This window comes from Dactylosporangium sp. CS-047395, assembly GCF_050942185.1.
Lineage (GTDB): Bacteria > Actinomycetota > Actinomycetes > Mycobacteriales > Micromonosporaceae > Dactylosporangium.
This window is the reverse complement of sequence record NZ_CP192015.1, coordinates 6,610,375-6,665,653: the sequence shown is the minus strand read 5'-3', so window position 1 is coordinate 6,665,653 and position 55,279 is coordinate 6,610,375. Positions and strand designations below refer to the sequence as shown.

57 protein-coding genes and 2 pseudogenes (2 of these 59 running past the window's edge) are annotated in these 55,279 nt (G+C 73.0%); 20 read left to right on the top strand and 39 right to left on the bottom strand.

Features of this window, described 5'->3' with window-relative positions:
- The 4 genes in view from ACQP00_RS31430 to ACQP00_RS31415 are tightly spaced (at most 57 nt apart) and all read left to right on the top strand, a layout consistent with a single transcriptional unit that may run on beyond the window.
- A protein-coding gene (locus ACQP00_RS31430; protein ID WP_433201933.1) for a (2,3-dihydroxybenzoyl)adenylate synthase crosses the window boundary here: on the top strand, positions 1-1,021 show its 3' portion. Its footprint begins 620 nt before the window's first position; 1,021 of the gene's 1,641 nt are visible here — the last part of the coding sequence; the start codon falls outside the window, past its left edge; the stop codon is at positions 1,019-1,021.
- 57 nt (positions 1,022-1,078) lie between these two features.
- Positions 1,079-2,017 carry an NAD-dependent epimerase/dehydratase family protein gene (locus ACQP00_RS31425; protein ID WP_433201930.1) on the top strand — a complete coding sequence of 313 codons (939 nt, stop codon included), beginning with the start codon at positions 1,079-1,081 and terminating at the stop codon, positions 2,015-2,017.
- Entirely contained in the window at positions 2,014-2,949 is a 936-nt protein-coding gene (locus tag ACQP00_RS31420; RefSeq protein WP_433201927.1) for a glycosyltransferase family 2 protein, read from the top strand. Before ACQP00_RS31425 ends, ACQP00_RS31420 begins: the two co-directional genes overlap by 4 nt.
- Positions 2,946-4,304: an FAD-dependent oxidoreductase gene (locus ACQP00_RS31415; protein ID WP_433201924.1), complete on the top strand. Its 1,359-nt coding sequence runs from the start codon at positions 2,946-2,948 to the stop codon at positions 4,302-4,304. The genes ACQP00_RS31420 and ACQP00_RS31415 overlap by 4 nt, the downstream gene beginning before the upstream one ends.
- Here ACQP00_RS31415 and ACQP00_RS31410 read toward each other — a convergent pair.
- The 9 genes from ACQP00_RS31410 to ACQP00_RS31370 are packed head-to-tail and all read right to left on the bottom strand — an operon-like array spanning position 4,243 to position 12,230.
- Entirely contained in the window at positions 4,243-5,202 is a 960-nt protein-coding gene (locus tag ACQP00_RS31410) for an acyltransferase domain-containing protein (protein WP_433201921.1), read from the bottom strand. The genes ACQP00_RS31415 and ACQP00_RS31410 overlap by 62 nt on opposite strands.
- Positions 5,203-5,227: 25 nt before the next feature.
- Positions 5,228-6,145 (bottom strand): type II secretion system F family protein, encoded by a 918-nt coding sequence (locus tag ACQP00_RS31405; RefSeq protein ID WP_433201918.1) that lies wholly within the window; start codon positions 6,143-6,145, stop codon positions 5,228-5,230.
- A gap of 1 nt (position 6,146) precedes the next feature.
- A complete protein-coding gene (locus tag ACQP00_RS31400) occupies positions 6,147-7,094 on the bottom strand; it encodes a type II secretion system F family protein (protein WP_433201915.1) in 948 nt (315 codons plus the stop codon).
- On the bottom strand, positions 7,091-8,509 hold the full coding sequence (locus tag ACQP00_RS31395; protein ID WP_433201912.1) for a CpaF family protein: 1,419 nt from the start codon (positions 8,507-8,509) through the stop codon (positions 7,091-7,093). The genes ACQP00_RS31400 and ACQP00_RS31395 overlap by 4 nt, the downstream gene beginning before the upstream one ends.
- A complete protein-coding gene (locus tag ACQP00_RS31390) occupies positions 8,506-9,681 on the bottom strand; it encodes an AAA family ATPase (protein WP_433201909.1) in 1,176 nt (391 codons plus the stop codon). The genes ACQP00_RS31395 and ACQP00_RS31390 overlap by 4 nt, the downstream gene beginning before the upstream one ends.
- A gap of 5 nt (positions 9,682-9,686) precedes the next feature.
- Positions 9,687-10,445 (bottom strand): Flp pilus assembly protein CpaB, encoded by a 759-nt coding sequence (gene cpaB / locus ACQP00_RS31385; RefSeq protein ID WP_433201906.1) that lies wholly within the window; start codon positions 10,443-10,445, stop codon positions 9,687-9,689.
- 19 nt (positions 10,446-10,464) lie between these two features.
- A complete protein-coding gene (locus ACQP00_RS31380; protein ID WP_433201903.1) occupies positions 10,465-11,589 on the bottom strand; it encodes a pilus assembly protein TadG-related protein in 1,125 nt (374 codons plus the stop codon).
- Entirely contained in the window at positions 11,577-12,017 is a 441-nt protein-coding gene (locus ACQP00_RS31375; protein ID WP_433201900.1) for a TadE family protein, read from the bottom strand. Before ACQP00_RS31375 ends, ACQP00_RS31380 begins: the two co-directional genes overlap by 13 nt.
- A gap of 18 nt (positions 12,018-12,035) precedes the next feature.
- A complete protein-coding gene (locus ACQP00_RS31370) occupies positions 12,036-12,230 on the bottom strand; it encodes a Flp family type IVb pilin (RefSeq protein WP_433201897.1) in 195 nt (64 codons plus the stop codon).
- An 80-nt stretch (positions 12,231-12,310) separates the two neighbouring features.
- Here ACQP00_RS31370 and ACQP00_RS31365 point away from each other — a divergent pair, with 80 nt between their 5' ends.
- Positions 12,311-13,426 carry a GAF domain-containing protein gene (locus ACQP00_RS31365; protein ID WP_433201895.1) on the top strand — a complete coding sequence of 372 codons (1,116 nt, stop codon included), beginning with the start codon at positions 12,311-12,313 and terminating at the stop codon, positions 13,424-13,426.
- Between the two features lie 17 nt (positions 13,427-13,443).
- On the opposite strand, the gene ACQP00_RS31360 is transcribed toward ACQP00_RS31365, so the two are convergent.
- A complete protein-coding gene (locus tag ACQP00_RS31360) occupies positions 13,444-14,190 on the bottom strand; it encodes a class I SAM-dependent methyltransferase (protein WP_433201892.1) in 747 nt (248 codons plus the stop codon).
- Between the two features lie 29 nt (positions 14,191-14,219).
- On the opposite strand from ACQP00_RS31360, the gene ACQP00_RS31355 reads away from it, so the two are divergent.
- The 10 genes from ACQP00_RS31355 (at position 14,220) to ACQP00_RS31310 (ending at position 25,926) form a co-directional block, all read left to right on the top strand.
- Positions 14,220-15,224 (top strand): dipeptidase, encoded by a 1,005-nt coding sequence (locus ACQP00_RS31355; RefSeq protein WP_433201889.1) that lies wholly within the window; start codon positions 14,220-14,222, stop codon positions 15,222-15,224.
- 103 nt (positions 15,225-15,327) lie between these two features.
- Positions 15,328-17,517: a hypothetical protein gene (locus ACQP00_RS31350; protein ID WP_433201886.1), complete on the top strand. Its 2,190-nt coding sequence runs from the start codon at positions 15,328-15,330 to the stop codon at positions 17,515-17,517.
- 11 nt (positions 17,518-17,528) lie between these two features.
- Positions 17,529-19,004, top strand: coding sequence for a GT4 family glycosyltransferase PelF (gene pelF, locus ACQP00_RS31345; protein WP_433201883.1), 1,476 nt, complete (start codon positions 17,529-17,531; stop codon positions 19,002-19,004).
- Positions 19,001-20,401, top strand: a complete 1,401-nt coding sequence (locus tag ACQP00_RS31340) for a hypothetical protein (RefSeq protein WP_433201880.1) — start codon at positions 19,001-19,003, stop codon at positions 20,399-20,401. Before pelF ends, ACQP00_RS31340 begins: the two co-directional genes overlap by 4 nt.
- 28 nt (positions 20,402-20,429) lie before the next feature.
- Positions 20,430-21,164 carry a sugar phosphate nucleotidyltransferase gene (locus tag ACQP00_RS31335; RefSeq protein ID WP_433201877.1) on the top strand — a complete coding sequence of 245 codons (735 nt, stop codon included), beginning with the start codon at positions 20,430-20,432 and terminating at the stop codon, positions 21,162-21,164.
- Entirely contained in the window at positions 21,161-22,069 is a 909-nt protein-coding gene (locus tag ACQP00_RS31330; RefSeq protein ID WP_433201874.1) for an NAD-dependent epimerase/dehydratase family protein, read from the top strand. Before ACQP00_RS31335 ends, ACQP00_RS31330 begins: the two co-directional genes overlap by 4 nt.
- Entirely contained in the window at positions 22,066-22,962 is an 897-nt protein-coding gene (locus ACQP00_RS31325) for an endo alpha-1,4 polygalactosaminidase (RefSeq protein WP_433201871.1), read from the top strand. The genes ACQP00_RS31330 and ACQP00_RS31325 overlap by 4 nt, the downstream gene beginning before the upstream one ends.
- 26 nt (positions 22,963-22,988) lie before the next feature.
- Positions 22,989-24,293, top strand: a complete 1,305-nt coding sequence (locus tag ACQP00_RS31320) for a nucleotide sugar dehydrogenase (RefSeq protein ID WP_433201869.1) — start codon at positions 22,989-22,991, stop codon at positions 24,291-24,293.
- Entirely contained in the window at positions 24,290-25,243 is a 954-nt protein-coding gene (locus ACQP00_RS31315) for an NAD-dependent epimerase/dehydratase family protein (RefSeq protein ID WP_433201866.1), read from the top strand. Before ACQP00_RS31320 ends, ACQP00_RS31315 begins: the two co-directional genes overlap by 4 nt.
- Positions 25,240-25,926: a hypothetical protein gene (locus ACQP00_RS31310; protein WP_433201864.1), complete on the top strand. Its 687-nt coding sequence runs from the start codon at positions 25,240-25,242 to the stop codon at positions 25,924-25,926. Before ACQP00_RS31315 ends, ACQP00_RS31310 begins: the two co-directional genes overlap by 4 nt.
- Before the next feature lie 4 nt (positions 25,927-25,930).
- Here ACQP00_RS31310 and ACQP00_RS31305 read toward each other — a convergent pair whose 3' ends face one another.
- The 6 genes from ACQP00_RS31305 to ACQP00_RS31280 are packed head-to-tail and all read right to left on the bottom strand — an operon-like array spanning position 25,931 to position 31,744.
- Positions 25,931-26,788: a phosphogluconate dehydrogenase C-terminal domain-containing protein gene (locus tag ACQP00_RS31305; RefSeq protein WP_433201861.1), complete on the bottom strand. Its 858-nt coding sequence runs from the start codon at positions 26,786-26,788 to the stop codon at positions 25,931-25,933.
- The gene (locus ACQP00_RS31300) at positions 26,785-27,564 is read right to left on the bottom strand and encodes a sugar phosphate isomerase/epimerase family protein (RefSeq protein ID WP_433201858.1); all 780 of its coding nucleotides are present in this window, start codon (positions 27,562-27,564) and stop codon (positions 26,785-26,787) included. Before ACQP00_RS31300 ends, ACQP00_RS31305 begins: the two co-directional genes overlap by 4 nt.
- On the bottom strand, positions 27,561-28,220 hold the full coding sequence (locus ACQP00_RS31295) for a triose-phosphate isomerase family protein (RefSeq protein ID WP_433201855.1): 660 nt from the start codon (positions 28,218-28,220) through the stop codon (positions 27,561-27,563). The genes ACQP00_RS31300 and ACQP00_RS31295 overlap by 4 nt, the downstream gene beginning before the upstream one ends.
- Complete coding sequence (locus ACQP00_RS31290) at positions 28,217-28,678, bottom strand: ribose-5-phosphate isomerase (protein ID WP_433201852.1); 462 nt, start codon at positions 28,676-28,678, stop codon at positions 28,217-28,219. The genes ACQP00_RS31295 and ACQP00_RS31290 overlap by 4 nt, the downstream gene beginning before the upstream one ends.
- The gene (locus ACQP00_RS31285; protein ID WP_433201849.1) at positions 28,675-30,402 is read right to left on the bottom strand and encodes a dihydroxyacetone kinase family protein; all 1,728 of its coding nucleotides are present in this window, start codon (positions 30,400-30,402) and stop codon (positions 28,675-28,677) included. Before ACQP00_RS31285 ends, ACQP00_RS31290 begins: the two co-directional genes overlap by 4 nt.
- A 13-nt stretch (positions 30,403-30,415) precedes the next feature.
- Complete coding sequence (locus ACQP00_RS31280; protein ID WP_433201846.1) at positions 30,416-31,744, bottom strand: MFS transporter; 1,329 nt, start codon at positions 31,742-31,744, stop codon at positions 30,416-30,418.
- A 115-nt stretch (positions 31,745-31,859) separates the two neighbouring features.
- Here ACQP00_RS31280 and ACQP00_RS31275 point away from each other — a divergent pair, with 115 nt between their 5' ends.
- Positions 31,860-32,594, top strand: coding sequence for a FadR/GntR family transcriptional regulator (locus tag ACQP00_RS31275; RefSeq protein WP_433201843.1), 735 nt, complete (start codon positions 31,860-31,862; stop codon positions 32,592-32,594).
- A gap of 43 nt (positions 32,595-32,637) precedes the next feature.
- On the opposite strand, the gene ACQP00_RS31270 is transcribed toward ACQP00_RS31275, so the two are convergent.
- From ACQP00_RS31270 to ACQP00_RS31255, 4 genes and pseudogenes are all read right to left on the bottom strand, one after another.
- Positions 32,638-32,799: a hypothetical protein gene (locus tag ACQP00_RS31270; RefSeq protein ID WP_433201840.1), complete on the bottom strand. Its 162-nt coding sequence runs from the start codon at positions 32,797-32,799 to the stop codon at positions 32,638-32,640.
- A gap of 301 nt (positions 32,800-33,100) precedes the next feature.
- A pseudogene (locus ACQP00_RS31265) lies at positions 33,101-33,718 on the bottom strand (Hsp70 family protein); the annotation flags it as partial.
- Positions 33,719-34,038: 320 nt separating this feature from the next.
- A complete protein-coding gene (locus tag ACQP00_RS31260) occupies positions 34,039-34,596 on the bottom strand; it encodes a carboxymuconolactone decarboxylase family protein (protein WP_433201837.1) in 558 nt (185 codons plus the stop codon).
- A gap of 78 nt (positions 34,597-34,674) precedes the next feature.
- Positions 34,675-35,019, bottom strand: coding sequence for a winged helix-turn-helix transcriptional regulator (locus ACQP00_RS31255; RefSeq protein ID WP_433201834.1), 345 nt, complete (start codon positions 35,017-35,019; stop codon positions 34,675-34,677).
- Positions 35,020-35,110: 91 nt separating this feature from the next.
- On the opposite strand from ACQP00_RS31255, the gene ACQP00_RS31250 reads away from it, so the two are divergent.
- On the top strand, positions 35,111-35,425 hold the full coding sequence (locus ACQP00_RS31250; protein WP_433201832.1) for an EthD family reductase: 315 nt from the start codon (positions 35,111-35,113) through the stop codon (positions 35,423-35,425).
- Positions 35,426-35,431: 6 nt separating this feature from the next.
- On the opposite strand, the gene ACQP00_RS31245 is transcribed toward ACQP00_RS31250, so the two are convergent.
- From ACQP00_RS31245 to ACQP00_RS31225, 5 genes are all read right to left on the bottom strand, one after another.
- On the bottom strand, positions 35,432-36,448 hold the full coding sequence (locus tag ACQP00_RS31245; RefSeq protein ID WP_433201829.1) for an endonuclease/exonuclease/phosphatase family protein: 1,017 nt from the start codon (positions 36,446-36,448) through the stop codon (positions 35,432-35,434).
- Positions 36,449-36,734: 286 nt separating this feature from the next.
- Entirely contained in the window at positions 36,735-37,319 is a 585-nt protein-coding gene (locus ACQP00_RS31240) for a DUF1989 domain-containing protein (RefSeq protein WP_433201826.1), read from the bottom strand.
- A gap of 10 nt (positions 37,320-37,329) precedes the next feature.
- Positions 37,330-37,698 (bottom strand): hypothetical protein, encoded by a 369-nt coding sequence (locus tag ACQP00_RS31235; protein WP_433201823.1) that lies wholly within the window; start codon positions 37,696-37,698, stop codon positions 37,330-37,332.
- A 54-nt stretch (positions 37,699-37,752) separates the two neighbouring features.
- Positions 37,753-38,496 carry a hypothetical protein gene (locus tag ACQP00_RS31230; protein ID WP_433201820.1) on the bottom strand — a complete coding sequence of 248 codons (744 nt, stop codon included), beginning with the start codon at positions 38,494-38,496 and terminating at the stop codon, positions 37,753-37,755.
- Between the two features lie 22 nt (positions 38,497-38,518).
- Positions 38,519-39,502 (bottom strand): LacI family DNA-binding transcriptional regulator, encoded by a 984-nt coding sequence (locus ACQP00_RS31225; protein WP_433201817.1) that lies wholly within the window; start codon positions 39,500-39,502, stop codon positions 38,519-38,521.
- A 143-nt stretch (positions 39,503-39,645) separates the two neighbouring features.
- Here ACQP00_RS31225 and ACQP00_RS31220 point away from each other — a divergent pair, with 143 nt between their 5' ends.
- The gene (locus tag ACQP00_RS31220; RefSeq protein WP_433201814.1) at positions 39,646-42,630 is read left to right on the top strand and encodes a TIM-barrel domain-containing protein; all 2,985 of its coding nucleotides are present in this window, start codon (positions 39,646-39,648) and stop codon (positions 42,628-42,630) included.
- 63 nt (positions 42,631-42,693) lie between these two features.
- On the opposite strand, the gene ACQP00_RS31215 is transcribed toward ACQP00_RS31220, so the two are convergent.
- The 8 genes from ACQP00_RS31215 to ACQP00_RS31180 all read right to left on the bottom strand — a co-directional run bounded on the left by ACQP00_RS31215 (position 42,694) and on the right by ACQP00_RS31180 (position 49,033).
- Entirely contained in the window at positions 42,694-43,023 is a 330-nt protein-coding gene (locus ACQP00_RS31215) for a hypothetical protein (protein WP_433224060.1), read from the bottom strand.
- A 74-nt stretch (positions 43,024-43,097) separates the two neighbouring features.
- A complete protein-coding gene (locus ACQP00_RS31210) occupies positions 43,098-43,943 on the bottom strand; it encodes an FAD-dependent oxidoreductase (RefSeq protein ID WP_433201811.1) in 846 nt (281 codons plus the stop codon).
- A gap of 306 nt (positions 43,944-44,249) precedes the next feature.
- Positions 44,250-44,915, bottom strand: a complete 666-nt coding sequence (locus ACQP00_RS31205; RefSeq protein WP_433201808.1) for a response regulator — start codon at positions 44,913-44,915, stop codon at positions 44,250-44,252.
- A complete protein-coding gene (locus ACQP00_RS31200; RefSeq protein ID WP_433201805.1) occupies positions 44,912-46,165 on the bottom strand; it encodes a sensor histidine kinase in 1,254 nt (417 codons plus the stop codon). Before ACQP00_RS31200 ends, ACQP00_RS31205 begins: the two co-directional genes overlap by 4 nt.
- A gap of 72 nt (positions 46,166-46,237) precedes the next feature.
- On the bottom strand, positions 46,238-47,182 hold the full coding sequence (locus ACQP00_RS31195) for a D-alanine--D-alanine ligase family protein (RefSeq protein WP_433201802.1): 945 nt from the start codon (positions 47,180-47,182) through the stop codon (positions 46,238-46,240).
- Positions 47,179-48,288 carry an alanine racemase gene (gene alr, locus ACQP00_RS31190; RefSeq protein WP_433201799.1) on the bottom strand — a complete coding sequence of 370 codons (1,110 nt, stop codon included), beginning with the start codon at positions 48,286-48,288 and terminating at the stop codon, positions 47,179-47,181. The genes ACQP00_RS31195 and alr overlap by 4 nt, the downstream gene beginning before the upstream one ends.
- Entirely contained in the window at positions 48,285-48,425 is a 141-nt protein-coding gene (locus ACQP00_RS31185; protein WP_433201796.1) for a hypothetical protein, read from the bottom strand. The genes alr and ACQP00_RS31185 overlap by 4 nt, the downstream gene beginning before the upstream one ends.
- The gene (locus ACQP00_RS31180) at positions 48,422-49,033 is read right to left on the bottom strand and encodes a M15 family metallopeptidase (RefSeq protein WP_433201794.1); all 612 of its coding nucleotides are present in this window, start codon (positions 49,031-49,033) and stop codon (positions 48,422-48,424) included. Before ACQP00_RS31180 ends, ACQP00_RS31185 begins: the two co-directional genes overlap by 4 nt.
- A gap of 85 nt (positions 49,034-49,118) precedes the next feature.
- On the opposite strand from ACQP00_RS31180, the gene ACQP00_RS31175 reads away from it, so the two are divergent.
- On the top strand, positions 49,119-49,502 hold the full coding sequence (locus ACQP00_RS31175) for a hypothetical protein (protein WP_433201791.1): 384 nt from the start codon (positions 49,119-49,121) through the stop codon (positions 49,500-49,502).
- 303 nt (positions 49,503-49,805) lie between these two features.
- Here ACQP00_RS31175 and ACQP00_RS31170 read toward each other — a convergent pair whose 3' ends face one another.
- Positions 49,806-50,678: a helix-turn-helix transcriptional regulator gene (locus tag ACQP00_RS31170; protein WP_433201788.1), complete on the bottom strand. Its 873-nt coding sequence runs from the start codon at positions 50,676-50,678 to the stop codon at positions 49,806-49,808.
- Positions 50,679-50,779: 101 nt separating this feature from the next.
- On the opposite strand from ACQP00_RS31170, the gene ACQP00_RS31165 reads away from it, so the two are divergent.
- On the top strand, positions 50,780-51,826 hold the full coding sequence (locus ACQP00_RS31165; RefSeq protein WP_433201785.1) for an NAD(P)-dependent alcohol dehydrogenase: 1,047 nt from the start codon (positions 50,780-50,782) through the stop codon (positions 51,824-51,826).
- 69 nt (positions 51,827-51,895) lie between these two features.
- On the opposite strand, the pseudogene ACQP00_RS31160 reads toward ACQP00_RS31165, so the two are convergent.
- The 5 genes and pseudogenes from ACQP00_RS31160 to ACQP00_RS31140 form a co-directional block, all read right to left on the bottom strand.
- Positions 51,896-52,114 (bottom strand): annotated as a pseudogene (locus ACQP00_RS31160) (UPF0104 family protein); the annotation flags it as partial.
- 166 nt (positions 52,115-52,280) lie between these two features.
- A complete protein-coding gene (locus ACQP00_RS31155; RefSeq protein ID WP_433201782.1) occupies positions 52,281-53,762 on the bottom strand; it encodes an ABC transporter permease in 1,482 nt (493 codons plus the stop codon).
- Positions 53,763-53,855: 93 nt separating this feature from the next.
- Complete coding sequence (locus tag ACQP00_RS31150) at positions 53,856-54,734, bottom strand: ABC transporter ATP-binding protein (RefSeq protein ID WP_433201779.1); 879 nt, start codon at positions 54,732-54,734, stop codon at positions 53,856-53,858.
- A 96-nt stretch (positions 54,735-54,830) separates the two neighbouring features.
- On the bottom strand, positions 54,831-55,145 hold the full coding sequence (locus ACQP00_RS31145) for an AzlD domain-containing protein (protein WP_433201776.1): 315 nt from the start codon (positions 55,143-55,145) through the stop codon (positions 54,831-54,833).
- 91 nt (positions 55,146-55,236) lie between these two features.
- A protein-coding gene (locus tag ACQP00_RS31140) for an AzlC family ABC transporter permease (protein WP_433201773.1) crosses the window boundary here: on the bottom strand, positions 55,237-55,279 show its final stretch. Its footprint extends 602 nt past the window's final position; the window shows 43 of its 645 coding nt (coding positions 603-645); the start codon falls outside the window, past its right edge; it ends in the stop codon at positions 55,237-55,239.

Here is a 55,279-nt window from a genome sequence, read left to right as displayed (position 1 = left end):
GCACGACGACTACGGCTGCTATGTGCGCCGCTTCGGCGAGGTGAACCGGCTCGACGCGAGCTCGGCGTTCCTGGCCGTGCTGCCGATGGGGCACAGCCTGCCGTTCGGGCTGACCCTGGCCACGCTGCAGCACGGCGGGACGGTCGTGATCGGGTCGTCGCCGGCGCCGGCCAAGGCGTTCGCGCTGATCGAGGCCGAGCGGGTGACGCACACCGCGCTCGTCCCGGCGATCGCGCAGAGCTGGCTTTCGTACCGTACAACCGAAGCGGGACACGACCTGAGCTCCATGCGGCTGCTGCTGGTCGGCGGGGCCCGGCTGCCCGACGAGATCGCCGACCGGTTCGTGCCGGCCCTGACCGCCGCGCTGCAGCAGGGCTACGGCATGGCCGAGGGACTGGTCTGCCTCACCGACCCGGACGACCCGGCCGAGGTCGTCGAGCACACCCAGGGCCGGCCGATCACCACCGCCGACGAGCTGCGGCTGGTCGACGAGGACGGCCGGGCGCTGACCGACGGCACGCCGGGGGAGCTGCTCACCCGCGGGCCCTGCACGCCGCGCGGCTACTACCGCGCGGACGAGCACAACGCGCGCGCGTTCGTCGACGGATGGCTGCGCACCGGCGACATCGTGCGCATCCGGCCGGACGGCAACATCGTCGTCGAGGGCCGGCAGAAGGACATGATCAACCGGGGTGGCGAGAAGGTGTCGGCCGAGGAGGTCGAGAACTTCGCCTACCAGCTGCCCGGTGTGCGGCTCGCCGCGGCCGTGGCGATGCCCGATCCCGAGCTCGGCGAGCGGGTCTGCCTCTACGTCACCGCCGCCGCCCCGGTGGCCCTCGAGGACGTCGTGGCCGTCATGCACCGCGCGGGCGCGGCCCGCTACAAGCTCCCCGAGCGGCTCGTCGTGCTCGACACCCTGCCGGTCACCAACGTCGGCAAGATCGACAAGAAGGCGCTCCGGGCCGACATCGCCGCCCGGCTGGAGCTGGAACTGGACGCGAGCGCCACGCTCGCCCGGTGACGCGCGCCGCGGCGCTCACCCGCGGACCCTGCACCCTCCTGCCTCGGGGGTTCCACCATGCGTGAAGAAGTGTGCCTGGTTCTGGGTGGCAACGGTTTCATCGGCAGCCACGTCGTGGACAAGCTCGCCGCCACCGGGCAGGTCCGGGTGCGGGTGCTCGACCTGTTCGCGCGGCCCGCGCAGTTCGCCGCCTCGCCGATGGTCGAGGAGGTCCAGGGCGACGCGTTCGACCCGGGCGACCTGACCAAGGCACTGTCCGGTGTGGACTGGGTCGTCGTCACGCTGCCGGCGGCCGGGCCGTTCGCGGCCGACGCGGACCCGTACGCCGACATCGACAACCTGCGCCGCACGATCGAGGTGCTCGAGTGCTGCGCGGTCGCCGGTGCGCGCAAGCTCGCGTTCATCTCCTCCAGCGGCGCGGTGTACGGCCTGCTCGCCGAGCACCGCGCGATGTCCGAGGCCGACGCGCCGCAGCCGCTGTCGCCGTACGGCATCTGCAAGCTCGCCACCGAGCACTATCTGGAGTTCTTCCGGCGCAAATACGGACAGTCCTATGTGGTGTACCGGCTGTCCAACCCGTACGGCCCGCGCCAGCCGGTCCGGCGCGGGCAGGGCGTCGTCGCCGCCTTCGTGCGCAGCTACCTCAACGACGAGGGGATCGCCATCCAGGGCGACGGCACCGCGTCCCGCGACTACATCTACGTGGAGGACGCGGCCGCGATGATCGCGATGACGCTGCGGCGGGAGCATCGGCACGCGGTGTACAACATCGGCAGCGGCGAGCAGACCAGCCTCAACGACATCGTCGCGCTGCTCGAACGGCTGCTGGACCGCAAGGTCCGGGCCACCTACTCCGACGCGCCGCGCAGCGTCCTGCAGCGCACGTCCATCACCGTGCAGCGCTTTCACGACGAGTTCGGGGAGCCGGCCATCACCGGGTTCGCCGAGGGGCTGCGCAAGACCATCGAGAGCTTCGTCCATTGGGGTCACCGGTGAAGACCATCACCTACATCTTTCCCGTCTACAACAACGCCCCGAGCCTGCGCCCGCTGTACGACGAGATGTGCGCGATGACCGCGCAGGTCGCCGGCCGGTACGGGCACCGGTTCCTGTTCGTGAACGACGGCAGCCGCGACGATTCCGGCGCGGTGCTGGCCAAGCTCGCCGCCGACGACCCGGAACACGTGCGCGTGCTGTCCCTCTCGCGCAACTTCGGCCACCAGGCGGCGGTGAGCGCGGGCATGGCCCGGGCCGAGGGCGACGCCGTCGTCATCATGGACGCCGACCTGCAGGACCCGCCGGACGTCTGCCTGGAGCTGATCGCCCGCTGGGAGGAGGGCTTCCAGGTGGTGTACGCCCAGCGCCGCTCCCGCCGCGACAGCCTGTTCAAGCGGGTGACGGCGGTGGCGTTCTACCGCCTGCTGGGCCGGATGTCCACGGTGGACATTCCCCGCGACACGGGCGACTTCCGGCTCGTCGACCGGGTGGTGCTGGACGTGGTCAACGGGATGCGGGAGCACCACCGGTTCCTGCGCGGCATGTACGGCTACGCGGGCTTCCGGCACGCGCCGGTGGCGTTCGACCGGCGGGCGCGGGTGCACGGGCATTCGGAGTACACGCTGCGGCGGTTGTTCGGGTTGGCCCGGGACGGCATCTTCGGGTTCTCGGACCTGCCGCTCAAGGTGGCCACCCCGCTGGGACTCGTCGCGACCTCGCTCGCGCTGCTGTTCGGGTTCGCGGCGGTGGTGCTGGCGGTGCTGCCCTCGACGTCGGCGCCGGCCTGGCTGGGCATCATGACGGGGGTGTTGCTGGTGGGCGGCGTGCAACTGCTCATCCTGGGCATCATCGGGGAGTACCTCGCGCGCATCCACGACGAGGTGCGCGGCCGGCCGGCGTACATCGTCGCCGCGGACAGTGAGCGCGCATGAGCACCGCGGTCGTGATCGGGGCGAGCATGGGTGGGCTGCTCGCCGCGCGGGCGTTGCACGAGCACTTCGAGCGGGTGGTCATCGTCGAACGGGACCGGCTGCCCGATTCGCCGTCGAGCCGCCGGTGCGTGCCGCAGGGACGGCAGCTGCACGTGCTGCTCGCGCGGGGGCGGGAGATCCTCGAGGAGCTGTTCCCGGGGCTGACCGCCGAGCTGGCGGGGGAGGGCGCGCCGATCGTCGACCTGCACGGCGAGGTGCACTGGTACAACGACGGTTTCCTGATGCGGCGCGCTCCCTCGGACCTGCTCGCGGTGGGGGTGAGCCGGCCGCTGCTCGAACACACCGTGCGCGGGCGGGTCGCGGCCCTGCCCGGGGTCTCGCTGGTGGCCGAGAGCGATGTGACCGCGCTGGTCACCGACGCGGCGCGGACCACGGTGACCGGGGTGGTGGTGACGCCGCTGGACGGGGCCGGGCCGGCGTACCGGATCGCGGCCGGCCTGGTCGTCGACGCCGGCGGGCGGGCCTCGCGCAGTCCGCACTGGCTGCGCGAGCTCGGCTATGCGGCGGCGCCGGAGGACGTCGTGCGGGTCGACCTCACCTATGTGACGCGCCTGTACGAGCACGTGCCCGAGCACCTCGACGGCATGTCGGGCGTGCTGGCCAACGCGGTGCCGGGCAACCCGCGGGCGGCGATCGCGGCGGCGGTGGAGGGCGGCCGGGTGGCGGTGGCGCTCAACGGGATGCTCGGGCTGCAGCCGCCGACCGACGACGCGGGCATGGCCGAGTTCGCGGACGCGCTTCCGGCGCCGCACTTCGCCCGCATCATCCGCTCGGCGCGGCCGGTCGGGCCGCCGTTCCTGATGCGCTATCCGGGCAGTGTCCGCCGCCGGTACGAGCGGCTGCGCCGGTTCCCGGCCGGCTTCCTGGTCTTCGGGGACGCGCTGTGCAGCTTCAACCCCATCTACGGGCAGGGCATGACGGTCGCCGCGCTGGAGGCCCGGCTGCTCGCGTCGAATCCCCGGATGCCGGCGCGGCGCTTCTTCCGCGCGGCCGCGCGGATCGTCGACGGCCCGTGGTCGATCGCGGTCGGCACCGACCTGCGCTTTGCGGAGGTGAGCGGTCCGCGCAGTGCGCGGGTGCGGTTCGTGAACTGGTTCGTGCACCGGCTGCACGCGGCGGCCACGCGCGACGAGACGCTGGGCGCGGCGTTCATCCGCGTGCTCAACCTCGTCCGCCCGCCCACCTCACTGCTCGCCCCGACCATCGTGCGCCGCGTGCTCGGGGCGCGGCCGCTCAGAACGGAATCAGTCCCCGCCGAATCTGCCAGTGCCGCCCGGACCGCAGGTGGTCGATGATCGCCCGCTGCAGCACGGTGTCCCGCGGGAGCCTGTCGAGCGGCGTGCTCAGCGTCCGGAACACGAACCGCAGCACCTCGACGTCCGCGTCCTGGCCCTCCGGCTCCTCGTACGGCTCCAACTCGAACCGGCGCTGGAACCGCACGATGTTCGAGTCGTCCGGCAGGTATTCCAGCAGCTGCGGATCGAGCAGCCACGAGCCGCAGGCGAACGTCGTGTAAGGCTCGTCCGGGAAGTGCCGCGGGAAGAACGCGCGCGCCGCGTCGAGCGAGGCGTCGATCGCGGCCGGGGTCAGCGGTCCCGACTCCTGGATGTGCAGGCCGATCGCCGAGCCGCCGCGCTGGTGCTGCAGCCGGCCCAGCTCGTATATGCCGCCGCGCGCGTGCAGGGTCAGCCAGGCCTGCATGACCGGCCAGCCCTCGCGGTGCATCCGCCGGTCGACGGCCAGGTTGCGGCCCATGTCCGCGAGCGTCGTCCACGACACGTCCTCGGGCACGCCGTGGGCCCGGTGGTACTCCAGCACGACATCGACCATCGCCAGGTACGCGTACACGTACAGATGCCGCCACGCCGGGCCCCGGTCCCGCGGCAGCGCCGGCCCCGGCGGCAGCCAGCCGTGCCCGCCGAGATCGGCCCGGACCAGGGCGGTCGAGCGGTCGAGCAGCCAGCGCAGCTCGGGCGTCCACAGCGGCGACCCGGCGTCGGGCCAGCCCTCCATGATCTCGGCGGCGTCGTCGGGCCGGACCGCGATCCGCTCCAGCAGCGCGGGCGCGTCCTGCTTCGCGGGCACCGGCGCCGACGGCCCGTCCCCGGCGAGGCGCCGCACGCGCTCGACCTCCTCGACGGGAACCCCGAGCCGCGCCGCGATGTCGTTGGGATCCGGGTTGTTGAGCTCCACACGGACGACTGTAACGGTCGCCTCGTCAGTGCCCGAAGGTCCGCAGCATGTTGAGCAGGCCGGGGCCGAGGATGATCACGAACATCGCCGGGAAGATGCACAACAACACGGGCAAAAGGATCTTCACCGGTACCTTCTGCGCCTGCTCCTCCGCCCGCTGCCGGCGCTTCAGGCGGGTCTCGCGGGAGTGTTCGCGCAGCACATCGGCGATCGGGATGCCCAGCTCACCGGACTGCACGAGTGCGGTCAGGAACGTGCGCAGCTCCTTGACGGTCGTCCGCGCGGCCAGTGCGCGCAGCGCGGTCGCCCGCGCGCTGCCGATGCGCATCTCCTGCAGGGTCCTGGTCAGTTCGGCCGCGATCGGCCCGGTCGTGTACGTGGCGACCTGCGCCATCGCCGCGTCCAGGCCCAGCCCCGCCTCGACCCCGATGACCAGTGCGTCGAGCGCGTCGGGCAGGTGCTTGAGCAGCTCCTGCTGGCGCTTCTGGGCCGCGTTGAGCAGCAGCAGGTCGACGAGCAGCGCCCCCGCGAGCGCGCCGAGCGGCACGCCCCCGAGCAGCCCGCGCAGGCCGAACCAGGCGCTGCCGAAGAACAGCCCGAGGGCGGCGCCGGCGCACAGCCCGAGCCCGCGCGAGCGGATCAGCCTGGTCAGCGGCCAGCCGGGCGGGCTGCCGGCGTAGCCGAGCCAGCGCTGGAGCCGTACCGCGGCACGACGACCGGTGATCGCCGGACCGATCGCGCCGAGCGGCCCGTCGGCCAGCCGCCCCAGCATCGATCCCGCCGCGGCCTCGTCGCGGGGCTGCCCGGCGGCCACGGCGGCGGTCCGCGTGAACGGCGTCAGCGCCGCCATCACCCGCTCCCGGGCCGTCGGCGGCAGCCCGATCGCCACCACGAACAGCGCGCCGGACGCGGCGAGCGCGACGAGTGCGAGCAGGGCCGGCACGTCAGACGTCGATCCTGATCACCGCGCGCAGCCACAGCGCGCCGGCCGCGAGCGACACGGCCGAGTAGACGAGCATGACGATCCCGAGCGGCTCGGTGTACAGCGGGCGCACGTAGTCCGTGCGGAACACGAGCAGCCACGCCCCGACGACGATGGGCAACGCGAACAGGATCATCGCGGACAGCCGTCCTTCGGCGGACAGCGTCATCACGTGCCGCTGCAACTGCGCCCGCTCGCGCATCGTGTCCGTGGTCGTCTGCAACACGTCGGACAGGTTCCCGCCGACCTCGCGCTGGATGCGAATGGCCATGACGAGCCAGATGACGTCGTGGTTCCCGGTCCGGTCGGCCAGCCGCTCCAGCGCGTCCTCGAGATTCCCGCCGAGCCGCGTCTCGTTCAACGCCCGCCGCAGCTCGTCGGCGACGACCCCGGACCCCTCGTTGGCCGCGGCGGCGATCGCGTGCTGCAGCGTGAACCCGGACCGCAGCGAACTGACCGCGAGCCGCAACGTCTCGGGCAGATCCTCGGCGAATGCCGCCTTGCGCCGGGCGACCCGCACGCGCAGGAGCACGCCGGGCGCCAGGGCGCCGGTGAGCAGTGCGAGCGCGACCGCGACGTACCACGGCGAAACGAAGACCAGGACCACGAGCACGGCCGCGGTCAGCACCAGCCGCGCGGACACCCACTGCCACTCGGTCCACGGCAGCGCCGCCCGCTCCAGCCGCGCCCTGGTCCGCGCGCGCCAGCCCTGATTCGGGTTCGCGGTGGCCGCCCGCCGCAGCGCCGCCGCGAGCTCCCCGGCCCGGCTGCGCCCGTTGCGCTGACCCCCGAATCGCCGCAGCTCGTAGAGGCGGCGCTGCATCGCGGTCCGGAACATGTGCGGCAGCACCGCACAGGCGCCGAGGAAGATCGCCGCGCCGAGCGCCGCCAGCGCGATCCGCAGCATCATCGGCGGGCCTCCCCGAACGTCGCCGCCGGGACGGTGACCCCGTGCGCGGCGAGCACGTCGAGCACGCGCGGGCGGATGCCGGTCGGGGCGAGCGTGCCGTTGACGCGCCCGCCGGCGTCGCGGCCGCGCGGGTCGAACAGGAACAGGTCCTGCAGGCTGATGATCTCGGCCTCCATGCCCGTGATCTCGCTGATGTGGGTGACCCGGCGGCTGCCGTCGCGCAGCCGGTTGACCTGGATGACCAGATGGACGGCCGACGCGGTCTGCTCGCGGATCGCGCGCAGCGGCAGGTCCATGCCGGCCATCATCACCATCGTCTCCAGCCGGGCGAGCGCGTCGCGCGGGGAGTTCGCGTGCAGCGTGGTGAGCGAACCGTCATGCCCGGTGTTCATCGCCTGCAACATGTCCAGCGCGGCGCCGTCGCGGACCTCGCCGACCACGATGCGGTCCGGACGCATGCGCAGTGCGTTGCGCACCAGGTCGCGCGTGCTGATCGCGCCCCGGTTCTCGAAGTTCGGCGGCCGCGACTCCAGCCGCACCACGTGCTCCTGGCGCAGCTGCAGCTCGGCCGCGTCCTCCACGGTGACGATCCGCTCGTCGCCGGGCACGAATCCGGACAGCACGTTGAGCATCGTGGTCTTGCCCGATCCGGTGCCGCCGCTGACCACGATGTTCGCTCGCCCGCGCACGCAGGCTTCCAGGAACTCGGCCGTACGCCCGGTCAGCGTCCCGAACCGCACGAGGTCCCGCACGCTGAGCGGCTGCACGGCGAACTTGCGGATCGTGAGCGAGGACCCGTCCAGGGCGATCGGCGGTACCACCGCGTTGACCCGGCTCCCGTCGGGCAGCCGGGCGTCGACCATCGGGCTCGCCTCGTCGACCCGCCGCCCGACCCGCGAGCAGATCCGGTCGATGATCCGCCGCAGGTGCGCCTCGTCGTCGAACTCGACGTCCGCCGGCAGCAGCCGCCCGGCCCGTTCGACGAACACCGACCGCGGCCCGTTCACCATGATCTCGCTGATGCTCGGGTCGCGCAGCAGCGCCTCGATCGGCCCGTGCCCGAGGATCTCGTCGGTGACCTCCTGCACGATCCTGGCCCGGTCCGCCCCGGCGAGCGGCGTCTCCTCCCGCGCGAGCAGATCGCTGAGCGTCTGCCGCACGCGCTGTTCGAGGTCCTCGGTGGCGTCGGTCTGCCCGCCGTACAACGTCGGACCGAGAATTTCGGCGAGCGCCCGCTGCAGCCGCGGCCGCACCTCGGCCACCGGATCGACGGCCGTGTGGGCGCCGAACCGGTGCCGCTCCACCGGTGGTGGCGGTGGCGTCTCGCCGGCGGGCGGCTCCGCGGCCGGTGCGGCGGACGGCCACGTGCCGGTGCCGGTGCTCGTCTTCTGCGCGATCCGGTCGGAGAGCGTCACGACGGCCTCCGGAACGGCATGCTGAACACCGAGCGGCGCGGCCGGTCCGGTTCGCGGTCGATGCCGGCGCAGCGGTCGGCCAGCCCGCGCACCGCACGGCTCACCGGGTGGGTCGGCGCCTCCAGGATCAGCGGCGTGCCGCGGTTGACCGAGGTCGGCACGTCCCGCGACGACGGCATGTGCGTCGACAGCGGCGCCCCCACCGCCTCCTCGACGTCCTCGATGCTCAGACCGACCTGCGAGTCCGCGCGGTTGAACAGAATCAGGCGCTGCTCGGGCGGGTAGTTGAGCAGGTCGAACATCTCCACCGTGAGCCGGACGCTCTTGAGCGTGGGCAGGTCCGGAGTGACGACCAGGATGTACCAGTCCGAGCGGTCGAGCGCCGCGAGCACCTGTTCGGTCACGGCCGAGGACGTGTCGATGACGATGAAGTCGTAGAGCGGCCGCGCGGTGGTGAGCAGCTCGGTCACCAGGTCCCGGCTCACCTGGTCGGCCGCGGCCGGGTTGCCCGGGGCGAGCAGGGTGTCGCAGCCGGGCAGGTAGTGCGTGATGAGCGAGCGCAACCCGGGCTCGTCCAGCCGCCCCGCCATCGGCACCGCGTCGGCGATCCCGCGCGCCGGGGCCAGCTTGAGCATGATGGCCACGTCGCCGAACTGCAGGTCCAGGTCGATGAGCAGCACCCGGTGGCTGCCGCCGGCGGCCAGCGCGACGGCGAGGTTGGTCGCCACGACGCTCTTGCCGCAGCCGCCCTTGCCCGCGAAGACGGTGATCACCTTCGCGCTGCTGTTGGCCGGTCGGACCGGGCGCACGTTGTTCTGCATCGCCTTGCCCACGTCCGTCGCCCGCAGGCAGGCGGCGCGGATCTCGGCCACGTCGTCGCGCACGACATCGCGCACGCCCGCGCGCAATGCGCCCTGCAACAGGGCGTTCGTGACCCGGGTGCGCACGAGCACGACGCTCAGCTCGGGTCGCTGCACGCGCTGGTACGCCGCGAACGCCAGCGCCTCGTCGAGGTCGATGGTCGCCGTGAGCACGACCAGGATCGTGTCCGGGTTCGCGGTGAGGTACCGCTGCAGCTCGTCCATGTCCACGGCGGTCGCGTAGCCGGCCTTGCGCAGCTCGTCCGCGTACGCGGCGCGCTTGGCGGGATCGGGTTCGACAACGATGCGCACGGCCGTCACCCGTACATGTGGTCGGTGTCGGCGCCGGCTCCGGGCGTGACCGTGGTGCGCGGACTGAGCAGCGCGGCGTACAACGTGCCGGTCCCGGTCGCGAGGACCAGCCGCTGCGCGTCCTCCTGCCGCACCGAGAGGGTCAGCAGGATCGTCTGGTCGGCCGAGTTGAGGTCGAGGCCGCGGCTGGTGCTGCCGCCGGTGCTCTCCGGCCGCACGCCGACCGCGAGCACCCGCACCCGTTCGAGCAGCACCCGGGTCCACTCGCCGCTGGGCGCCGGGGATTCGCCGCCGCCGCCGCCCGCGCCGATGTCGGAGAAGAACACGGTCACGTCGGCGCCGGCGGTGACGTAGTTCGCGACCGCGCCCTCCAGCTTGACCGGGACGCTCATGGCGAGCATGCCGTCGGGCACCGTGAGCCCGCCGCTGACCGTGCTCGCCCGGTCGAACATCCCGCGCAGGAGCAACTGCCCGCGTTCGATGGGCGCGGTGAGCACCAACGGCGCCAGGTTCTCGTCGATCGATTGCAGGGCATTCTCCGGTACCGTCGCCGCCGGCATCACCACCAGCTCGATGTCCCCGTCGTCGCGCAACCGCGCGGCCGTCGTCCCGGCCGGCACCCGCTTCGCCGCGACGTACACCCGCACCGGCTCCCGCCCGGCCACCGCACGCGCGTCGGCGCCCCGCACGTACGCGGCCATGAGCACGATGCTCACACAGGCCAGCGCGAATGCGGCCAGCGCGAGCAGCAGCCGTCGTCGCATGGATTCCTCTCGCTTCTGTTCAGCCGGTCCGGGCGATCGCCTCGACGCCGAAGTCGGCGGTAACCGTGGCCGGCAGCGCCTTGGCGTTGACGGGGATCAGCCCCTTGGTGAAGTACCCGTAGACGCAGTCCGTGAGGACGCAACGCAACAGTGGTGGAATGGTTGCCGACTGCTGAGCCGGGTAGCCGGTGAGCAGGTAGCCGGTGACCACGAACGCCGCGAATCCGACGACCTGGTACGAGCTGCTCAGCAGGGCGGCCTGGTAGACGGGGATCAGCACCGGCGTGCGCTTCGCGATGGCCGCCGACATCGCGTTGACGCAGGCGGCGCTGTTGCTCGCCCGGACCACGCTCTTGCCGATCGCCACGTCGTTGCGCAGGCAACCGCTGGTCGGGGTGAACCAGGCGAAGCCGCCCTCGCCGAGGACGCTGCAGGCGCCGGACAGGACGCTGTACGCCCGGATCGTCGTGTCGGGGCCGGTCCCGGTGGACGGCACGCCCTTCGCCGGAGCGACGGCGCCGGTGGTGGTGTCGACGTGCGCGACGGTGGGCGTGACCGGCTGGTACGGGGTGCCGCCGTTGACGATGCTGCCGAAGCTGCACGAGTCGATGCCGAACGCCATGACCGCCGGGGCCTGAGCGGCCGGGCTCCACTCGACCCGCGAGCAGGTGGCGGGGGAGGCGGGCTTGGCCTTGATCGCACCGGTGAAGGAGGTCGGGGCGGTGGTCGCACCGGTGGAGCCGAGCGTCGTGGTCGTCACGCGCACGAAACTGCGCGCCGTCGGGTCCGTGCCCATGCAGGAGCGCAGGTTGCTCGTCGAGCGCGCGGTCATCGCGCCGCACGTCGACGGGGCCGGGGCATAGGAGCCGCACACCTGCAGGCCGGATTTGTTGTCGCGGGCGTTGGCGTTGGCGAGTGCGGTACCGGCCGCGAGTTTCTGCGCGTCCGTGCAGCCGCTGTTGGCGATGCAGTACTGCGCGGCCGCCCAGGACGCCGCGTCTGCGCCGCCGGTGAGCTGTTCGCGCTCGTCGTACGCCGCGCCCACGTCGACGACCAGCGCCGCCGCGCCCAGCAGGACGCCGGCCGAGAGCAGCATCGCGAAGATCGTGACCACGGCGCCCCGGTCGTCGTTCAGCCGACGCATGTCATGACCCCGCGCGCCGTCATCACGTTCCAGCTCAGCGTCTTGCCGAGCGGCGTGATCGGTTTGAAGGTGGCGGTGAGGTTGACGGTCGCCGACGGTGGCGTCGGCGCGGCGCCGGTCGGGCAGGGCGTCACCGAGACCGTGGGGACGAACCGGTTGTTCACCACGTTGGTGACCTGCTGGCTCGCGTTCGCGCCGACCGCCTCGGCGCGGGCACCTTCGCGGGCCGCCTCGGTCAGGATGAGCCGCTGGTTGTACGCCCGGCCGAAGTCGATGATGCCGAAGATGATCATCAGCAGGACCGGCAGCACGATGGCCAGCTCGACGGCGGCCGCGCCCCGATCGCCGTGGGGTCCGGGGAAAATGCCGACGCCGCCCCAGCGACCGGACCCGTGGTCCGGCCGGCCGGAGCGGCGCGGCGTCGTCATCTCGATGCGGCCCGGGTGTCAGATCCCCGTCGTGACGTCGGTGAACACGCCCTTCAGCTTCGTGCCGAGGGTCGTGACCACCCCGACGATGACGAGCGCGATCAGGGCGACCAGCAGGCCGTACTCGACGGCGGTGGCTCCCTTCTCGCGGTCACCGCGGGCGCGAACTGCGGCCATACGGGCGGCCAGTCGCATGCACCACTCGTTGAACATCCTTGCTCCTCTCGACGCCGAAACCCCGTCCGTGGCCGGTCGCACAGAGTATCGGCACGACTACCCGTAGTATTAGAAGTGTGCTGGGGCATCGTAGTGAGCCGGCCGAGCGCGTCGGGGAGCTCCTGCGGGAGGCGCGCCGGGCCCTCGGCCTCAGCCTGGCCGTCATCACGCGCATGGACGGCACGACCCAGCACATCGAGCTGGTCGAGCCGCGGCTGCCGGTCCTGCTGCGCGACAACCGTCTGGCCTTCCCGCAGGAGAAGACCATCTGCCAGGCGATCCTGGACGGCCGGCTGCCCGCGGTCATCCCCGACATGCGCGCCCTCCCCGCGGCGATGGCCATGCCCGCGGTCCGCAAGCTGCGCGTCCGCGCCTTCGTCTCGGTCCCGATCCGCCTCTCCGACGGCACGTTCTACGGCACCCTCTGCGCGGCCGGGTTCCGCCCCGTCGCCCGCCTCGGGGCCGAGGAGGAACACCTGATGCACGAGCTCGCCGACGCCACCGCCGCCATCATCGAGCCCGGCGCCCACGAGCGCCTGGCCGACGAGGCGATCCGCGCGCGCATCGACGCCGCGACCGGCGCCGGCGCCCGCCTCCTGCTCGACCCGGTCGTCCACCTGGAGAGCCGCCGCCGCGTCGGCGCGTACGCGGCCGCCCTGGACACCGACCGCCCCGAGCCCCTGGAGCCGCTGCTCGTCTCGGCCCGCGGCCTGGGCGAACAGCACCGCCTGGAGCTGCACACCCTGCGCAAGGTGGCCGAGACCCTGCCCCGCACCTCCGGCTACGTCGCCGTCCCGGTGGGCGCGGCAACGTTGCTGCACCGGCCGTACGCCCGGATGCTCGCCGACCTCCCGCTGGGCCGGATCGTCCTCGAATGCTCGGCCGACGACCCCGCCGACGACCCCGACAAACTCGCCGACGTCCTCGAACCCCTGCGCGCGGCCGGCCTGCGCGTCACCATCGGCGACGCCGAGCTGCGCTACCTGCACCCCGAGCTGGTCAAACTCCCGTCCCCGGCCGCGGCCACCCAGGACGTCCTCGTCGAACCGGGCCCGGTCCGCCCCCGCCTGGTCGCCGCCGGCGTGGACACCGAGGCCGACGCCGCCGCCCTGCCGGCCCTGGGCGTCCAGCGCGGCCAGGGCCGCCTCTTCGGCCCACCCGTCCCGGCCGACCTCCTGCGCGACCTGTACTGACCGATCGCCGCCACCCGCTAGCGTTCGAAGACGAGCAGGGAGTTCGTCTCGTACTGCGGCCCGTCCTCCATCGTGGGCAGCGCCGTCTCGATCGCGGCGAACCCGGCCGCGGTCGCCGAGGCGTCCATCAGCTCGAACGCCGACACCGCGCGCATCCGCAGCTTCGCCACGTCCTCGGCGAGGCTGCCCGACCGCGCCCAGCGGACCGACTCGCGCGCGGCCAGACTGAATCCGGCGTCGGTGAAGTCGTGGCACACCTCGTCGAACGTGCCGAACTGCGCGCGATCCACCTCGCGCCAGGCCGGCACGACGCGGAACCACCACACGTCCGGCATCAGGTCGGCGAAGTTGGCCTGCACGAACAGCCGCCCGCCCGGCCGCAGCACCCGCAACAGTTCGCGGGCAGCAGCGGCGTGGTCGCGCACGTGGTGCCACACGAAGAACACCAGTGCCGCGTCGACCGAGGCGTCCGGCAGCGGGATCCGCTCCCCGGACCCGTCCAGGTACGTCACGGCGTCGTGCGCCACGGCCTGCTCCCGCATCCGCGCGGACGGCTCGACCCCGTACACCGGGCCGCCGAACGCCTCCGCCAGTCCCGGCGTCATCCGGCCCGTCCCCGAACCGAGGTCGAGCCACACCAGCGGCCGCGTCGTGGGCAGATGACCAGCGAACGTGTCCATCCAGGTCCGTTGCGCGGCGGGAGCCATCTGCCGCCCGGCCGCGTACACCGCGTGCAGGCGGGCGTCGTAGTCGACCTTCTCCATGCCGGCCAGACTAGCTACCCTCGACGATCATGAGTTTGCTCTGGGAGCAGCACTGCTGCCTGCCGCTGCACAACCACGCCGAGATCGGCGAGCTGGCCCGGTACCAGCGACCGGGCGGCAGCTACGTCTCCGTCAACGTCGGGTTCGCGCCGCACGGCTACGAGCTCGTCCGCGGCCTGATCGATCACTGGACCCCGAAGATTCTCGCCGACGAGCGGCTGACGACCGCGCGCACCGTCGCGGACGTCGACGCGGCTGCGGCCGGCGACCGGGTCGCGGTGGCGTTCGACCTCGAAGACTCCGGGCCGCTCGACGGGCGGCTCGAACGCGTCCAGGAGTTCTACGACCTCGGGGTGCGCACGATGCTGCCGACGTACAACAACCGCAACGCCGCCGGCTGTGGCTGTCTCGACGCGGTCGACGACGGGCTCAGTGACTACGGGCGGGCCCTGGTGCGGGAGATGAACGCGGTCGGGATGGTCGTCGACGGGTCGCACTGCAGCATCCGCACCGGGCTGGACCTGTGCGCGGTGTCCGAGCAGCCGGTCATCTACAGCCACTCCTGCATGCGCTCGGTCTGGGACCACCCGCGCAACATCACCGACGAGCAGGCCAGGGAGTGCGCGGCGACCGGCGGGGTCGTCGGGATCACCGGGGTCGGGATCTTCCTCGGCGAGAACGACGCCTCCCTCGACGCGCTCGTGCGGCACGTCGACCACGCCGTGGAGCTGGTCGGGCCCGAGCACGTGGGGCTGTCCACCGACTACTCGTTCGACCTCGCGGACCTGCAGGACGAGATGCGCAAGAGCCCGGAGCTGTTCCCCGAGGTGTACACCCCGCTGGGGTCCGGTCGAGTTCGTGCCGCCGGAGGGGCTGCTCGCCGTGGACGGCGCGTTGCGCGAGCGCGGGTATCCGCAGTACGCGATCGACGCGATCCTGGGCGGCAACTTCCGGAGGGTCGCCGCAGCCGTCTGGAAATGACCACCCCCGAAGTCACACTCCGCTTGCGCTTGGGGACCGCTCGCAGCTCGTAGCATTCGGTTCGTTCCTGAAACATTCCGCCGGCACGCCGTCACGCTGCCCGGCGATGGCCTCGTGCGCCCGTCGCGCCGCACAGCCGACCGAACCGGAGCTCCTATGGCTTTGCTCAGACTGTCCGCCACCGCATTCGTGTGTGCCGTCCTCGTGCTCACATCTGCCCAATCCGCAAGCGCCGAACCAAAGAAGCGGGCGCCCGCCAAGGAAGATCACGAGCACGCGCTCGTCCTGGGTGATCCGGCGCCGCCCAAGGCGAAGGCGGTCAAGCCGCCCGCGCCGCTGCCCAAGGCCTCCGGCTCGGTGCAGCTCAAGCGGGACCTGACCGTCCGGCCCAAGGTCGCCAAGCCCAGCGCGAACGCGAAGTCCGCCGAGGGGAGCGCGTCGACGCTGGCGGCCCCGTCGACCCAGGCGGCGGCCACGCCGGCCAAGGTCGGGCTGCGCGCGCTCGTCGTCGCCGTGGACAACACCGACTGGGGTGTGGACACCTGGCGGGCGACGCTGGACCGGGTCGGCGCCGCCTACGACGTGCTGTACACCAAGGACCAGCCGCTCACGGCCGCGAACCTGGTGCGCACCGACGGCGCCGGGAAGTACAACGCGATCCTGCTCACCAGCAGCATGCTGCTCTACGACGCCGGCGGCGGCGCGTACGTCAGCGGCCTGGACGGCACCGAGTGGAACACGCTGTGGGCGTACGAGCGCGACTACGCCGTGCGGCAGGCCGCGCTGTACACCAGCTACGGCACGTTCCCCGAGAACTACTGCCTGAACCCGTCCAGCGAGGGGGCCGTCGGTGACGCGATCCTGCCGGCCTCGCTGACCGCGAACGGCGCCGGCGTCTTCGACTCGCTCAAGTCGACCGCCAAGGTCCCGATTTTGCAGTCCTATGTGTACCGCACCCGCGTCGCCGCCGGCTGCGCGGCCGATCCGGTGCTGGTGAACGGGGCCGACGTCCTCGGCGTGCGCACGACCTCGACCGACGGCCGGGAGCGGCTCGCGCTGACCTTCACGTCGAACCAGTACCTGCTGCAGTCGCAGCTGCTGACGTACAACATGTTCCGCTGGGCCAGCCGCGGCCTGTTCCTGGGCGAGCAGCGGCACTTCCTCGACGTCGACGTCGACGACTGGTTCAACAGCGCCGACCACTACTACCCGGACGGGCACGTCGAGTCCGACCCGGGCTACTCGATGTCCGGCCACGACGCCTACAACGTGTCCCAGCGCCAGACCGCCCTGCGCAGCACGTACCCGCTGGCCTCGGGCCTGACCATGACGATGGCGTTCAACGGCGGCGACGCGAACCTCAACGCCGGCTCCACCTGCAGCCCGAACGGCAACGTCAGCACGCTGACCGCCACGACCCGCTGCCTGTCCACGAAGTTCCGCTGGGTCAACCACACGCTGACCCACCCGGAGCTGAACTTCACCGACTACACCACGAGCTACAACGAGATCGCCGGCAACCGTACCGTCGCCACCCGCCTCGGCCTGTCCCAGCCCAACACCGTGCTGAAGACCGGCGAGTACTCGGGCCTCGGCGTGTACAACCCGAACCCGGACGACGACGTCGACCCGCCGACCGATCACGGCCTGATGGCGTCGAACCCGAACCTGCTGGCGGCGGCGAAGGCGCTCGGCGTGCAGTACCTGCACGGCAACATGTCCTTCCCGAGTCACGTGCCGGCCTGCTTCAACTGCAACACGGTGCACCCGATGGAGCCCGCGATCTCGGTGGTGCCGGACTGGCCGACGAACATCGCCTACCACACCACGACGCCGGCCGAGGAGACCGCGTTCTACAACAGCTTCTACGGCCCCGGCGGGAAGTTCCCGTTCTGGCCCACGAACCTGACGTACGCCCAGGTGCTCGACGCCGAGGCGAACGTGGCCCTGACGCATCTCGCGACCGGATCGGTGTACACGCACACCTTCCACATCGCGAACCTGCGCGACTACGGCTCGGGCAAGACGCTGCTGACCGACTGGCTGGACGCGGTGCTGGCCAAGTACAGCTCGTACTACACCGTGCCCGTGCTGAGCCCGGACTGGCCGACGCTGGCGGCGTACACGACCGCGCGCAACGCCCACTTCGCGGCCCTGCGCTCCGGCGCCGACGCCGTCTACGACCCGGCCGCGAAGACCATCACGGTCAGCGCACCGGCCGCCGCCGCACTGACGGTCAGCGGGGCCCGGGGCACCGGCGCCACGACGTACGGGCCCGAGGTCTCGACGAAGCTCAACCTGACCGCCGCCACGGCGGTGACCGTCCCCGCGAGCCCGCGCTCGTGAGGGTGGCCCTGGTGTCGGAGGGCACCTACCCGTACGCGCTCGGCGGGGTCAGCGTCTGGTGCGACCAGCTGGTGCAGGGTATGAGCGAGCACCGCTGGGAGGCGGTCGCGCTCACGGTCGACGGCACCGAGCAGGTCCAGTGGAAGCTGCCGGCCAACCTGGAACGGGTGGTGTCCATTCCACTGTGGAGCGAGGGGCGGCGTCAGCGGCGCGCCCCTCGCCCCGGCCCGATGTTCCGGGCGGCGCTCGACGCGTTTCTCACCGCGCTCGTGGCGCCGCCCGACCCGGACCCGCGGCGGGCCACCGTGCAGCGCAGCCGGTTCCTGCTCGCGCTGCGCGGGCTGTGGGAGTACGCGGCCGAGGGCGGCGATCTGGCCCGCGCGCTGAGCGCCAACGCGGCGCTCGGCGCGCTCCAGGAGCGCTGGGGCGAGGCGGCCGACGCGTACGGGGCCGGGCACCCGGCGCTCGCCGGCCGCCCGCACCGGCTCACGCTCGCCGACGCCGCCCACGCGGCCAACCTGATCGGGCACATGCTGCGCCCGCTCGCCGTGCCGCCGGTCCGCGCCGACGTGGTGCACTGCGCCATGAACGGGCTGCCGACGCTCGTCGCGATGGCCGCCAAGTGGGCCCACGAGACCCCGATGCTCATCTCCGAGCACGGCGTCTACCTGCGGGAGCGGTACCTCGAACAGGCGGCCGGCCGGCTGCCGCACGCGGTCGCGGTGCTGCTGCTGGGCTTCCACCGCGGCCTCGCCGGCGCGGCGTACCACTTCGCCGACGCCCTCGCGCCGCACTCGGAGTACAACGGGCGCTGGCAACGGCGGCTCGGGGCCGACCCGGACCGCATGTGGACGATGTACAACGGCATCTCGCCCGAGCGCTTCCCGAGCGCGAAGACCGAGCCCGACGAGCCGACGATCGTCTACGTCGGACGGATCGACCCGCTCAAGGACCTGCACACGCTCATCCGGGCATTCGCGGTCGTCCGGCGGCGGGTCCCCGGCGCGCGGCTGCGCATCTACGGTGCGGCGATCGACCTGCAGTACCGTGACAGCTGCCTGGCGCTTATCGACACGCTCGGTCTCAAGGGCTGCGCACGGCTGGAGGGCAGCGCCCCCGACGCGGTGGCGGCCTATCACAGCGGCAGCGTCGTGGCGCTCACCAGCATCTCCGAGGGTTTCCCGTACTCCGTGATCGAGGCCATGGCCTGCGGCCGGACCATGGTCTGCACCAACGTCGGGGGTGTGGCGGAGGCCGTCGGCGACGCCGGTTTCGTGGTGCCCGCCCGCGACCACGAGGCCGTGGCCGAGGCCTGCATCACGCTGCTGCGCGACCCGGAGCTGCGCCGCCGCCTGGCCGCGCAGTCCCGCCAGCGCGTCCTCGACCGGTTTACGCTGGCCCAGTCCCTGGACGCCTACCGCGGCCTGTACGACCGGCTCGTGCAACCCGCGCTCGCCGGCCGGACGTTCGCCGGGGCGCTGCGGTGAGCGGGGCGCTCGCGGCCCGCGGCTGGGCCGACGAGGACACCGTCGCGCTCCCGGTGCAGCCGGCCCCGGGCACCGACCCGCTCGCCGCGCTCGTCGCCGAGGTCCAGGCCCGCAACGGGTCACGGTTCGTCGACGGGCTGCAGCTGGCCGCGCTGCTCGAATCGGCCGGGGTGACCGACCGGGCGGCCCGGGACCGCTACGGCTACTACAACGCGTTCGAGCTCGCCGACGCGGTGCGGACCCGGCTCGCCGAGGACGCCGGTGCCGAGGAGCCGTCGGCGCACCGTCCGGCCCGGGCCGGCGGGGTCCGCGAGATCCTGCACGGCGGGCTGTACCTGCTGCCCAGCGCGCTGTTCCCGGCCGTGCTCGCCGCGTCGCCCCGCCCGCCGGTCCTCGCGATCGTCGCCGCCGGCCTGCTCGGCTGGGTGTGGGCGGGCGCCATGACGTGGCTCGCGCACCAGCACGTCAACGCCGGTGACGAGCCCGCCGCCGGCCGGTTGCTGGCCCGCGCGTCGCTCGCCGGGGTCGCCGTGGCCGCCGCGCTCGGCGCCGCGCTGGCCGCGACCGGCGCCGGGACGATCGCGGCCGCGCTGGTCCCGGCCGTCGCCGCCTACCAGCTGGCCGCGACCGTCCTGCTGTTCTACCGCGACGAGGGCTGGCTGGTGACCCTGATGTCCCCGGCCGTCGTCGCGGGCGGCGGGTACCTGCTGGCCGGCCGGTGGTCCCCGGTCGCCGCCATCCTGCCCGCGCTGGCCTGCGTCGCGATCACGTTCGGGGTCGCGGTCAGCCGGGCCCGGCGGGTTCCCGGGACCGGGTCGGAGCGCGGCCTGCGCGCCGCGATGGCCGGCCGCTGGGGCACGTTCGTCCTCGTCGTGTGCTCCACCGCGCTGCTCGCCGCGCTGGTGCTGCTGTCCCAGGCGCCGTACCTCACCGGCCGCCTCGACGTCCTCGTCGCCACCCTGCCCCTGGCGGTGTCGATGGGCTTCGTCGAGTGGCGCGCCCGCCGCTTCGGCGAGCGGGCCCGGGACCTGCTGCACGGGCCCTGGAACCCGGGCCGGCTGCGGCTGCGGCTGTGGCGGTTCCTGGCCACCGACGTGTTCGCCTGCGCGCTCGTCGCGGCCGGGGCGGCGGTCGTCGCGCTCGCGCTGCTGCGCCGGGCCGGCCAGCTCACCCCGGCGGCCGAGGCGATGGCCGCCGCGAGCGTCGTGCTGGCCGGGGCCTGCCTGCTCGTCTTCGTCCTCGCCGCCCACGGCGGCCACGGGCGGCTCTGCGTCGCGCTCGCCATCGCGCTCGCGGCCCACGCCGCCGTGCCCTTCCTCGGCAGCACCGTGCTGCTGCTCGGGGTCCTGGCGCTGGTCCTCGCCCCGTCGGTGGGCCGCGTCCGGCAGTACCGCTGAACACCTCACCCAGAAAGCAGGCCTACACATGCACGCGGTCATCATGGCCGGTGGCAAGGGCGTCCGGCTGCGTCCGTACACCACCGCCCTGCCCAAGCCCCTCATGCCGATCGGCGAGCGGCACGCCATCCTCGACATCGTCCTGGAGCAGCTCGCGGCCCGCGGCTTCACCTCCGTGACCCTCGCGATCAACCACCTGGGCCCGCTGATCCGCGCGTTCACCGGCACCGGCGCCCGCTGGGGCATGGACATCGGCTACGTCGAGGAGACCGTGCCGCTGTCCACCGCCGGCCCGCTCTTCCTGATCAAGGACGAGCTGCCCGAGCACTTCCTGGTCATGAACGGCGACCTGCTCACCGACCTCGACTACGCCGGCCTGCTGGGCGAGCACCGGATCAGCGGCGCCCCGCTCACCATCGCCACCGCGGCCCAGACCACCCGCATGGAGTTCGGCGTGCTCGACGTCATCGACGGCAAGGTGGTCGGCTTCACCGAGAAGCCCGCCTACCGCCACCGGGTGTCGATGGGCGTCTACGGCATGGCCCGCAAGGCACTGGAGCCGTACCCGCCGGGCCTGTCCCTGGGTTTCGACAAGCTCGTGCAGGACCTGCTGCGGCAGGGGCAGTTCCCGAACAGCTACGACTTCGACGGGCTGTGGCTCGACATCGGCCGGCCCGAGGAGTACGACGAGGCCAACCGGCGCTTCGCCGAGCTCGAGCCGGCCCTGCTGCCGGTGCGCGCGGACAGCGGGGTGGCGGCATGACCCGGCCCCGCGTGCTGCTCTTCGGCGCCTCCGGCTTCGTCGGCGGGGCGGTGCGCACCGCCCTCGACGGCGACCCGCGCATCGGCGCGCTCGCCTGCCCGTCGCGGTCCCGCCACGACCTCGTCGCCGGCGACGCCGACGGCCTGGCCGCGCTGCTGCGCGACACCATGCCCGACGTGGTGGTGAACTGCACGGGGCGGCTCAGCGGCACCGCGGCCGAGCTCGCCGAGGCCAACACCGTCGTGACCGCCAAGCTCATCGACGCCGTCGCGGCCGTCGCCCCGGGCGCGCGGCTGATCAGGCTCGGCTCGGCGGGGGAGTACGGCAAGGTCCCGCACGGCACCAGCGTGGCCGAGGACCACCCGTGCGCCCCGGTCGGCGAGTACGGCGCGACCCACCTCGCCGCCACCCGGCTGCTGCAGCTGGCCACCGCGGCCGGCCGGGTCGACGGCGTGACGCTGCGGGTGTTCAACCCGATCGGCCCCGGCCTGCACCGCGACAACCTGCTCGGCCGGGCCGCGCTGCTCATCCGCGACGCCCTGGCCGGGGCGTCCGGCCGGGTGCCGCTCGGCCCGCTCGGCGCCCACCGCGACTTCGTCGACGTGCGCGACGTGGCCACCGCGGTGCTCGCCGCGGCCGCCTCGACCGAGCACGGGGCCGGCGTGGTGAACATCGCCAGCGGCCGCGCGGTGACCGCCCGCGAGGCCGTGCAGCACCTCGCGGAGGCGGCCGGCTACACCGGGGCGATCGCCGAGCAGGGCATGGGCCCGGCCCGGTCGGCCGGCGTCGACTGGATGCGCGCCGACATCGGCCGGGCCGCGGCCGTGCTCGGCTGGGCGCCGGAGTACACGCTGCCGGAGTCGGTGAAGGCGATCTGGGCCGCACTCGACGGCGCCGAGCGGTGAGGGCGCCGCGGGCCCGGCGCGGCGTCGCGCTCGCCGCCGCGCTGGTGCTCGCGGCCGCCTGCACCCCGGCCCAGCCGCTGCCGAGCGCGGACGGGTGGCTGTACCAACTCCAGAACTATCCCGACGGCAAGCTGGACGCGCTGGGCCGGGCCCCGCAGCGGCTCGCCGTCATCGACCTGGCCCGCGACGCCGCCTCGGACTGGTTCCGGCCCGACGAGATCACGGCGCTGCGCGGCTCGGGCAAGCGGGTCCTGGCCTACTTCGAGATCGGCAGCATCGAGCGGTTCCGCCCGGAGTACGGGCCGCTGGCCAAGGACGCCGGCGACCTCGTGCTCAACCGGTGGGAGGACTGGCCCGAGGAGTTCTTCGTGCGGTACTGGGACGAGCGGTGGTGGGACCGGGTGGTGCGGCCCCGGGTCGACCGCGCGCTCGTCGCCGGCTTCGACGGGGTGTACCTGGACACCCCGCTCGCCTACGAGGAGCTGGACCTGAAGCTCGTGCCCGGCTGGACCCGGGAGCGGCTCGCCGCGGCGATGGTCGCGCTCATCGCGCGGATCAGCGCCTACGCACGGGACAAGCGACCGGAGTTCTGGGTGGTGCCGCAGAACTCGCCGGAGCTGCGCCGCTACCCCGGCTACACCGAGGCCATCGACGGCATCGGCCTGGAGGAGCTGTTCTTCCGGGCCACCGACCGGCCGTGCACCGAGGACTACTGCGCCGAGAACCTCGCCGACGCGCGGGCGCTGCGCGACGCCGGCAAGACGGTGCTCGCCGTCGACTACGCCGCCCGGCCCGCCGACGTGCGGGCCGCCTGCGGCCACTACCGCACCGAACGCTTCCTGGGCACCGTCACCACGCGGGAGCTCGACCGGGTCGCCGCGCCCTGCGGCTGACCGTTTTCACGAAGGGACAACGATCCATGGCACGCACCATCGGCGTCATCGGGATGGGCTACGTCGGCCTGACCCTCACCGCCGCCCTCGCCCGCAAGGGCTTCATCGTCCACGGTGTCGACGTGCAGCCGGCCGTCGTCGACTCGCTCAACCGGGGCCGGCCGCACATCTACGAGCCCGGCGTGGCCGAGGCCCTCACCGAGCACGTCGGCTCCTCGGTGTTCATCGACACCGCGCTGCCCCGCGACACCGTCGACGCCGCCGTCATCTGCGTCTCCACCCCGGTCGACCCGCAGACCCAGCGCCCCGACCTGACCAACCTCGCCGCCGCCGCCCGCCAGGTCGCCGAGTGGTGCGCGCCGGGGACGCTGGTCGTGGTGCGCAGTACCGTCCCGGTCGGCGCCAGCCGCCGCGTCGTGCTGCCGCCGCTGCTGGAGGCCTGGGGCGAGGTCAAGCTCGTGATGGCGCCCGAGCGCACCATCCAGGGCCAGGCCCTGCGTGAGCTGGTCGAGCTGCCGCAGGTCATCGGCGGCCTCGACGCGGACAGCCTCGATGCCGGGCTGGAGATGTTCGGCGGCCTGGCCGAGCGGCTGGTGCCGGTGTCGGACCTGGAGACCGCGGAGCTCACCAAGCTCGCGAACAACTGCCACACCGACCTGATCTACGCGTACGGCAACGAGATCGCCCTCATCGCCGAGCGCCACGGCCTCGACCCGCTCGAGGTCATCCGGGCCGCGAACGTCGACTACCCGCGGCCGGACCTCGCCAAGCCCGGCTACGTCGGCGGCGGCTGCCTGTCCAAGGACCCGTACATCCTGATCAGCGAGGCCGGCGACCACCCGCCGTTCCTGGTCGAGCCGGCCCGGAGGCTCAACGAGTACCTGCCGGTGCACGTGGCCCGGACCGTCGTCGGGATGATCCGCGAGGCCCTCGAGGGGACCCAGGGCGCGCGGCTGGCCGTGCTCGGCTGGGCGTACAAGGGCTGGCCCGCCACGGACGACATGCGCGGCACCCCGATCGCGGCGATGATGCCGGTCTTCGCCGAGGCGGGCCTCACCGTCCTCGGCCACGACCCGCTGGTGGCCGACAACGTGATCCGGCAGTACGGCGGCGAGCCGACCAGCCTCGACAAGGCCTTCAGCGACGCCGACGCGGTGCTCGTCATCAACGACCACCCGGACTACCGTGCCATCCGGGCCGAGTCGGTGCTCGGCGCGAGCAAGCCGCTGTTCGTGTTCGACTCCTGGCGCATCCTCGACGAGGCGGCGCTGACCCGGGCCGGCGTGCGGTACGCGGGCATCGGCTACCTCCCGCGGGCGGTGTCGGCATGAGGGCGCTGCTGCTCGGCGGGGCCGGGTTCATCGGCCTGCACCTCGCCCGCCGGCTCGTCACCGACGGGCACGAGGTGACCATCGTCGACGACTTCTCCCGCGGCCGCGACGACGCCGACTTCGCCGAGCTGGCCGGCGACCCGCGGGTCGGGGTGCGCGACGGCGACCTCACCGACCCGCGCACGTGGCGGCAGATGCCCCGCGGCTTCGACCAGATCTACCTGCTCGCGGCCGTGGTCGGGGTCCGCAACGTGGAGGCCGACCCGGCCCGGGTGGTGCGGGTCAACAGCCTCAGCGCGCTGCACCTGATCGACTGGCTCGCACCCGGCGACCGGGTCTTCTTCGCCTCCACCAGCGAGGTGTACGCCGGGGCGGTCGAGGCCGGGATCGCGCCGGTGCCGACCGGCGAGGCGGCCCCGATCGCGGTCCACGACGTGACCGCGCCCCGCTACGCCTACGCCATCAGCAAGCTGCTCGGCGAGGCGGCGTTCCTGCACGGGGCCCGGGCCCGCGGCTTCGAGGCGGTCGTCGGGCGGTTCCACAACGTGTACGGCCCGCGGATGGGCACCGACCACGCCATCCCCGAGATGGCCATGCGGGCGATGGCCGGGGAGCGGCCGTTCCGCGTCCCGGGCGCCGACCAGACCCGCGCGTTCTGCTACGTCGACGACGCCGTCGACGCGATCGTGCGGCTGATGGCCACGCCCGCGGCCGCCGGGCAGATCGTGCACATCGGCGACGACACCGGTGAGACCGGCATCGCGGACCTGGCCAAGCTGGTGCTGCGGCTGACCGGCAGCGACGCCACGCTCGAACCGGCACCGGGCGCGGCGGGTGCGGTGACGCGGCGCTGCCCCGACCTGACCCTGCTGCGGGCGCTGACCGGGTTCCAGCCGGCGGTACCGCTGGAGGAGGGCGTGCGGCGCACCGTGGAGTGGTACCGCCGATGACGCCGCTGGTCTTCTACTACGGCGCCGGGCGCCTCGCCGACCTGCAGCACTACGAGCGGGCCGTGCTGCAGCCGGAGTTCTACCGGCCGGTGGACCTGCGGGTGTTGCGGGCGGCCGGGGTCGAGACGCTGGCGTACCTGTCGCTGTCGGAGGACCAGGGCCCGCCGGCACCGTGGCAGCGGCCCGAGCGCAACCCGGACTGGGGCGGTGCGTTCGTGTACGCGGGGCACCCGGGCTGGACCGAGCACGTGCTCGGCCAGGCCCGGGCCGCCCTGGCCGCCGGGTTCGACGGACTGTTCCTGGACACGCTCAACGTCGAGCTGACCTACCCGGAGGACCTGCCGCACGTCCTCGCCCTCGTGGCGAGCCTGCGGGACGCCGCCGGGGACGGGTACATCCTGGCCAACCGCGGTTTCGGGATGCTGCCCGACATGGCCGAGCACGTCGACGGCATCCTGTTCGAGTCGTTCTCGGCCCGGTGGACCGACGACGGCTACGGCCCGTGGCCCGCCGACATCCTGGAGGGCCACGCCCGTGTCGCCGAGGAGCTGCCCCGCTACGGGCTGGACCTCTACGCCCTGGACTACGCCGACACCCCGGGGCTGGCCGAGTTCGCGAAGCGGCGGGCCGAGCTGTTCGGGCTGCACTGCGTGATCAGCGACCGGGCCCTGTCCCTCGTCTGAGGGATCAGCGGTGGATGTGGTCGAGGTGCAGCATCTGCTTGAGCACGCGGTCCAGTTCGTCGTCGGCGAAGATGGACTTCCAGTCGTCCTTGATGATCTTCTCGCGGCCGTAGTCCATCGCGATCAGGCAGGCGTCGGAGAACGGGTTGTCGCCGCGCAGCCCGTTCGCCAGCGCCACCTGGACGTGGCCCATGAGCATCGCGCGGGCCGCCGGCTCCGGCACGCCGACGGTGTCGACGGTCTCGCGCAGGGCGTCGTTGAGCAGGTCGCCGATCATGCAGGCGACCACCTCGACGAGGGTCGGCTCGAGGTACGCCAGCTGCTTGACGCTCACCCAGTGCACGTCGAGCACCGGGGCGTACATCTGGCGGATGACCTGCTCGGCGACGGCCGTCTTGACGGGGTCGCCCGACTCCAGCGCGGCCACGACGTCCTGGGCCGCGGCGATCCCGCCGAACGTGTCGTCCAGCTCGGCCTGGGTCTTGCGCTGCAGGAACACCGACGGGTGGCACGGGTGGGCGACCGCGTACTCGATGTCGTCGCGCTGGAGGAGCAGGCCGGCGTAGGCGGCCGCCGGGTCCAGGGTCAGCACGACGGTGCCCGGCCGGACCTGCGGCACGACGGCGCCGGAGACCGGCCCGAGCGCGATGTCGGGCACGGCCAGGATGACGACGTCGGCCTCGGCGACCGCGGCGTCGGTGCCGGTGACGACCCGGCCCGCGTCGACGGTGCGCTGGATGCCGGCGGGGGAGTTCTCGCAGTAGTAGACGGTGTGGTCGCTGCGCTGCAGGTTGTTGGAGATGCGCATCCCCATCTTGCCGCCCGCTCCGACGACGGCGATGGTCAGCTTCTGCTCGCTCATGAGTTCCAGCTCCTCAGGGTTTCCAGGTTGGTGGCGGTCCAGACGTCTTCCAGGTCGCAGGTCGTGCGGCTGTCGCCCTGCCAGGGCAGCCAGTGCTCGATGACCTGGTTGATGCCGCGCTCGGCCGGCCGGACGGCGGCGAGCAGGGCGGGGTAGTGCAGCAGGCCCTCGCCCAGCGGGCAGCCGGCGAGCGTGAAGCCCACCCAGCCGTCCTTTCGGGTGAAGGCGAAGTCCTTGACGTGGATGTTGCGCACCCACGCGGCGGTCTTGGCGATGGTCTCGGCGGGGTGCTCCAGCGCGGCGACGCAGTTGGCCGGGTCCAGGCAGATGCCGAGGTTGGGCGAGCCGACGGCGGCGACGACGTCGACCAGCGTGGCGGTGGGGATCCGCTCGTACGTCTCCAGGGCGATGGTCACCCCGGCCCGCTCGTAGGCGGGCAGCGCCGCTCGCAACGGCCGCACAGCCTCGCCGGTGTCGGCCATGCTGCGCACCAGCGTCACGTCGAGCGCGCGTGCGATGCCGAGGTAGCGCGCCAGGTGCTCGGGCGCGACGCCCCGGGTGCCGAGTTCCAGGGCGATGCCGCGGCGGTCGGCATGCTGCTTGAGCGCGCGGAGCTCGGCCGCGTCGAACTGCTCGATCCGCGGATAGTCGCAGATCTGGAACAGCTCGGCGCCCAGGTCGGCGGTGCGGTCCAGCATCGCGTCCAGCCCGATCGGATTCGGGTTCGTGTGGTGGTACTGCCAGAAGAACGCATACGTGGAGAGCCCGACCGTCATGACGCCGCCTCGTCCACCACGTCCGCCAGGGCCGCCGGGTCGTGCGCGAAGCGGCCCAGGAACAGCCCGTCGACCGCCGGCCCGAGCTTGGTCAGCAGCCCCGGCCCGGCGCTGCCGCCGTAGACGACCGCGCGGTCCGGCCGCATCAGCGTCGCGCAGACGGCCGCGATGTGCTCCGGCTCGGCCGGCCGGTCGGCGCCGATCGCCCACACCGGCTCGTAGGCGACGACGAGCGGCCCGTCCGGGACGGTCTCCCCGTCGTCGACGCACACCACCGGCGTGAGCCCGTTGCGCAGGGCGGCCGCGGTCTTCGCGGCCACGATCGGCGCGGTCTCGCCGTGGTGGCGGCGGCGCTCGGCGTGCCCGACTGCGGCGTACCGGCCGCCGGCCTCGCGGATCATCGCCCCGCTCACCTCGCCGGTGTGCGCACCACTGTCCTGTGTGGACAGGTTCTGGGCGCCGGCCGCGATCGGGGTGCCGGCGAAGATCCCGGCGGCCGCTGGGATGGCCGGGAACGACGGCAGGACGAACAGCCGCACCCGCCCGTCGCGCAGGGCCGGATGGTCGCCGACGCGGTCCACGACGGACTCGCACCAGTGCAGCGTCTGGGCGTACCCGAAGTACATCTTCAGGCTCACGCCGAGGACCCGGGTCACGCGGCGCTCCGCGACTCGTAGGCGGTGATCCGTCCGACCTTGCCCGCGGACGCCGAGGCGGCGTCGAACTCGTAGGTGAGCCACTCCTGGGCCAGCCGGCGGGCCAGTTCGAGGCCGATCACCCGCTGGCCGAACGTGAGCACCTGGGCGTTGTTGGACAGCACCGAGCGCTCGACCGAGAAGCTGTCGTGGGCGGTGACGGCGCGGATGCCGGGGACCTTGTTGGCCGCGATCGCCACCCCGAGTCCGGTGCCGCACACCAGCAGCGCCCGGTCGGCCCGGCCGCTCGCGATCAGCTCGGCGGCGGCGATGGCGACGTCGGGATAGGCCCGGTCGGGTGTGCCGGCCACGTCGAGCACGGTGGCGACCCGGTCGCTGCCCTCCAGGTCCTTCTTGAGGGCCTCCTTGTAGTCGTACCCGGCGTCGTCGGAGCCGACGACGATGCGGAGCTTGCTCATGGGGTGCTCACCTTTCGGCTTGACAGGACACTGTGGACGGTCCGGGCGATGAGGCTCAGCGAGACGGCGCCCGCGTCCGGGGTGCCGAGACTGCGCTCCGCGTGCGGCCGGGCCCGTCCCTTGCGGGGCAGCAGGTTGCAGGTGTCGGCGGCGGCCTGCTCGGCGGCCGTGGCGGCCGCGGCCCAGGCGTCGGTGGTCGTGGCGCCGTCGCGCACCGCCGCCGCGAACGCCTCGTCGAGCGGGATGAGCGCGTCGACCATGGTCTTGTCGCCGAGTTCGGCCCCGCCGGCGGCGCAGATGCCGTCCCGGGCGGAGCGCAGCGCGCGGGCCGTCACGTCCGGGCCGGGGCGGCCGGTGTCGCCGACGACCTGGCCGATGCGGCGCAGGGCGATGCCCCACAGCGCGCCGGAGGTGCCGCCGGCCCGTTCCGCCCAGGCGTCGCCGGCCGCGGCGAGCAGCGTGCCCGCCCCGGCGCCGCGGCCGTGGGCCTGCCGGGCGGCGGCCGCGGCGGCCCGGGCCCCGCGCTGCATGCCGATCCCGTGGTCGCCGTCGCCGGCCACCGCGTCGATGTGGCCGAGCTGCTCGGCGTGGGCGTCGACGGTGGCCTCGATCGCCGCGAACACCTCGGCGAGGGTGGCCGCGGCCTCCTGCGACGCGGTGTCGGCGGGCGCGTACTCGGGCGCGCTCGACCGGACACTGTGGACCGCCGGGGCGGCCGGCGCGGCGACGATGCTGCCGCGGTGGAAGGCGGCCGAGTCGGCCGGGGCCAGCCACAGGCGTTCGAGGTCCTCGTCGAGCCAGGTCATGGTGAGCGAGACGCCGGCCATGTCGAAGCTCGTGCACAGCTCGCCGACCTCCGGCGCCACGACGGTGATGCCGACCTGCGCGAGGAGGCGGGAGATCTGGCCGTACACGATGAACAGCTCTTCGTGTTTGACCGATCCGAGCCCGTTGAGCAGGACGGCCGCCCGGTTCCCGGCGCCGGCCGGGCGCTCGGCGAGCAGGCAGTCGACGAGCAGCGACGCGAGCTCGTCCGCGGTGGGCAGGCGGGTCTCCTCCAGGCCCGGCTCGCCGTGGATGCCGAGGCCGATCGCCATCCGTCCACTGGGGACGGAGAACAGTGGCTCGGCCGCGCCGGGCAGGGTGCAGCCGGAGAACGCGACGCCCATGGTGCGGGTCCGCTCGTTGGCGTGCCGGGCGAGCGCGGCCACCTCGGTGAGGGACCGGCCCTCGGCCGCGGCGGCCCCGGCGACCTTGAACACCACCAGGTCGCCGGCGATGCCGCGGCGCTTGTCGCGCTCGTCGCCGGGTGCGCTGAAGATGTCGTCGGTGACGCGGACGGTCTCCACGGCGATGCCGGCCGCGCGCAGCTCGTCCTGGGCGGCGTCGAAGTTGAGGCAGTCGCCGGCGTAGTTGCCATAGCTGAGCAGGACGCCGCCGCCGTGCTCCGCGGCCAGGGCGACCGCGGCCACCTGGCGCGCCGATGGGGAGGCGAACACGTTGCCGATGACGGCGCCGTCGGCGAGCCCGGGCCCGACCAGCCCGGCGAAGGCCGGGTAGTGCCCGGAGCCGCCACCGACCACGACGGCGACGCTTTCCGGCGCGCGGCCGGCGTTGGTCACCACGCCACCCGGCACAGGGCGGACGCGGTGGGCGTGGGCGGCGACGAAGCCGTCGAGCATCTCGTCGGCGAATGCGGCCGGATCGTTGAACAAGCGGGTCATGTCACGCTTCCGTTCAGTGTCCGGCCGGCGCGGGGACGCGCGAGGCGACGGCGATGCGGTCGCGGCGGCTCAGGGCGACCATGAGGATCGCGGAGAGCATCATGAACCCGCCGACCGCGAAGAACGCGACCTTGTAGTCCCCGCCGTTCGCGTCGGCGAGCCAGCCGGTGACGTACGGCGCGGCGAACCCGGCCACGTTGCCCATGGTGTTGATGAGCGCGATGCCGGCGGCGGCCGCGGCCCCGGTCAGGAACTGCGTCGGCACGGTCCAGAAGTTCGGCAGCGCGGCGAAGATCGAGCAGGCGGTGATCGTGATCATCACGACGGTCAGCGCGGGCGAGCCGGCGAACAGCGCGAGGGGGATGCTGATCGCGCCGGTCACCGCCGGGATCGCGATGTGGCCGGTCTTCACGCCGTGCTTCGTCGCGTGCCGGGTGGCCAGGAACAGCGCCAGCGCGGCCGGCAGGTACGGGATGGCGGTGATCAGGCCCTTCTCGACCAGCCCGAACTTGGTGTCGAACTGCTCCTGGAAGCCGGCGATGATGGTGGGCAGGAAGAACGCGAGGGTGTACAGGCCGTAGATGAAGCCGAAGTAGATGAGGCTGAGCGTCCACACCCGGCCGCTGGTGAACGCGGCGCGCAGGTTGTGCTGCTCCTTGGCGGCCGGCTTCTCGGCCCGCAGTTCCTCCGTCAGCCAGTCCCGCTCGGCGGTGGTGAGCCACTTGGCCTTGGCGGGGGAGTCGGCCAGGTAGAACCAGGCGATGACCCCGACCACGATGGCCGGCACGCCGACGCCGAGGAACATGAACCGCCAGCCCTCGAGCCCGAAGAACGCGCCGTCGTGCCCGATCAGCCAGCCGGCGAGGGGCGCGCCGACGACCGTGGTCAACGGCTGCGCGAGATAGAACAGCCCCAGGACCCGGCTCCGGTACCGGCTGGGCACCCACAGGCTGAGAAAGAGAATGGCACCGGGGAAGAACCCGGCCTCCGCCACGCCGAGCCCGAAGCGCAGCCAGGACAGCTGCGTGTACGACTGCACGAAGGTGAACAGCACCGCCACGATGCCCCAGGTCACCATGATCCGCGCGAGCCACCGGCGGGCGCCGATCCTGTGCAGAGCGAGATTGCTCGGCACCTCCAGCAGGATGTACCCGATGAAGAACACGCCGGACGCGAACCCGAACTGAGCGGCGCTCAGCCCCAGGTCCTGGTTCATCCCGTTCGGCGCGGCGAACCCGATCGCGGTGCGGTCCAGGTAGTTGATGAAGAACATCAGCGCCACGAACGGCACAAGGCGCAGGGCGACCTTGCGGATCGCGGTCTGTGGGGTGTCGGCGGACATCCGGGGGCTCCTATATCGAGGCATCGGTGTGTGGGTGTACGTCGATACTCACCGTGATTGGACAACCTGTCAACCGGTTGACCAATTTTGGTTGACCGGTTGCTAGGATTGGCACATGCAGAGCCCCACGCCCGACGGCCTCAGCGCCGCCCTCGGCGGCACGATCAAGAGCCAGACCGCGATGGCCGAGGTCACCCGCCGTCTCCTCGACTACATCGCGAGCGGCGCCATCGCCCAGGGCGACCGGCTGCCCCCCGAGCGCCAGCTCGCCGAGCTGATGGGCGTGGGCCGCTCAGCCGTCCGCGAGGCCCTCGCGGCCCTGGAGATCCTCGGCATCGTCACGGTCCGTCCCGGCTCGGGGACGTACCTCAGCGGCGGCACCTCGGAGCTGCTGCCGCAGACCCTGTCGTGGGGCCTGCTGCTGCGCTCGGACAAGACCCGCGAGCTGATCGAGGTCCGCCACGGCCTGGAGACCCAGGCGGCGACGCTGGCCGCGACCCGCGCGACGGACGCCTCCCGCCGCTTGCTGGCCGAGCACACCGCGACCATGGAGGAGAGCCTCGACGACTTCTCCACGTTCGTCACCGCCGACATGCTGTTCCACCAGGAGCTGGCCGCGGCGGCCGACAACGTGCTGCTGCGCGACATGCTGCAGAGCGTCCGGTCGCTCATCCGGGTCTGGGTGGAGCGGGCCCTGAACGACGCGGAGCACGCCAAACTGACCCTGGAGGAGCACCGCGCGATCCTGCTGGCGATCGACGCCCGCGACGGGGCGGCGGCGGGCGAGGCGATGACCCGCCACATGCGCAGCGCGGCGCAGCGGCTGCTGCCCACGCTGGACGCGCCGTGACCGTCGATGGCGCGGGTTCCGCTTGCCCCGGGGGCGAAGCGGTCTACCAGAGCGGACTCGATCCGGGTGCTTTTGTTCGGTTCCAGATGTAGATCCGCGACTTGTCCGTTCCTCCGGCGGCCAGCGTCCGGCCGTCCGGGCTGAACGCCAGTCCCAGCACGTGGCCGTCGAGCTTGACGACCTCCTTGCCGGTCCGGGCATCCACGATGACGGACCGTTCCTCGCACGCGACCGCGAGCACCGTGTCGTCGGTGGGGTCGAACGCGACGTGGAACCCGCAGATCGTCTGGCGTCGTTGCAGCTTCCCGCTGGCGGCGTCCCAGAGTGACAGGCCCGAGGGGCCCGTCGTGGCAATGACGCCGGCATGGTTGAACGTCGCCCCGAACGTTACTGTGTCGATGTCGGCGACGTTGAGCCGCGCAATCAGCGCTCCGGTGGACGCGTTCCACTGAGCGGTGCAGCAGACTGACGACCATCGGCATCCGGCTGGATCCGCCGACGAGCATGACCCCGCCGACCGCCTCCCGTGGTACGCCCGAAGCGCGCAGCGTGGCGACGGTCAGCCCGACGGTCCGGTCGACCAGGGCTTGCGCGGCGCGTTCGAACTCCGCACGGGTGACATGACCGACGACATCGACGATCGGGATGTGCGCGTCGGCGCGCGTGTGCCGACTGAGTTGCTCCTTCGCCGCGCGGGCCGCCAGCCAGAGCGTGCGCCGTGCGCGCTGGTCGGCCGGTGTCGTCGGCCAGTCCAGTCGCCCCCATGCCTCGGCGGCGGCGGGCGTGGAGGTCCGCAGCAGGTCGACCATGACCGCGTCGAGGTCGTTGCCTCCGACGTCGGTCAAGCCGTCCGCGGCGATCACCTCCACCTCGGCGCCGGACTTGCGCACCACGCTGACGTCGAACGTGCCGGCGCCGAAGTCGTAGATCACCAGACACTGCCCGGGCGGCAGCCGCAGGCCCAGCACCGAGACGAAGTACGCCGCCGCGGCGACCGGCTCGCGGATCAGCCCGACATCGCCCAACCCGGCCTGCCGGGCCGCCTCGGCCAGCACCGACAGCCTCGCCCGGGCCCACCCGGCCGGGTAGGTCACCACCGTCTCCGCGGGCATCGCACCGGTCACCCGGTGGGCCTCGGCGCCGACCCGGCCCAGCACCGCGGCGAGCAGTTCCACCACCGGCACGGCCCGCTCGCCGAGCCACACGGTGTCGTCGTCGACGCGCTGCTTCGGACTGGGCTCCAGCCCGGCCGGACGGGCGCCGGCGGCACGGACCGCGTCCGCCCCCGTCAAGACCTCATCGCCCGGGCCGACGAACACCGTCGACGGCAGCAGCGCCGAGGCATCGAACAGTAACGGCGTCACGGGGCGTCCTCGCGGCGTAGACAGCCCACGGTACGACCGGCCGGCGCGCGGAGCGGTCGCATTCACGATCGGAGATGGCTTCACGTGGTGGCGAAGCGGGGCGCGCCGGGCTCGAGGTCGACGCGGGCGGCGCGGGCGGTGAAGGAGATCGCGTGGTACCAGCCGCACAGCAGGAGCAGGTCGAGCAGTTCCCGTTCGTCGAACGAATCCTGCGCGGATCGCCAGAGGGTGTCGTCGATGTCGGACGTGTCGTGCAGGGCGTCCACCATCCGGATGAGTGTGGCTTCGCGGGCGGCTGTCCAGCAGGGATCGTCCGGGCGGCCGTGGGTGAGCGAAGTGAGCTCGGCGGCCGTGAGGGCGGCGCGGGCGGCGAAGACCATCACGTGTACGCCCCACTCGTACTCGCATCCGCAGCGCGCGCAGGTGCGCAGGATGATGATTTCCCGCTCGCGGAGGGTCAGGCTCAGGTCGCGGCCGAGTTCGTACCGGCCCCAGCGACTCATCGCCACGGTCATCGGCAGGTTCTTGGCGAACGTGCGGAACAGGCCGATCGGAGGTACGCCGGGCGGCATCATCGTGGCGAGCTGCGCCGCCACGTCCGGCGCGAACGGCGGTTCGAGCGCTAGGATGCGAGCCATGACCCCTCCACCTGATTCGGATCCAGAAGCACGGTAGCGCTTCGAAATTCAAAGCGCCATGGGCGGCGCCTCAGGGGTTCAGTGCTCGCCGTCCTCGTCCAGGGTCGCGGCCCACGCGGCGGACCAGCGGTCGAGCGGGCGCAAGGCCAGGTAGGCGCCGCGGCCCAGTTCGGTGAGCGCGTAGGCGGTGTCCGGCTCCTGGGCGACGATCCGGGCGTCGACGAGCTCGGTGAGCCGTTGCCGCAGCACGCTGGAGGACATGTCGTCGCAGCGCTGCTGCAGCGCCCGGAACCCGACCGGGCCGTGCCGCAGCTCCCACACGATGCGCAGGTTCCACCGCCGGCCGAACAGGTCGAGGGCGGCCATGAGCGGTCGCCCGGTGTTCGATCCGCGGACCGGCCGGCCCGGCCTCGGTGCCGTCATGGACTGTGTCACTCCCTCTTGTTGCTTCGAACTTCGATACAGTACCGTCCGCGGTGTTGCTTCTATTTCCGAAGCGCCAGGGGAGGCTCTCATGCACAAGCTGGTCGTCCTGTACCCGCACCCCACCGATCCCGACCACTTCCGCGAGTACTACGTGGCCACTCACCTGCCGCTGGTCGCGCGCATGCCCGGCCTGCTCGCGTGGCGCTACAGCTTCGACATCGCCGCCGGCGCACCGGGGCCGGCGCCGTACTTCGCGGTCTTCGAAGCCGAGTTCGCCGACGCCGCGGCCATGAACGCGGCGCGGGCGTCGCCGCAGGGCCGGCAGGTGAACGCCGACGTCGCCAACTACGCCACCGGCGGCGCGGTCGTCATCGACTACCCGGTGCGACCCGGCACCGGGTGAGCCGCGTCAGGCGGGGGCTTTCGGGAGTACCAATTCGGCGAACACGGCCCGGTGATCGCTCTTCGCGATGCGGTAGACGACGACCTTCCGCACGCCGACGCGCTGGTCGGTGAGAATGTGGTCGAGCGTCACGCTCGGGAAATACCACCGGTCGTCGTACGGCCACGACGGTGCGAGCCCGGCCCCGGCGACATCGGCGGCGTCGTGGTATCCCTTCGTCACCACGCGGCGGAACGCCTTGTGGTCGAGGGTCGAGTTGAAGTCGCCCATCAGAACGGTGACCGGCCCGTCCGGGTTCGCCGCCGGCTGGGTCGCGAGATCGGCCACCCAGCAGGCGTCCGACCCGCGGCCCATCGGCGCGCACGGGTGCGCCGACTCGACGTACACATCCGGGCCGCCCGGCACGTGCACGCTGGCGTGCGCCTGCATGAAGCCGCCGCCGAGCTGCCGATAGCCCTGTTCGGCGAGCGGAAAACGGCTGTAGACGGCCGATCCGCCGGCGTCCGGCCGCGGATAGCTGACCGCGTACGGCAGCACGTCCTCCAGCCCGGCCGCCCGCATCGCGGCCCGCCCTTCCGCCGTGTACTCCTGGAAGGCGAGCAGGTCGACGCGGCCATCGCGGACGAGGCGCACGATCTGCCCGGGGTCGGCCTGGCCGTACAACATGTTCACGGTCATCACCCGGACCGTCGCCCCGGCCCCCACGCCGGCATCACCGTCGGCGATCCAGCGCGGCAAAATGCACGCGGCGAACGCGACCGCCACCACCGCCGCGACGATCGCAGGCCAAAGGCGTTTCGTCAGTACCGCAAGGGCGAGCGGAATCAGCGAAACCAACGCGACGTACGGCGTGAAGGCGAGCAGCTGGATCGTCGGCCAGCCCGGCTCCAGACCGAACACCCGCGCCGCCGCCCACACCGCGAACGGCGCGACCAGCAGCCACACCAGAACCGTCAGCCAGCGCCGCCGCCCCGGACCCGCACCAGCCGACGCGCGCGACAGGGACCCCCCGATGCCGATCATGCCGCGCAACATACCGCAACGGGACGGCCGGGTTTATTGCCGCGACGGCGGGTTCGGTCGCTGCTACCGTCATCGGTGCAGATGGGTGCCCGGTGCGCAGGCATCGGATACTTCTATTTGGGATAGAGAGGTCGCGGGTGCAACTCCCGCCGCCCCGACTCGCCGGGGCGTAGCTCAGCAGGAGAGCGCTAACAGTCCCGACGCCGCTTTGATCTCGGGCGCGCATCTGTGACCCGCGGCTTGGTCAGCACCACCACGGGCCGTCTGCGGCAGGCGGACCTGCCAGTCAGGTGATCTCGACGCGGAGCGGGCGGGAGTGCCCGCCGCTGGCCGCGCCCGCCGGGCACGCCGTCACCGCGACCACCACGTCCCGCTCGGCGCGGAACGTCACGCCCTGCCCGGCGGTCACGAGCGGTGGAAGAATGTCGAGGCGGCCGTCCGGGCCGAGGTCGACCCGCATGAAGACGTTGAAGGCGGTCGTCACCGCGGTGTCCGGCACGCCGAACCGCCCCAGGGCGCCGGTCAGGTTGTCGAGGCAGTTCGGGTGGGGGCCGGTCGCGCCGTACCCGATCTCGTACATCTGCTGGCTGCACGGTGCGTAGAGGAAGTCGTGCACACCGGCCTGGTCCTCCACGATGGTCAGCAGCGGGCGGCTGCGGCGCGAGTACAGCACGGCGCCGGTCGAGAGCCGCACCGACCCGCCGTAGTCGAACGTGCGGCCGTTGCTCAGCCCGTCGTCGAGGTCGTCGGCGGAGACCGCGAACACGTCGCCGGTCTGGGCCCCCTCGACGGCGACGACGCGCAGCCGGCCACCCGCCCCGACCCGCCACCCCAGCCCGCCGCCGGCCGGCACGATCGCCCCGTCCACCATGCGCAACACCTTAGGCCCGCCGCAGCCAGGCCGGCACGGTTGCTCCCCGGTTCAGCTGATCGAGTCCGTCGAGCAGCTCGACGAGCCGCTCGCCGGTGATGCCGTGCTCGCCCCCCACGAACATGCCGTCCTCGGGGCGGCGGGTCAGGAACATCGCGATGTCGACGCGCGGCCCGTAGAACAGGTGCACCTCGGCTTCGATCGCCGAACCGGCCAGCCGGAGCACCCAGGTGGGGTCCATGCCCGGCGAATCGAGCGGGCCGTGCAGTTCGAGGTCCAGCGAGTCGGCGTGAGCGTCGGCCCAGGCGCGCAGGGTGCGTCCGAGTTCGAGGTCTCGGCGCTCCAGGGACTCGTCGGGGTGCGCAACACGGGTCGGCATATCGAGCAACCTACGCCCTGGGCGGTCGGCCGGACCTCGTGCGGCGGCGGGGCATCAGTCGAACTCGCGGGAGATGATCCGGACCTGGCCGGTCTCATGGTTGGCGCGGATCGTGTCCAGGCCCCGCTCGTCGAGGTCGGCCGCGGTGGCTGACTCGGCCGGTTCGAGTGCGCGCATCCCCACGCCGGGGGAGTCCGGGCCGAGGGGAACGTCTTCGGCCAGTACCAACTCCAGCAGTTCCTTGGCGGCGGGCTTCGCGCCCTCGTCGACGGCGATGTGGATCAGCAGGTGCTCGTTGCCGGTCTCCAGCCATTGGGCGTCGGCGATCCACACCGTGTGTACGGCCGGGTGGTCGAGGATGCGCGCGGCGAACGCGTCGCGCAGGGCCACCGCGAGCGGGTGGGTCGACCAGGTCAGGCGGAGGGTCTGCTCGACCTGGGTGCGGACACCCCGCTCGCGCAGCGTGACGCCGAGGAGGGGCAGCGGGACGCTCGCCCACTGGGTGTCGGCGAACACGGCCATCGTCTGCACGCCGGTCTGCCTGGCGATGTCGAGCAGCCGCACCGCGTCGCACCACACCGAGGCGGCCGCGTCCGGGAGCCAGTGCCGGCACGCGGCCTCGCTGGTGTAGGCGGGCAGGGCGGGGGCGTCGCCGAGCTCGACGAAGACGACGCCGTGCTCCTCGTTGACCGGGACCCACACGCCGCCGTCGACGAGGGCGGCCAGCAGGGCGTCGGCCTCGTCGGCGGGGTGGCCGCGCTCGACGATCGCGGTCAGGGCTTCGTTGGGTCCAGGCACGCCCGGAGCATAGAGCAGCGGGTCAGCTCCCCGGGGCCGGACCGGTGGAGGCGCGCACGATCAGCCGGGTCGGCAGGGACGTCCGCGCGCCGGCCGGGCGTTCGGCGATCAGGTCGGCGAGCAGGTCCACGCCGGCGCGGCCGCACTGGTCGCGGGGCTGGCTCACCGTGGTCAGCGCCGGGCTGACCAGGGCCGAGACCGCGATGTCGTCGAAGCCGACGATGCTGATGTCGGCCGGGACCCGCACGCCGCGGGCGGCGAACCGGCTCAGCAGGCCGAGGCCGATCAGGTCGTTGTACGCCACCACCGCCGTCACCGCCGCCGCCAGGACCTGGTCGGCCACGGCGACGCCGCCCTCGAAGTCGGGGGACACGTGGCCGGCCTCGACGACCTCCAGGGAGAGGCCGGCGGCGACCGAACGCACGGCGCGGAGGCGTTCGCGGTTCACCCACGAGGTGCGCGGGCCCGCCACATAGGCGACGCGGCGGTGGCCGAGCGCGGCGAGGTGGGCGAGGGCCTGGCGGATGCCGTCGGCATTGTCGAACACGATGGACGGCAGCTGGCCGACGCGGCGGTTGAGCAGCACCACGGGCACGTCGCCGCAGACCGAGCGCAGCTCGTCGTCGGCCGCGCGCGGCGCGCACAGCACGAAGCCGTCGACCTGCTTGGTCAGCGTGCGGATCAGGTCCAGCTCGGTGGCGGGGTCCTCGTCGGCGTCGGCCAGCAGCACCGCAAGGCCGAAGTCGCGCGCGCGGCGCTGGGCGGCCTTGACGATGCCCGGGAAGAACGGGTTCGCGATGTCCGGGACCAGGAATCCGATGGTACCGGTCCGGCCCGTGCTCAACCCGCGCGCGATCCGGCTCGGCTGGTACCCGAGCCGCTGCACCGCCCGCTCCACCCGCTCGCGGGTCGCGGGGCGCACCCGGTCCGGCGCCGCGAGGGTGCGCGACACCGACGACTGCGACACGCCCGCGAGCCGCGCGACGTCCCGGATCGTCGCCGTCACCCCGGCCTCCCTGGAAAGCGGACCCAAGTAAACGTCTCTGGAAGCGGTTCCAGAAACGGTCAGTTCCGTTCGGGAAAAAAACAGATTACCACGATGTACGTCGATGTATTGAACAAGCCTCGCATGACGAGGAGAGTCGATGTATGGAGCGAAGAAACGTGCTCGGCCTGGCCGCCGGGCTCTCGATCGGCGCCGTCGCCGCGCCGGGCCGGGCCGAGGCCGCCACCGGCGAGCAACTGGGCAACTATGCCAGTCATGTCAGCGACGCCCGCAGCGTCACCGTCACCAGCGTCTCCGGGCAGCGGCTGCGGATCACCGCGTACGGCAACCAGATCGTCCGCGTCCGCGCCATTCGCGCCGGCGAGACGTTCTTCGCCGACACGCGGTACGAGATGGTGGCGCCGGCCAATCACGCGGGCATGGGCGGCAGCCTGACCGTCACCGACACCGGTTCCAGTCTGACGATCGTGAGCGGTGCGGCGGACGGCATCCGGATCGTGGTGCAGAAGAACCCGCTGCGGATGGAGTTCTCGCATCGCGGTACCGGCGCGCTGTTGGCTCGTGAGGACGCGACCTGCAGCATCACCTGGGGCGGCCCGAACAACAGCGTCATCACGCAGGCGTTCGTCCCGCCGCCCGCCGACGAGCACTTCGTCAAGGCCGGCCACGGCTTCTACGGGCGCTCGCCGCGGGTGGACCGGACCGGCGACGTCGTGGCGCACAACTACGGCCTCGTACGCGGCGACCAGGCGCCGGCGATCGTGCCGCTGTACCTGTCGACCAAGGGCTACGGCGTCTTCTGCAACACCACGTTCGACGTCACGTACTCCTTCGCCAGCGGCACCGCGCGCGACTACGCGTTCGCCGCCGACGAGCACGCGACCGCCGGCGTGCGCCCGCAGCTGGACTGGTTCCTCATCAACGGGCCGGAATTCGCCAAGCTGCTCGACCGGTACACCCAGCTGACCGGCCGCCCCCGCCTGCCCCAGCTGGCCATCTTCGGCCTGCACATGACCGACAAGAACTTCCCGGACGTCAGCGACCAGAACTGGTGGCGCACGAAGATCACTCAGCACCGCAACGCCGGTTTCCCGTTCGACCACCACGTCAACGACAACCGCTGGCGGTCCGGGACGGGCGCGTGGGGCGGCTCCTGGTTCGAGTTCAGCTCGGTGCGCTGGCCCGACCCGGCGGGCTACCAGGCCTGGGCCGCGGCCAACGGGGTGACGATGACGCTGGACTACAACCGCAACAACTCCAACCTCATGGCGGGCTGGGTCGGCGGGCCGCCGCCCGGGTACAGCTTCAAGGCCGCCGACCTCACCGCGGTCGCCGACAACGGTTCGGTGCCTGACTGGAGCAACCCCGCCACCCGCACCTGGGTGTGGAACGTCTTCTGGACCAAGGCGCTGAACCCGGCCCTGCACTACTCCGGCGACGGCCTGTGGCTCGACGAGCCGGACGAGCTCGGCCCGATCCCGTACAACGCCGACTCCGCGAGCGGCAAGAAGTGGTCGGAGCTGCGCAACTCCTACTTCTTTTACCTGCACAAGGGCGTCGGCGAGGAGGGCTGGGACCGGGCCCTGGCCAAGCGCCCGTGGACCTGGAGCCGCGGCGCCTCGGCCGGCCAGCAGCGCTACGGCCACTACTGGACCGGCGACATCGCCTCGACGTACGCCGAGATGCAGCAACAGATCCGCGGCATGCTCGTCGGCGGCCTGGGCGGCTTCCCGTACTCGAACATCGACGGCGGCGGCTTCCAGGGCGGCGCCGGCGGCCTCATCTCCGAGCCGTTCTACCGCAACTGGACCGCGGCCTGGTCGAGCCTGTCGCCGATCTGGCGCCCGCACAGCGGCGCAAGCACCACGAGCCAGGGGGCGATCGCCTCCCGCTGGCCGCTGGACCAGAGCACCGCGATCCAGAACGACTTCCGCAAGTACGGCGAGCTGCGGTACACCCTGCTGCCCTACATCTACAGCATCGCCCACGAGGCCGCGGCCACCGGCATGCCGATGGCCCGCGCGATGGTCATCGACTACCAGTCCCGCCCGAACGCGCTGTCGCACGACCTGCAGTACATGTGGGGCCCGTTCCTGCTCGTGGCCCCGGTCACGCAGGACGGCGGCGCGACCCAGAACGTCTGGCTGCCGGCCGGCGACACCTGGTACAACTTCTGGGCCGACATCAAGCACGCCGGCACCGACGCGGCGGACCTGCCGTACGTCACGTACACCGGTGAAATCGTCCTCTTCGTCAAGGCGGGCGCGATCCTGCCGAAGTACCAGTACGCGCAGAGCACGAAGTACGTGAACAAGCGCCACCTGGAACTGGAGATCTGGGCCGGCGCCGACGGCGCCTTCAACCTGACCGAGGACGACGGCCTCACCGAGGCCTACCGCGTCACCGGCGCCAAGTCCGTGACGACGCTGACGTGGACCGACGCGGCGACGAGGACCACGATCCGCCACCCGCAGGGCACCTACGACGGCGCCCCGGCCACCCGCCGCTACCTCGTGCGCATCCACGGCCTGACCGCCCCGGCCGGCATGCGCGTCAACGGGGGCGCCACGCTGCCGTCCTACACCACCGAGGCAACCGCCATCACCAGCGGCAACGGTACCGTCTGGGACCCCGCCAAGAAGATCCTGACCATCGTGACGCCGCAGATCCCGGTCACTCCCGGCGGCGGCGTCGCGGCCACCATCGAGCCGAGCGGCGCCGCGTACCCGGCCCCGACCGGCGGCACCGCCTACGCCGCCGAACGGGCAGTGCTCAACAACGCCGTCATCGACACCAGCCACCCGGACTACACGGGCACCGGCTTCGTCGACTTCACGGACACCGCGGCATCGGGCGCCTACGTCCAGTGGACGGTCAACGTGCCGACCGCCGGAACGCGGACCCTGACCTTCCGCTACGCCAACGGCGGCACCGCCAACCGCCCCCTCGCGATCACGGTGAACGGCGCCACCGTCGCCAGTGGACTCGCCTTCAACCCGACCGGCTCCTGGGACACCTGGGCGACGACGTCGTGCACCGCCTCGCTGCCGGCCGGGAGTGCGGTCACCGTCCGCGCCACGACGACGGGCGCGAACGGCGCCAACCTCGACAGCCTCACAGTCTCCTGACCCCGCGCGCACCGGCCGGCCCACCGCCGGCCGGCCGGTCCGCGGTGCTGGACGACCGCCAGGTCAGGCCGGTGGGGCGATCACCGACAGCTCCAGGATCGCGCCCAGCGGGGCGCGACCCGGGCCGCCGGCGGTGATCCAGGCCGCGATGTCGTCCGCGACCACGTCGTCGAGGACGAGGCCGAACCAGGCCGGGCGGGCACCGGCGCGGCGGGCGGCCGGGGCCGGGTGCACGACGACCACATTGGACTGGTCGCACACGTCCAGGCACTGCGAGGTCCGCACGCGGTGCGGGGCGGGCAGGGCCGAGCGCAGGCGGTCGAGCTGGCGGTCGTGGTCGACGCCGGGATGCTTGCGCGCGCTGCCGCAGCAGCAGTCGCGGCACACCGTCACCGTGCAGAAGTCGCTGTCGGTCAACGGGATGACGCTCCTTGCTCTCGGTACCGGCGGCTATTGTCGCATCCGGGTCAGCGCAGCAGGTCGACCAGGCTCTGCGGGGTGCCGGCGCCCAGCACGACCTCGAAGTCGCGGGCCGCCTCGGCGCCCTCCTCGGCGTTGCGGACGAACAGGGCCTGTTCGTACGCGGCGAAGGCCGCCTCGAGGTCGTCCGGGTGGGCGGCGATCGCCTTGCCCAGCTCGGCGCCGTCGTACATGGCGAGGTTCGCGCCCTCGCCGTTCGGCGGCATGAGGTGGGCGGCGTCGCCGATCAGGGTCACGCCCGGGACGCGGTCCCAGCGGTGGCCGATCGGCAGGGCGTGGATGGGGCGCAGCACCGGGGGCGTCTCACCGTCGGTGATGAGGGCGGTGAGTTCCGGGGCCCAGCCCTCGAACTCGGCGACGATGCGGGCCGTGGCGGCCGGGGCGTCGGCGAAGTCGATGGCCGCGAACCAGTCCAGCGGCTTGCTCAGCGCCACGTACGTGTGCAGGACGGCGTTCGCCTCGCGGTGGGCCTGGATGCCCTTGCCGGGGATGACGGCGGCCATCGCGCCGGTGCCGACCGCGGCGGCCGGGGCCGGGTGGCGGGTGTCGGCGTCGTACAGGTACGTCTCGATGAAGCAGGTGCCGGTGTACTCCGGCTTGGCCTCCGTCAGCAGCGGCCGGACCCGCGACCAGGCCCCGTCCGCCCCGACGAGCGCGTCGGCCTTGACGGTGCCGCCGTCGGCGAAGTGCAGATCGCGACCGTGGACCGCGCTGAGCTTCCGGCCCCACTTGACCGTCCCCGGGGGCAGGGAGTCGAGCAGCAGATGGCGCAGTTCGCCGCGGAGCACCTCGGTCCGGTGGCCGGCGCCGTCGTCGGGCTTGTCGAGCAGCACCGCGCCGTCCGGGGCGAGCAGCCGCCACGCCTCGCCGCCCGCGTGGATGAGCCGCGGAACTCGTCGTACAGGCCGGCGTCGCGCAGGGCGAACTGCCCGTTGTGCTCGTGGATGTCGAGCTGGCCGCCCTGGGTGCGGGCGCCGCCGAAGCGACACCGCGGGACGCGATCCGCGCGCTCGCCTCGGCGGTGTTCGACGCAGTTGCGCGAGCACGACGACCGCGACCGGTTCCTGGCCGGCGTCGACCTGATCCTGGCCGGGATCGGCGTCCGGGGGGCCTGAAACCGCGCTCGGACCAGCCCGTGCTCAGACCAGGCCGTGCTCATGGGCGAAGACCACGATCTGCACCCGGTCGCGCAGGGACAGCTTGCGCAGGATCGCGCCGACGTGCGTCTTGACCGTCGACTCGCTGGCGAACACGGTGCCGGCGATCTCCGCGTTGGACAGGCCGCGGGCCACCGCCGTGAACACCTCGCGCTCCTTGTCGGTCAGGCCGAGGTACGCCGCGGGCGGGGCGGTCTCGGCCTGGAACTGCCGGTCGAGCAGCGTGGCCAGGTCCTGCGGGGCGAGCACCGCGTTGCCGCCGTGCACGGTGCGGATCGCGTCGCGCAGCATGAGCGGCGTGGTGTCCTTGAGCAGGAAGCCGCTGGCCCCGTGGCGAATCGCGGTGGCCGCCCGGTCGTCGAGGTTGAACGTGGTCAGCACGATGACCCGGACCGGCCTGGTCCGCCGGGCCACCCGCTCGGGCGCGAAGATCAGCCGGGACGCCTCCACGCCGTCCATGTGCGGCATCCGGATGTCCATGAGCACCACGTCGGGCTGCAGCTCGTCGACGAGCCGCACCGCTTCGGTACCGTCGCCCGCCGCCCCCACCACGCGCATGCCGTCCTGGGCGTCGACGATGACCCGTACCCCCTCGCGGAAGAGCTCCTGGTCGTCGACGAGCAGAACGCTGATGTCCCGGTCGGTCACGCGGAACCCCCGCCGGGCCGCACGGGCACGAACGCGGTCACGGTGAAGGTGGTGCCGGTGGGGCGCTCGCGCAGCCGCACGTCCAGGTGCCCGCCGACCGCCTCCAGCCGCCGCCGCATGCCCTCCAGCCCGCGCCCGGTCCGGGTGCCGTCGGGGCTCGCCGAGCCGGCCCCGTTGGTCACCTCGATGCGCAGGGTGTCGGCGAAGCCCCCGCCGCCCTGGGTCGACGGCCAGTGCCGCTCGGCCGTGATCGGCTGGTCCCGCCGGCCGTGCTTGAGCGCGTTGGTGAGCATCTCCTGCAGCACCCGGTACGCCACCGCCGAGGTCTCCCCGGGCAGCAGGCACGGCGTGCCCAGCTCGGTGGCGACGATCTCGTGGCCGCTGCCGCGCACCCCGGCGATCAGCTCGTCGAAGCGGTCCGCGTCGGCGCGCACCGGCGGCGTGTCCTGGGTCGTGGACAGCACCTGCCGCACGTCCTGCAGCGACGAGCGGGCCGAGGTGGCGATCGTCTGCAGCGTCTTCTTGAGCTTGCCGGTGTCGTCGAGGTACTGCCCCGACTCGGCCTGGGCCAGGATCACCGCGAGCGAGTGCCCGACCACGTCGTGGACGTCGCGGGCCAGCCGGGTCTGCTCGTCGCGCAGGTGGGCCACCTCCCGGGCGTGCTCGGTCTCGCGCCACGCCCCGACCGCGGCCTCCTCGGCCGCGAGCATCTCCGAGCGCGACGTGCTCGCCCGTTCCAGGAACCGCATCAGCAGACCCGCGGGCCACGGTGCCGCCACCACGAGCAGACCGATCAGAGCCAGCGTCAGTTGTACCGTCGGCTGGTCGCGCGCCAGCGTCGCCAGCTTGGACCCGCCCACCAGCAGGTGCAGGCTCACGATCGAACCTTCGTGCAGGACGAACGCGACCACCACGGCCAGCGGCACGGACAGCGCGCCGATCACCACGGTCGGCGGGCGGCCCCAGCGGGCGCTGCCGAAGAACACGGCGGTCAGCGCGAACTCGACCACCATGATCGACGCTCCGGACAGCACGTGGAACAGGCCGAGCCCCCACACCAGCCCGAGCGCCGCGCCGGGCTCGCGCCGGCTCATCCCGACCGCGACCGCGGCGATGAGCGCGACCGCGAAGCCGGCCGTGTCGCCGCCGGACACCACCCACGTCACCAGCGCCTCGGCGAACCCGATGCCGAGCACGGTGAGCGACGCGATCGCCTCCGGCAACCAGGGGCGCCAGCCCGTCTCGCTCATCCGATCATCCCAGGTGGGTGGGGGTACGTGTCTGCTCAAGCGAACCATCCGCGGGCCCCGCGCGGCAAAACGTCAGGCCGCGATCGCGTCGCGGACGAGCACGTCGAGCAGCGCCGGAAAGGACATACCGGACACCGCGAACATCCGCGGCACCTGCGAGTGCGCGGTCATCCCCGGCGTGGTGTTGATCTCGTTCAGCACCGGCCCGCGCTCGGTGAGGAAGAAGTCGACCCGGGCGACCCCGGCACAGCCCAGCGCGTCGTACACGGCCACCGCCGCCTCCTCCAGCTCCTTGCGCTCGCCCTCGTCCAGCGGGGCCGGGATGCGGAACTGCGGCGTCCCGTACTTCGCCGCGTGGTCGAAGATCTCCCCGTCGGGCAGCACGACCTCCAGCGCCGGCGCCACCACCCGCGACCCGTCCCGGCGCCCGAGCACGGCCACGTCGATCTCGCGGCCGGCCACCAGGTCCTCCACGAGCACCCGGTCGTCCAGCGCGAACGCCGCCCGCAGCGCCGGTGCCAGCGCGGACTCCTCCCGCACCAGCGTGACGCCGAGGCTGGAGCCGGCCGCGACGGGCTTCACGACCACCGGGTTGCTCCAGGTGTACCGCATGCTGCCCCGCGTCAGCAGCCGTCCCGGAGCGGTGGCGATCCCGAGCGCCTCGGCCACCAGCTTGGTGGCCCACTTGTCCATGCCCAGCGCGCCCGCGCCCAGCGGCGAGCCGACGAACGGCACGCCGGCCAGGTCGCACAGCGCCGCCAGGGTGCCGTCCTCGCCGTGCGGCCCGTGCAGGACCGGGAACACCACCGCGCACGAGCCCAGGATCTGCACGGCCCGGGAGAACTCGATCGCCCGGTCCTCGGGGTCCAGCCAGACCCCGGCCGGGTCGATGGTGAGGCGGACGACCTCGTGGCCGGCCTCCTCCAGGCCGTCGGCCACCCCGGCCGCGGAGGCCAGGGAGACGTCGTGCTCGCAGTTGCGGCCGCCGCCGATCACGGCCACGCGGATGGGGGTCATGGGGCACTCCTTCGATGCAGCCGGGCGCTGAGGCCCGTGACGATCTCGTGTTCGAGGGTTTCGGCCCAGCGGGCCCATTGCGCCGTGGTCGGCTCGCCGTGTGCGCCCGGCCCGAACACGGTCACCGCGTCGCCGACCGCGGCCCGGGTGTCGCGGCCGAGGTCGACGACGGTCATGTCCATGGAGATCCGCCCCGCGACCGGGCGCCGCGCCCCGGCCACCCAGACCTCGGCCCGGCCGGACGCGAGCCGGGGGAGCCCGTCGGCGTATCCGACCGGGATCAACCCCAGCCGGGTGGCCCGAGGCGCCGTCCAGGTGTGCCCATAGCCGACCCCCGTGCCGGCGGGCACGCTCCGGATCGTCACCAGTGGCGCCGTCAAGGTCAAAGCAGGCCGCAGTTGTACCGTCTGTGACTCGTCGATCCCCACCAGTCCCGCGCCGATCCGGCTCATCGTGTGGTGCGAGCGCGGATCGCTGAGCGTGGCGGCGGTCGCGGCCAGGTGGTGATCGGCCGGCCGCAGCCCCGCCGCCCGCGCGGTGCGCAGTCCCCAGGCGAACCGGTCCCGCCCCGCCGCGTCGGCCGGGTGGCCGGGCCGGTCGGCGCACGGCAGGTGCCCCATCACCCCGACCACCCGCACCAGCCCGTCCAGCTCGGCCCGGCGGGCGGCCCGGCACAGCGCGTCCCAGGCGGCCGGTTCGGCCCCGTCGCGGCCCATGCCGGTGTCGAGCTGGAGGTGGATGCGGGCGCCGGGCGCGGTACCGGCGACGGCTTGTAAATGCTCAATGCCCGGCACCCCGAGCTCGATGTCGAGCGCGACCGCCCCGGCGAAGTCGGCGTCCACCGGGTTGAGCCAGCTCAGCACCCGCTCGGTGAGCCCGGCCGCGCGCAGCGGGCGCGCCTCGTCGATGCTGGTCACGCCGAGCCGGGTGGCCCCACCGGCGAGCGCCGCCCGCGCGACGCCGACCTGCCCGTGCCCGAACCCGTCCGCCTTGACGACGGCCATCACCTCGCCGGCCGTGCGCGCCTTGATCGTGCGCACGTTGCCGGTGACCGCGCCGAGGTCGACGTGCAGGGTGGCCTGTGGCCGTAACGCGAGGAGGCTCATCGGGCGACGGGCCCGTACAGCGCGGCGCCGGCCCCGGTGGCCAGCGCCCAGTAGCGCTTGATCGTGCGCACGTTGCCGGTGACCGCGCCGAGGTCGACGTGCAGGGTGGCCTGTGGCCGTAACGCGAGGAGGCTCATCGGGCGACGGGCCCGTACAGCGCGGCGCCGGCCCCGGTGGCCAGCGCCCAGTAGCGGTCGCCGTAGGACCAGTGCCACCACTCGGTGTGGTAGTTCACCAGCCCCTCCCGCCCCAGCACCCGGGCGAGCAGCGCCCGGTTGGCCCGGGCCTCGGCGCTGATGTGCTCGGCCGCGAAGTAGCAGCGCCCGCCGGACGCCTCGGGGGTGGCGTCGATCGCGGTGCCGAGGTCGAGCTCCACCCCGGCGTCGTCGGCGAGCGTCAGGTCCACCGCCGCCCCGGCCACGTGCGGCGCCACCGCCAGCGGCGCGACGAACCGGCTGGTGAGCGTGTGCAGCTCCGGCTCCCCGATCCCCGGCCGCACCGCCCGCAACTCGGCGGCGTAGCGGTCGATGATGGCCTGCTGGCGGTACGCCGGACGGTACCCTTCGACCACGAGCAACCGGATCCCGCCGGGCAGCGCGGCCCGAGCCGCCTGCAGTCGAACCGCCAGCTCGCGCCGGACCAGCGCCCCGGCCGCCCCGAACCCGTCGTCGAGCGCGACGAGCGGCTCGTCTAGGTCGCAGACGGGCACCGCGGACACCAGGGGATCGGACAGCAGGACACTCATGGCGAATAGGCTGGCCCGCACCCCACCCCCGATGCCTCCGCCTGAGGTGCCGATGATCGGTCCTCGAGGCTGAGATACTCGGTCTGTGGTCCCTGATGAGCAGGAGTGGGCCGACGCCGCCGAGGCGGCCCGCCAACGCGGCGAACGGGCCCGCCGCCGCGCGGCCGAGGCCCACGCGCGCGCCGAGGAGATCGGCGCCGGCCTGCGCGCCTTCGGCGACTCCGGCGCGGCCCGCGCGGTCTCCGACGCCGACACCGCGGGCCGGGCGGCCGAACGCGCCGTGGCCAGCCGCGGCGCGGCCGCCGACGCCCACCGCCGCGCCGCCCACGGGCACGACCTGGCGGCCGATGCCTACCTGCGCGCGGCTGCGACCGACCCGGACCACGCCCGCGAACACCGCCGCCAGGCCGAGGAACACCGCGACCGAGCCGAACAGGCCCGCCGCGACGCCGAAGCTGACTCGCTCTGAGTTGCTCTAGGCGGGGGAGCTTCGCTCCACCCACACCCCCTCAAGACCGCGCCGGCTCCAACTGGCGGCCGACGCCACTTCGGCACGCGGTCCTGCGCCGGGCGCGTTGACACCGGCCGCGGGCGATGCGACAGCACGCCGTCGAGACCGCGCCGGCTCCGACGGCGGCCGACGCCCTCTTCGGCACGCCCCGACCACGGCCTTCCGCGGAACCGGCGGCGGCTGCTGGACGTCCGGCATCGGTCGCGGTGGTCGACGGCCGGTGTCGTCGCCGGCGCCGTCTCCAGCCGGCGCGGGTGTCGGCTAGCGGTCGGCGGTGGGGGCGAGGTTCTGGTCGGTGGTGGCGGCCCAGGAGGCGAGCAGCACCAGGGCGTGCGCCGTCGGGGAGTCGGGCTCGGCGGCGTAGATGGTCAGGGCCAGGTCCGGGTCGGCCTGCAGGTTCATGGTCTCGTAGGCGAGGGTGAGGTCGCCGACGACGTGGTGGTGGAAGTGTTTGACGCCGGTGCCGTGGATGCGGACGTTGTGCGCGCCCCAGCGGCGGCGGAAGTCGTCGCTGCGGGTAGAGAGTTCGCCGACCAGGTCGTGCAGGGCCTTGTCGTGGGGGTCGATGCCGGCCGCGGTGCGCAGGTTGCCGACGGTCATGTCGGCGAAGCGGTCCCAGTCGGGGTAGAAGCGGCGGGCGGCGCTGTCCAGGAAGGTGAAGCGGGCGAAGTTCGGGTTCGGGTCGGCGAAGACGTCGGCGAGCATGGCGCGGCCGAGGAAGTTGGCGGCCAGCAGGTCGGAGCGGCCGTTGGCCACGATCGCGGGGCTGGTGATGGCGTCCAGGGCCCACTGGAGGCTGGGCCGCACGGTGCGCGGCTTCGGGCGGCGGGACGGGCGGACCAGGGCATTGCTGCCGTTGGCCTCCTGGGCCAGGCGGAGCAGGTGGGCCCGCTCGGCGTCGTCGAGGCGCAGGACGCGGGCGATCGCCTCCAGGACGCCCGCGGAAACCCCGGCGAGGGAGCCGCGTTCGAGTTTGGCGTAGTACTCGACGCTCATGCCGGCCAGGGCGGCGACCTCGCTGCGGCGCAGGCCCGGGACGCGGCGCTGGCCGGCGACCGGGAGCCCGGCCTGCTCCGGGGTGATTTTCGCGCGGCGGGAGGTCAGGAAGTCGCGCACCTCGGCTCGGTTGCTCACCCCCCGACGGTACGGCCGGGGGCGTTCCCGAGGGGTGTACTGGCGGTACACCTTTCGGCAGTGACTCGCACCGCCCGCGGGACGTGTGATGGTGTAGTCCCATGCTCAGTGTCAACGCCATCTCCGCTCCGTCGGCCACCGGACCGCTGGAGCGCTCCACCATCCAGCGCCGCGACCTCGGCCCGCGGGACGTGCTCATCGAGATCCGCTACGCCGGCATCTGCCACTCCGACATCCACACCGTGCGCGGGGAGTGGGGCGACATCCAGTACCCGCTGACGGTCGGGCACGAGATCGTCGGGCGCGTCGCCGAGGTCGGCGCGGACGTCACCAGGCACGCCATGGGCGACCGGGTCGGCGTGGGCTGCATGGTCAACTCGTGCCGGGAGTGCGAGAACTGCCGGGCCGGGCAGGAGCAGTACTGCCTCAACGGCAACACCGGCACCTACAACAGCGTCGACCGCGACGGCACCGTCACCCAGGGCGGCTACTCGACCCACGTCGTGGTCGACGAGCACTTCGTGCTGCGTGTGCCGGAGTCGATCCCGTACGAGGCGGCGGCCCCGCTGCTGTGCGCCGGCATCACCACGTACTCACCGCTGCGGCACTGGAACGCGGGCCCCGGCACCAAGGTCGCCGTGGTCGGCATGGGCGGCCTCGGTCACATGGCGGTCAAGCTGGCCGTGGCCATGGGCGCCGACGTCACCGTCCTGTCCCAGACCCTGGGCAAGAAGGACGACGGCCTCGCCTTCGGCGCCGGCGACTACCAGGCCACCAGCGACTCCTCGACCTTCGAGGCGCTCAAGAACCGCTTCGACCTGATCATCAACACGGTCAGCGCGCCGATCGACATGCGCTCCTACCTCGGCCTGCTGCGCCTGAACGGCACCCTGGTCAGCGTGGGCGCCCCGCCGGAGCCGCTCGCGGTGCCGGTGTTCGCGCTGTTCAACAACCGGCGCACGTTCGCCGGCTCCAGCATCGGCGGGATCCCCGAGACCCAGGAGATGCTGGACTTCTGCGCCGAGCGGGGGATCGCCCCGGAGGTCGAGGTCATCCCGGCCGACCAGGTGAACGAGGCCTACGAGCGGGTCCTGCGCTCCGACGTCCGCTACCGGTTCGTGATCGACATCGACACCCTGCGCTCCTGAGCCGGCCCGCCGCTGGATCGCCAGCCAGGCGATCCAGCCGGCGCCGACGACGAAGCCGAAACTGATCAGCCGGTACAGCACCACGGCCGCGATCGCCGCCGGAATGGCGACGCCGCCGGTGACCAGGCCGAGGATCAGCGCGCTGTCGACGATGCCGAGGCCGCCGGGGACGATCGTGATCGCGCCGGCGGCCACGGCGGCACAGAAGGCCGGCAGGACCTGGGTGGGCCCGGTCGCCGGCGCGCCGACGGCGTGCAGGCACAGCCACAGGCATACGGCGTCGAGCATCCAGTTGAGCAGCGCGAACCAATTCGCCGCGGCGCAAGGTCAGCCGGGCCGGCCGACGAAGCCGCGGATGCGGTCCAGGCCTTGCGCGGGCGGGCGGGGCGCGGGCACCGGCGGTACCATGGCGGCGGTTGCATTTTGATCGTGCCGGTCATGGACATGGCGGTGCTCAGAGGACGTCGCGGCGGCGGAAGCCCGCGAAGCCGATGACCGTGAACCCGGCGGCCGCGAGGGCGACCCAGCCGAGGCCGGACCAGCCCGGACCGGCGGCGGTGACGTTGGGGACGTGCCACAGCGGGCTGATGCCGAGGACCCAGTCCCAGAGCCGGAACATCGGGCCGAGCAGGGTCAGCGCGAAGGTGGCCACGACGCCGAGCCAGCCGGCCAGCCGGACGCGCGGGTTGGCGCCGACCGCGGCCAGGGCGAGCCCGACGATGGTCCACACGGCGGGGACGGTCGCCGCGGCCTGCAGGACGACGTCCCCGACGGCGATGCCGGGTTCGGCGGCCGCCGCGACGAGCCCGATGACGGTACCGGCGATCAGGAGCGCCACCGCCGGCCCGGCGAACGCGATGACGGCGTTGCTCGCCAGGTACTTCGCGCGGTTCAGCGCGCCGGCGAGGACCGGTTCGACGCGGTACTCGAGCTCCTCGGCGTGGACGCGCATGACGATCTGCACGCCGAACACCGCAGCGATGATGCCGGCCAGCTGCAGGATCGTGACCAGGAAGGCGAAGATCAGCCCGGCCTCGCTGGTCGCGCCGGCCTTGATGAGCCCGCCCAGGTTCGGGTTGGACGCGAAGACGTCGCCGACGGCGGTGGCCAGGAAGCCGAACACCAGGCCGAGGCCGGCGAACGCGACCAGCCAGGAGATCAGCGCGCCGCGGTTGATCCGCAGGGCCAGGCCCCACACCGAGGCGACCGCGCCGCCGCGGGCCGGGCCGCGCCGCGGGGCGATCAGGCCCTGGCCGAAGTCGCGCCGGGCGTGCAGCGCGAGCGCCACCGAGGCCAGGACGACCGCGAACCCGGCGGCGAGCAGCAGCGGCCACCAGTGGTTGCCGGCCGCGGGGCGGACCTCCTCCAGCCAGCCGAGCGGGGTCAGCCAGACGGCCCGGTCGCCGGTCTGGCTCGCGTCGAGGTACCCGCGGACGACGAACGCCACGCCCAGGGTGGCCACCGCGATGCTGTTGGCGGCGCGCGCGTCCGACCCGATCTGGGCGGCGATCCCGGCGACCCCGGCGAACATCAGCCCGGAGGCGGTGAACGTGGCCGACAGCGCCAGCGAATTCACCCAGCCGCCGCCGCACGCGACGGTGACCAGCCAGGACACCACGCCGAGGGCGAGCGAGGCGAGGACCGCCAGGGCCAGCGCGACGGCCAGGCGGGTCTGGCGGCCCATGACCCCGGAGGCGAGCAGCTCGGCCTGGCCGGAGTCCTCCTGGGCGCGGCTGTTGCGGACCACGATGAAGATGGCCATCAGCGCGGCGAAGAACCCGCCGAGGGCGCCGGCCCGCCAGGCGTTGAACCCGTCCGCGGTGAGCAGGTCGCGGGCCGGGCCGAAGATGAGGCTCAGCGCCGGGTTGGCGCCGAGGGTCGCGGCCAGTTGCCGCCGGGCGGCCAGGTCGGGGAAGACCCAGCCGTAGGCGAGCACCGAGGTCGCCGAGAGGGGCCGTGATGAGCACGACCCAGGGCGCGATGTTGCGAGCGTCCTGCTTGAGCGCGGCGGGCAGCAGCGGGCTCGGGTTCATGCCGCATCCCCGTACTGGCGCAGGAAGAGCTCCTCGAGGGACGGCGGGGCGACGGTCAGCGAGGTGATCGGGTGCCGGCCGAGCGCGGCCATCGCGGCGCTGAGCCGGTCCGCGTCGACGGTGCCGGTGAACCGGTCGCCCCGCAGCCGCGCGTCGTGGATGACGCCGAGCCCGTCCAGCCCGGCCGGCGGCTGCGCGAACACGGCGTGGATGGTGGTGCGGGTGCGGCCGCGCATCTCGGCCAGGGTGCCGGTCGCGACGACCTTCCCGGCCCGGATGATGCTGATCCGGTCGGCCAGGGCCTCGGCCTCGGTGAGGATGTGGCTGGACAGCAGCACGCTGCGGCCCCGCGCCTTCGCCTTGGCGATCTCCTCCTGGAATACCGCCTCCATCAGCGGGTCCAGCCCGGACGTCGGCTCGTCCAGGATCAGCAGGTCGACGTCGGACGCGAGCGCCGCGACCAGGGCCACCTTCTGCCGGTTGCCTTTCGAGTACTGCCGGCCGCGCTTGGTCGGGTCCAGCTCGAACCGCTCGATCAGCTCCCGGCGGCGCGTCTCGTCGAGGCCGCCGCGCAGCTTGCCGAGCAGGTCGATCGCCTCGCCGCCGGTCATCCCCGGCCACAGCGACACGTCGCCGGGCACGTAGGCCAGCCGCCGGTGCAGCGCCACGACGTCGCGCCACGGGTCGCCGCCGAGCACCCGCACCTGCCCGGCGTCGGCCTTGAGCAGGCCGAGCAGGACCCGGATGGTGGTCGACTTGCCGGCGCCGTTGGGCCCGAGGAACCCGTGCACCTCACCCGGCGCGACGTGCAGGTCCAGGCCGTCGAGGGCGCGGAACGCCCCGAACGACTTGACCAGCCCTTGCACCTCGATCATGACTCCGCCCTTCGATTTCAACGAGTGATGAGTTCTCGTCGACGGTAGGACTCCACGAAGGTGAATGTCAACGCATGATGAAATCCGTCAGCGGCGTCACATCGCGAGCAGGAGCCGCAGCGCCGCAGTGCAGACGACGCCGGCCACGATGCACGTGACATGCGAACGCCCGAGGGCCCGCAGCGCGACGGCGGCGGCCAGCCCCGGCAGCAGCGTCCAGTCGACCTCGCGCCAGCCGGCCCCCAGCAGGTCGACGGTCAGCAGCGCGGCGAGCAGCACGACGGGCAGAGCGTCGGCGACCGCCTGCACCCGGGGCGGGACCGTGCGGCCACCCAGAAGAGCCGGACCGATTCCCTTGTACAGCATGTTCACGACCGCCAGCACGCCCGCCGCAATGAGCATCCTCGTCATGGCCGCACCTTCCCCAGCGCGCCCGCCGCGATGAGCTTCGGCGTCGTGGCCGTGGCGTTCCGCGGTGCGTCCGGTGTGATGACCTTCGGCGTCATGGCCGCAGCTTCCACAGCGCGACGGCGGCGGCGAGCGAC

What these genes read in the sequence shown, in the direction of transcription:
- ACQP00_RS31200 (WP_433201805.1), bottom strand. Translation starts at nt 46,165, where the DNA reads ATGAGCGAGACGGGCTGGCGCCCCTGGTTGCCGGAGGCGATCGCGTCG.
- cpaB (WP_433201906.1), bottom strand. Translation starts at nt 10,445, where the DNA reads ATGCGACGACGGCTGCTGCTCGCGCTGGCCGCATTCGCGCTGGCCTGT.
- ACQP00_RS31400 (WP_433201915.1), bottom strand. Translation starts at nt 7,094, where the DNA reads ATGATGCTGCGGATCGCGCTGGCGGCGCTCGGCGCGGCGATCTTCCTC.
- ACQP00_RS31370 (WP_433201897.1), bottom strand. Translation starts at nt 12,230, where the DNA reads ATGTTCAACGAGTGGTGCATGCGACTGGCCGCCCGTATGGCCGCAGTT.
- ACQP00_RS31290 (WP_433201852.1), bottom strand. Translation starts at nt 28,678, where the DNA reads ATGAGCAAGCTCCGCATCGTCGTCGGCTCCGACGACGCCGGGTACGAC.
- ACQP00_RS31425 (WP_433201930.1), top strand. Translation starts at nt 1,079, where the DNA reads ATGCGTGAAGAAGTGTGCCTGGTTCTGGGTGGCAACGGTTTCATCGGC.
- ACQP00_RS31165 (WP_433201785.1), top strand. Translation starts at nt 50,780, where the DNA reads ATGCTCAGTGTCAACGCCATCTCCGCTCCGTCGGCCACCGGACCGCTG.
- ACQP00_RS31360 (WP_433201892.1), bottom strand. Translation starts at nt 14,190, where the DNA reads ATGGAGAAGGTCGACTACGACGCCCGCCTGCACGCGGTGTACGCGGCC.
- ACQP00_RS31305 (WP_433201861.1), bottom strand. Translation starts at nt 26,788, where the DNA reads ATGAGCGAGCAGAAGCTGACCATCGCCGTCGTCGGAGCGGGCGGCAAG.
- ACQP00_RS31240 (WP_433201826.1), bottom strand. Translation starts at nt 37,319, where the DNA reads ATGGTGGACGGGGCGATCGTGCCGGCCGGCGGCGGGCTGGGGTGGCGG.
- alr (WP_433201799.1), bottom strand. Translation starts at nt 48,288, where the DNA reads ATGAGCCTCCTCGCGTTACGGCCACAGGCCACCCTGCACGTCGACCTC.
- ACQP00_RS31315 (WP_433201866.1), top strand. Translation starts at nt 24,290, where the DNA reads ATGAGGGCGCTGCTGCTCGGCGGGGCCGGGTTCATCGGCCTGCACCTC.
- ACQP00_RS31180 (WP_433201794.1), bottom strand. Translation starts at nt 49,033, where the DNA reads ATGAGTGTCCTGCTGTCCGATCCCCTGGTGTCCGCGGTGCCCGTCTGC.
- ACQP00_RS31235 (WP_433201823.1), bottom strand. Translation starts at nt 37,698, where the DNA reads ATGCCGACCCGTGTTGCGCACCCCGACGAGTCCCTGGAGCGCCGAGAC.
- ACQP00_RS31380 (WP_433201903.1), bottom strand. Translation starts at nt 11,589, where the DNA reads ATGCGTCGGCTGAACGACGACCGGGGCGCCGTGGTCACGATCTTCGCG.
- ACQP00_RS31260 (WP_433201837.1), bottom strand. Translation starts at nt 34,596, where the DNA reads ATGGCTCGCATCCTAGCGCTCGAACCGCCGTTCGCGCCGGACGTGGCG.
- ACQP00_RS31415 (WP_433201924.1), top strand. Translation starts at nt 2,946, where the DNA reads ATGAGCACCGCGGTCGTGATCGGGGCGAGCATGGGTGGGCTGCTCGCC.
- ACQP00_RS31280 (WP_433201846.1), bottom strand. Translation starts at nt 31,744, where the DNA reads ATGTCCGCCGACACCCCACAGACCGCGATCCGCAAGGTCGCCCTGCGC.
- ACQP00_RS31300 (WP_433201858.1), bottom strand. Translation starts at nt 27,564, where the DNA reads ATGACGGTCGGGCTCTCCACGTATGCGTTCTTCTGGCAGTACCACCAC.
- ACQP00_RS31310 (WP_433201864.1), top strand. Translation starts at nt 25,240, where the DNA reads ATGACGCCGCTGGTCTTCTACTACGGCGCCGGGCGCCTCGCCGACCTG.
- ACQP00_RS31195 (WP_433201802.1), bottom strand. Translation starts at nt 47,182, where the DNA reads ATGACCCCCATCCGCGTGGCCGTGATCGGCGGCGGCCGCAACTGCGAG.
- ACQP00_RS31185 (WP_433201796.1), bottom strand. Translation starts at nt 48,425, where the DNA reads ATGAGCCTCCTCGCGTTACGGCCACAGGCCACCCTGCACGTCGACCTC.
- ACQP00_RS31150 (WP_433201779.1), bottom strand. Translation starts at nt 54,734, where the DNA reads ATGATCGAGGTGCAAGGGCTGGTCAAGTCGTTCGGGGCGTTCCGCGCC.
- ACQP00_RS31285 (WP_433201849.1), bottom strand. Translation starts at nt 30,402, where the DNA reads ATGACCCGCTTGTTCAACGATCCGGCCGCATTCGCCGACGAGATGCTC.
- ACQP00_RS31220 (WP_433201814.1), top strand. Translation starts at nt 39,646, where the DNA reads ATGGAGCGAAGAAACGTGCTCGGCCTGGCCGCCGGGCTCTCGATCGGC.
- ACQP00_RS31335 (WP_433201877.1), top strand. Translation starts at nt 20,430, where the DNA reads ATGCACGCGGTCATCATGGCCGGTGGCAAGGGCGTCCGGCTGCGTCCG.
- ACQP00_RS31350 (WP_433201886.1), top strand. Translation starts at nt 15,328, where the DNA reads ATGGCTTTGCTCAGACTGTCCGCCACCGCATTCGTGTGTGCCGTCCTC.
- ACQP00_RS31320 (WP_433201869.1), top strand. Translation starts at nt 22,989, where the DNA reads ATGGCACGCACCATCGGCGTCATCGGGATGGGCTACGTCGGCCTGACC.
- ACQP00_RS31245 (WP_433201829.1), bottom strand. Translation starts at nt 36,448, where the DNA reads ATGATCGGCATCGGGGGGTCCCTGTCGCGCGCGTCGGCTGGTGCGGGT.
- ACQP00_RS31255 (WP_433201834.1), bottom strand. Translation starts at nt 35,019, where the DNA reads ATGACGGCACCGAGGCCGGGCCGGCCGGTCCGCGGATCGAACACCGGG.
- ACQP00_RS31145 (WP_433201776.1), bottom strand. Translation starts at nt 55,145, where the DNA reads ATGACGAGGATGCTCATTGCGGCGGGCGTGCTGGCGGTCGTGAACATG.
- ACQP00_RS31250 (WP_433201832.1), top strand. Translation starts at nt 35,111, where the DNA reads ATGCACAAGCTGGTCGTCCTGTACCCGCACCCCACCGATCCCGACCAC.
- ACQP00_RS31330 (WP_433201874.1), top strand. Translation starts at nt 21,161, where the DNA reads ATGACCCGGCCCCGCGTGCTGCTCTTCGGCGCCTCCGGCTTCGTCGGC.
- ACQP00_RS31275 (WP_433201843.1), top strand. Translation starts at nt 31,860, where the DNA reads ATGCAGAGCCCCACGCCCGACGGCCTCAGCGCCGCCCTCGGCGGCACG.
- ACQP00_RS31355 (WP_433201889.1), top strand. Translation starts at nt 14,220, where the DNA reads ATGAGTTTGCTCTGGGAGCAGCACTGCTGCCTGCCGCTGCACAACCAC.
- ACQP00_RS31375 (WP_433201900.1), bottom strand. Translation starts at nt 12,017, where the DNA reads ATGACGACGCCGCGCCGCTCCGGCCGGCCGGACCACGGGTCCGGTCGC.